The organism is Enterococcus sp. DIV0682 (assembly GCF_051712685.1).
GTDB classification, from domain to species: Bacteria; Bacillota; Bacilli; order Lactobacillales; family Enterococcaceae; genus Enterococcus; species Enterococcus faecalis.
Map to the genome: position 1 here is coordinate 2,032,844 of NZ_JBIOPK010000001.1, position 57,671 is coordinate 2,090,514.

General features: G+C 36.7%; 58 protein-coding genes, 1 riboswitch and 1 other annotated feature (2 of these 60 running past the window's edge). Of the genes, 19 read left to right on the plus strand and 39 right to left on the minus strand.

The window, feature by feature from the left end:
- Together IGK96_RS09780 and IGK96_RS09785 are read right to left on the minus strand one after the other, a co-directional pair.
- On the minus strand, positions 1-688 hold the 5' portion of the coding sequence (locus IGK96_RS09780; protein WP_002394334.1) for a 3D domain-containing protein. It extends 533 nt beyond the left edge of the window; only the first 688 of its 1,221 coding nucleotides appear in the window; the start codon lies at positions 686-688; its stop codon lies beyond the left edge, outside the window.
- Positions 689-936: 248 nt separating this feature from the next.
- A complete protein-coding gene (locus tag IGK96_RS09785) occupies positions 937-1,704 on the minus strand; it encodes a putative ABC transporter permease (protein ID WP_161975137.1) in 768 nt (255 codons plus the stop codon).
- A gap of 125 nt (positions 1,705-1,829) precedes the next feature.
- On the opposite strand from IGK96_RS09785, the gene IGK96_RS09790 reads away from it, so the two are divergent.
- A complete protein-coding gene (locus IGK96_RS09790; RefSeq protein WP_002364705.1) occupies positions 1,830-3,557 on the plus strand; it encodes an ABC transporter ATP-binding protein in 1,728 nt (575 codons plus the stop codon).
- Entirely contained in the window at positions 3,547-5,313 is a 1,767-nt protein-coding gene (locus IGK96_RS09795) for an ABC transporter ATP-binding protein (protein ID WP_002355825.1), read from the plus strand. Before IGK96_RS09790 ends, IGK96_RS09795 begins: the two co-directional genes overlap by 11 nt.
- A 51-nt stretch (positions 5,314-5,364) precedes the next feature.
- Here the strand turns inward: IGK96_RS09795 and IGK96_RS09800 are convergent, their stop codons facing one another.
- Positions 5,365-5,913 (minus strand): folate family ECF transporter S component, encoded by a 549-nt coding sequence (locus IGK96_RS09800; RefSeq protein WP_002385065.1) that lies wholly within the window; start codon positions 5,911-5,913, stop codon positions 5,365-5,367.
- 30 nt (positions 5,914-5,943) lie between these two features.
- Positions 5,944-6,111: riboswitch (THF riboswitch) on the minus strand.
- A gap of 66 nt (positions 6,112-6,177) precedes the next feature.
- Positions 6,178-6,600 carry a methylglyoxal synthase gene (gene mgsA, locus IGK96_RS09805; RefSeq protein ID WP_002355823.1) on the minus strand — a complete coding sequence of 141 codons (423 nt, stop codon included), beginning with the start codon at positions 6,598-6,600 and terminating at the stop codon, positions 6,178-6,180.
- Positions 6,601-6,785: 185 nt separating this feature from the next.
- Here mgsA and IGK96_RS09810 point away from each other — a divergent pair, with 185 nt between their 5' ends.
- On the plus strand, positions 6,786-7,889 hold the full coding sequence (locus IGK96_RS09810) for an ABC transporter ATP-binding protein (protein ID WP_002355822.1): 1,104 nt from the start codon (positions 6,786-6,788) through the stop codon (positions 7,887-7,889).
- Between the two features lie 50 nt (positions 7,890-7,939).
- Here the strand turns inward: IGK96_RS09810 and IGK96_RS09815 are convergent, their stop codons facing one another.
- The 4 genes from IGK96_RS09815 to IGK96_RS09830 form a co-directional block, all read right to left on the minus strand.
- Entirely contained in the window at positions 7,940-8,557 is a 618-nt protein-coding gene (locus IGK96_RS09815) for a hypothetical protein (protein WP_002355821.1), read from the minus strand.
- 126 nt (positions 8,558-8,683) lie between these two features.
- Positions 8,684-9,571, minus strand: coding sequence for a 16S rRNA (adenine(1518)-N(6)/adenine(1519)-N(6))-dimethyltransferase RsmA (rsmA, locus tag IGK96_RS09820; RefSeq protein WP_002358849.1), 888 nt, complete (start codon positions 9,569-9,571; stop codon positions 8,684-8,686).
- Between the two features lie 18 nt (positions 9,572-9,589).
- Positions 9,590-10,174 (minus strand): ribonuclease M5, encoded by a 585-nt coding sequence (rnmV, locus tag IGK96_RS09825; protein WP_010815939.1) that lies wholly within the window; start codon positions 10,172-10,174, stop codon positions 9,590-9,592.
- Positions 10,171-10,941: a TatD family hydrolase gene (locus tag IGK96_RS09830; RefSeq protein ID WP_002358846.1), complete on the minus strand. Its 771-nt coding sequence runs from the start codon at positions 10,939-10,941 to the stop codon at positions 10,171-10,173. Before IGK96_RS09830 ends, rnmV begins: the two co-directional genes overlap by 4 nt.
- 134 nt (positions 10,942-11,075) lie before the next feature.
- Between IGK96_RS09830 and IGK96_RS09835 the strand changes: the two genes are divergently transcribed.
- A complete protein-coding gene (locus tag IGK96_RS09835; RefSeq protein WP_161975138.1) occupies positions 11,076-13,298 on the plus strand; it encodes a HelD family protein in 2,223 nt (740 codons plus the stop codon).
- A gap of 120 nt (positions 13,299-13,418) precedes the next feature.
- Positions 13,419-14,024, plus strand: coding sequence for a hypothetical protein (locus tag IGK96_RS09840; protein WP_002383359.1), 606 nt, complete (start codon positions 13,419-13,421; stop codon positions 14,022-14,024).
- Between the two features lie 58 nt (positions 14,025-14,082).
- Here IGK96_RS09840 and IGK96_RS09845 read toward each other — a convergent pair whose 3' ends face one another.
- The 9 genes from IGK96_RS09845 to IGK96_RS09885 all read right to left on the minus strand — a co-directional run bounded on the left by IGK96_RS09845 (position 14,083) and on the right by IGK96_RS09885 (position 23,165).
- Positions 14,083-14,358, minus strand: coding sequence for a hypothetical protein (locus IGK96_RS09845; RefSeq protein ID WP_002361374.1), 276 nt, complete (start codon positions 14,356-14,358; stop codon positions 14,083-14,085).
- Between the two features lie 99 nt (positions 14,359-14,457).
- The gene (gene metG, locus IGK96_RS09850) at positions 14,458-16,467 is read right to left on the minus strand and encodes a methionine--tRNA ligase (RefSeq protein ID WP_002355813.1); all 2,010 of its coding nucleotides are present in this window, start codon (positions 16,465-16,467) and stop codon (positions 14,458-14,460) included.
- A 187-nt stretch (positions 16,468-16,654) separates the two neighbouring features.
- Complete coding sequence (locus tag IGK96_RS09855; protein WP_002361373.1) at positions 16,655-18,046, minus strand: amino acid permease; 1,392 nt, start codon at positions 18,044-18,046, stop codon at positions 16,655-16,657.
- 40 nt (positions 18,047-18,086) lie between these two features.
- Positions 18,087-18,950: a GRP family sugar transporter gene (locus IGK96_RS09860; RefSeq protein ID WP_002355811.1), complete on the minus strand. Its 864-nt coding sequence runs from the start codon at positions 18,948-18,950 to the stop codon at positions 18,087-18,089.
- Positions 18,951-19,097: 147 nt separating this feature from the next.
- Complete coding sequence (sapS, locus tag IGK96_RS09865) at positions 19,098-20,123, minus strand: two-component system sensor histidine kinase SapS (RefSeq protein WP_002358842.1); 1,026 nt, start codon at positions 20,121-20,123, stop codon at positions 19,098-19,100.
- A gap of 13 nt (positions 20,124-20,136) precedes the next feature.
- Positions 20,137-20,811, minus strand: coding sequence for a two-component system response regulator SapR (gene sapR / locus IGK96_RS09870; protein ID WP_002355809.1), 675 nt, complete (start codon positions 20,809-20,811; stop codon positions 20,137-20,139).
- Between the two features lie 88 nt (positions 20,812-20,899).
- On the minus strand, positions 20,900-21,124 hold the full coding sequence (locus tag IGK96_RS09875) for a hypothetical protein (protein ID WP_002355808.1): 225 nt from the start codon (positions 21,122-21,124) through the stop codon (positions 20,900-20,902).
- Between the two features lie 273 nt (positions 21,125-21,397).
- Complete coding sequence (locus IGK96_RS09880) at positions 21,398-22,270, minus strand: VOC family protein (RefSeq protein WP_002355807.1); 873 nt, start codon at positions 22,268-22,270, stop codon at positions 21,398-21,400.
- A gap of 64 nt (positions 22,271-22,334) precedes the next feature.
- Positions 22,335-23,165, minus strand: a complete 831-nt coding sequence (locus tag IGK96_RS09885) for a LysR family transcriptional regulator (RefSeq protein WP_010817110.1) — start codon at positions 23,163-23,165, stop codon at positions 22,335-22,337.
- Positions 23,166-23,277: 112 nt separating this feature from the next.
- Between IGK96_RS09885 and IGK96_RS09890 the strand changes: the two genes are divergently transcribed.
- The 3 genes from IGK96_RS09890 (at position 23,278) to IGK96_RS09900 (ending at position 26,874) form a co-directional block, all read left to right on the plus strand.
- Positions 23,278-24,306, plus strand: coding sequence for a YeiH family protein (locus IGK96_RS09890; protein ID WP_010828620.1), 1,029 nt, complete (start codon positions 23,278-23,280; stop codon positions 24,304-24,306).
- Positions 24,307-24,414: 108 nt separating this feature from the next.
- A protein-coding gene (locus tag IGK96_RS09895) for an IS3 family transposase (protein ID WP_096397480.1) occupies positions 24,415-25,559 on the plus strand; the annotation gives its coding sequence in 2 pieces (ribosomal slippage) (positions 24,415-24,688 and positions 24,688-25,559; 1,146 coding nt in all).
- A 139-nt stretch (positions 25,560-25,698) separates the two neighbouring features.
- Complete coding sequence (locus IGK96_RS09900) at positions 25,699-26,874, plus strand: SulP family inorganic anion transporter (RefSeq protein WP_010775669.1); 1,176 nt, start codon at positions 25,699-25,701, stop codon at positions 26,872-26,874.
- Between the two features lie 15 nt (positions 26,875-26,889).
- Here the strand turns inward: IGK96_RS09900 and IGK96_RS09905 are convergent, their stop codons facing one another.
- The 3 genes from IGK96_RS09905 to IGK96_RS09915 form a co-directional block, all read right to left on the minus strand.
- Positions 26,890-27,405 carry a GrpB family protein gene (locus IGK96_RS09905; protein WP_002361365.1) on the minus strand — a complete coding sequence of 172 codons (516 nt, stop codon included), beginning with the start codon at positions 27,403-27,405 and terminating at the stop codon, positions 26,890-26,892.
- Between the two features lie 17 nt (positions 27,406-27,422).
- Positions 27,423-27,917, minus strand: a complete 495-nt coding sequence (locus tag IGK96_RS09910; RefSeq protein WP_002368164.1) for a GNAT family N-acetyltransferase — start codon at positions 27,915-27,917, stop codon at positions 27,423-27,425.
- Positions 27,918-27,984: 67 nt separating this feature from the next.
- The gene (locus IGK96_RS09915; RefSeq protein ID WP_002370721.1) at positions 27,985-28,344 is read right to left on the minus strand and encodes a DUF1304 domain-containing protein; all 360 of its coding nucleotides are present in this window, start codon (positions 28,342-28,344) and stop codon (positions 27,985-27,987) included.
- A 67-nt stretch (positions 28,345-28,411) separates the two neighbouring features.
- Between IGK96_RS09915 and IGK96_RS09920 the strand changes: the two genes are divergently transcribed.
- Positions 28,412-28,792: an MmcQ/YjbR family DNA-binding protein gene (locus IGK96_RS09920; RefSeq protein WP_050443826.1), complete on the plus strand. Its 381-nt coding sequence runs from the start codon at positions 28,412-28,414 to the stop codon at positions 28,790-28,792.
- A gap of 45 nt (positions 28,793-28,837) precedes the next feature.
- Here the strand turns inward: IGK96_RS09920 and rplT are convergent, their stop codons facing one another.
- From rplT to opp1B, 8 genes are all read right to left on the minus strand, one after another.
- Entirely contained in the window at positions 28,838-29,197 is a 360-nt protein-coding gene (rplT, locus tag IGK96_RS09925) for a 50S ribosomal protein L20 (protein ID WP_002355799.1), read from the minus strand.
- A gap of 60 nt (positions 29,198-29,257) precedes the next feature.
- Entirely contained in the window at positions 29,258-29,458 is a 201-nt protein-coding gene (gene rpmI / locus IGK96_RS09930; protein WP_002355798.1) for a 50S ribosomal protein L35, read from the minus strand.
- 113 nt (positions 29,459-29,571) lie between these two features.
- Positions 29,572-30,093 (minus strand): translation initiation factor IF-3, encoded by a 522-nt coding sequence (gene infC / locus IGK96_RS09935; RefSeq protein WP_002355797.1) that lies wholly within the window; start codon positions 30,091-30,093, stop codon positions 29,572-29,574.
- Positions 30,094-30,147: 54 nt separating this feature from the next.
- Positions 30,148-30,279 (minus strand) — a sequence feature (ribosomal protein L20 leader region).
- Between the two features lie 214 nt (positions 30,280-30,493).
- Positions 30,494-31,564, minus strand: a complete 1,071-nt coding sequence (locus IGK96_RS09940) for an RNA-guided endonuclease TnpB family protein (RefSeq protein WP_010775667.1) — start codon at positions 31,562-31,564, stop codon at positions 30,494-30,496.
- 40 nt (positions 31,565-31,604) lie between these two features.
- Positions 31,605-32,561 (minus strand): oligopeptide ABC transporter ATP-binding protein Opp1F, encoded by a 957-nt coding sequence (opp1F, locus tag IGK96_RS09945; RefSeq protein ID WP_002355795.1) that lies wholly within the window; start codon positions 32,559-32,561, stop codon positions 31,605-31,607.
- Positions 32,561-33,619 (minus strand): oligopeptide ABC transporter ATP-binding protein Opp1D, encoded by a 1,059-nt coding sequence (gene opp1D / locus IGK96_RS09950; protein ID WP_002355794.1) that lies wholly within the window; start codon positions 33,617-33,619, stop codon positions 32,561-32,563. Before opp1D ends, opp1F begins: the two co-directional genes overlap by 1 nt.
- 9 nt (positions 33,620-33,628) lie before the next feature.
- A complete protein-coding gene (opp1C, locus tag IGK96_RS09955) occupies positions 33,629-34,681 on the minus strand; it encodes an oligopeptide ABC transporter permease Opp1C (protein WP_002355787.1) in 1,053 nt (350 codons plus the stop codon).
- The gene (opp1B, locus tag IGK96_RS09960) at positions 34,681-35,622 is read right to left on the minus strand and encodes an oligopeptide ABC transporter permease Opp1B (protein ID WP_002381304.1); all 942 of its coding nucleotides are present in this window, start codon (positions 35,620-35,622) and stop codon (positions 34,681-34,683) included. The genes opp1C and opp1B overlap by 1 nt, the downstream gene beginning before the upstream one ends.
- Positions 35,623-35,712: 90 nt before the next feature.
- Here opp1B and IGK96_RS09965 point away from each other — a divergent pair, with 90 nt between their 5' ends.
- Positions 35,713-36,063, plus strand: a complete 351-nt coding sequence (locus IGK96_RS09965) for a DUF3899 domain-containing protein (protein WP_002355784.1) — start codon at positions 35,713-35,715, stop codon at positions 36,061-36,063.
- 78 nt (positions 36,064-36,141) lie between these two features.
- Here the strand turns inward: IGK96_RS09965 and opp1A are convergent, their stop codons facing one another.
- Positions 36,142-37,812, minus strand: a complete 1,671-nt coding sequence (opp1A, locus tag IGK96_RS09970; protein WP_002381303.1) for an oligopeptide ABC transporter substrate-binding protein Opp1A — start codon at positions 37,810-37,812, stop codon at positions 36,142-36,144.
- A 243-nt stretch (positions 37,813-38,055) separates the two neighbouring features.
- Between opp1A and IGK96_RS09975 the strand changes: the two genes are divergently transcribed.
- The 6 genes from IGK96_RS09975 to fni all read left to right on the plus strand — a co-directional run bounded on the left by IGK96_RS09975 (position 38,056) and on the right by fni (position 44,085).
- Positions 38,056-39,129: an FUSC family protein gene (locus IGK96_RS09975; RefSeq protein WP_002355782.1), complete on the plus strand. Its 1,074-nt coding sequence runs from the start codon at positions 38,056-38,058 to the stop codon at positions 39,127-39,129.
- Positions 39,126-39,761, plus strand: coding sequence for a pentapeptide repeat-containing protein (locus IGK96_RS09980; RefSeq protein ID WP_002376088.1), 636 nt, complete (start codon positions 39,126-39,128; stop codon positions 39,759-39,761). The genes IGK96_RS09975 and IGK96_RS09980 overlap by 4 nt, the downstream gene beginning before the upstream one ends.
- Positions 39,762-40,030: 269 nt before the next feature.
- On the plus strand, positions 40,031-40,975 hold the full coding sequence (gene mvk / locus IGK96_RS09985) for a mevalonate kinase (RefSeq protein WP_002355780.1): 945 nt from the start codon (positions 40,031-40,033) through the stop codon (positions 40,973-40,975).
- On the plus strand, positions 40,975-41,970 hold the full coding sequence (gene mvaD / locus IGK96_RS09990; protein ID WP_071646856.1) for a diphosphomevalonate decarboxylase: 996 nt from the start codon (positions 40,975-40,977) through the stop codon (positions 41,968-41,970). Before mvk ends, mvaD begins: the two co-directional genes overlap by 1 nt.
- A 2-nt stretch (positions 41,971-41,972) precedes the next feature.
- The gene (locus IGK96_RS09995; RefSeq protein ID WP_002355777.1) at positions 41,973-43,079 is read left to right on the plus strand and encodes a phosphomevalonate kinase; all 1,107 of its coding nucleotides are present in this window, start codon (positions 41,973-41,975) and stop codon (positions 43,077-43,079) included.
- Complete coding sequence (gene fni, locus IGK96_RS10000) at positions 43,063-44,085, plus strand: type 2 isopentenyl-diphosphate Delta-isomerase (protein ID WP_010828616.1); 1,023 nt, start codon at positions 43,063-43,065, stop codon at positions 44,083-44,085. Before IGK96_RS09995 ends, fni begins: the two co-directional genes overlap by 17 nt.
- A 62-nt stretch (positions 44,086-44,147) precedes the next feature.
- Here fni and IGK96_RS10005 read toward each other — a convergent pair whose 3' ends face one another.
- From IGK96_RS10005 to IGK96_RS10050, 10 genes are all read right to left on the minus strand, one after another.
- The gene (locus IGK96_RS10005; RefSeq protein WP_010828615.1) at positions 44,148-44,780 is read right to left on the minus strand and encodes an ABC transporter ATP-binding protein; all 633 of its coding nucleotides are present in this window, start codon (positions 44,778-44,780) and stop codon (positions 44,148-44,150) included.
- Complete coding sequence (locus IGK96_RS10010; RefSeq protein WP_113851320.1) at positions 44,770-45,687, minus strand: hypothetical protein; 918 nt, start codon at positions 45,685-45,687, stop codon at positions 44,770-44,772. The genes IGK96_RS10005 and IGK96_RS10010 overlap by 11 nt, the downstream gene beginning before the upstream one ends.
- A 211-nt stretch (positions 45,688-45,898) precedes the next feature.
- Positions 45,899-47,071, minus strand: coding sequence for an IS256-like element IS256 family transposase (locus IGK96_RS10015; protein WP_000195429.1), 1,173 nt, complete (start codon positions 47,069-47,071; stop codon positions 45,899-45,901).
- Positions 47,072-47,148: 77 nt separating this feature from the next.
- The gene (locus tag IGK96_RS10020; RefSeq protein WP_113851319.1) at positions 47,149-48,231 is read right to left on the minus strand and encodes a hypothetical protein; all 1,083 of its coding nucleotides are present in this window, start codon (positions 48,229-48,231) and stop codon (positions 47,149-47,151) included.
- 87 nt (positions 48,232-48,318) lie between these two features.
- On the minus strand, positions 48,319-48,684 hold the full coding sequence (locus IGK96_RS10025) for a lactococcin 972 family bacteriocin (RefSeq protein ID WP_010828612.1): 366 nt from the start codon (positions 48,682-48,684) through the stop codon (positions 48,319-48,321).
- A 312-nt stretch (positions 48,685-48,996) separates the two neighbouring features.
- The gene (adhE, locus tag IGK96_RS10030) at positions 48,997-51,594 is read right to left on the minus strand and encodes a bifunctional acetaldehyde-CoA/alcohol dehydrogenase (RefSeq protein WP_002388933.1); all 2,598 of its coding nucleotides are present in this window, start codon (positions 51,592-51,594) and stop codon (positions 48,997-48,999) included.
- Positions 51,595-51,751: 157 nt separating this feature from the next.
- Positions 51,752-52,057, minus strand: a complete 306-nt coding sequence (locus IGK96_RS10035) for a post-transcriptional regulator (protein WP_002355774.1) — start codon at positions 52,055-52,057, stop codon at positions 51,752-51,754.
- A 261-nt stretch (positions 52,058-52,318) separates the two neighbouring features.
- Positions 52,319-52,717, minus strand: a complete 399-nt coding sequence (yajC, locus tag IGK96_RS10040; RefSeq protein WP_002383336.1) for a preprotein translocase subunit YajC — start codon at positions 52,715-52,717, stop codon at positions 52,319-52,321.
- A 60-nt stretch (positions 52,718-52,777) separates the two neighbouring features.
- The gene (gene tgt, locus IGK96_RS10045) at positions 52,778-53,923 is read right to left on the minus strand and encodes a tRNA guanosine(34) transglycosylase Tgt (RefSeq protein WP_002355772.1); all 1,146 of its coding nucleotides are present in this window, start codon (positions 53,921-53,923) and stop codon (positions 52,778-52,780) included.
- A 158-nt stretch (positions 53,924-54,081) separates the two neighbouring features.
- Positions 54,082-55,188, minus strand: a complete 1,107-nt coding sequence (locus IGK96_RS10050; RefSeq protein ID WP_016617482.1) for an iron-containing alcohol dehydrogenase family protein — start codon at positions 55,186-55,188, stop codon at positions 54,082-54,084.
- 170 nt (positions 55,189-55,358) lie between these two features.
- Here IGK96_RS10050 and IGK96_RS10055 point away from each other — a divergent pair, with 170 nt between their 5' ends.
- The 3 genes in view from IGK96_RS10055 to IGK96_RS10065 are tightly spaced (at most 15 nt apart) and all read left to right on the plus strand, a layout consistent with a single transcriptional unit that may run on beyond the window.
- Positions 55,359-56,822 (plus strand): ABC transporter substrate-binding protein/permease, encoded by a 1,464-nt coding sequence (locus tag IGK96_RS10055; RefSeq protein WP_002355770.1) that lies wholly within the window; start codon positions 55,359-55,361, stop codon positions 56,820-56,822.
- Complete coding sequence (locus tag IGK96_RS10060; RefSeq protein WP_002355769.1) at positions 56,815-57,537, plus strand: amino acid ABC transporter ATP-binding protein; 723 nt, start codon at positions 56,815-56,817, stop codon at positions 57,535-57,537. The genes IGK96_RS10055 and IGK96_RS10060 overlap by 8 nt, the downstream gene beginning before the upstream one ends.
- A 15-nt stretch (positions 57,538-57,552) precedes the next feature.
- Positions 57,553-57,671, plus strand: the 5' end (the start) of a protein-coding gene (locus tag IGK96_RS10065) for a pyridoxal phosphate-dependent aminotransferase (protein WP_002355768.1). 1,036 nt of this gene lie beyond the right edge of the window; 119 of the gene's 1,155 nt are visible here — the first part of the coding sequence; the start codon lies at positions 57,553-57,555; the stop codon falls past the right edge of the window.

Consider the following 57,671-nt stretch of genomic DNA (forward strand, 5'->3'; position numbering starts at 1 on the left):
TCTGTGCCTCAGCTGCTGCTTTTTCGCTGACTAAGCGTTGTTGCTCTTTCTGTTTGTCTGTCGAAATTTGAGCCAATAATTCTTCATTATCCGCCATTTTTTCTTTTAACTCAGAGACTTTATTATTCATTGAAGAAGCTTCAACTTGTAATTTCTCTTCATTTTGTTTTAAAGTTGTTTGCGTATTTTCAACTTTTTCTTGTAATGCAGCTAACTTTTCTTTTTCGCTAGTTAAGCTTTCAATCTTTTCCCGTTCAAAGTTTTGTAAAACGGTCATGGCGTAGGCCCGATTAAAGAAATCTGATAAATTTTCTGCATCTAATAAGGCTTGCCAAGTACGTTGGTCGCCATTTAATTGAATATCCTTCATACGATCGCCAACAGCTTCTTTACGACGAGAAATATTTTTTTCTGTTTTTTCTATTTCCTCTTTCGAAGTTTTCAACGTATCTTCCGCTTTCGAAATTTGCGTTTTTAAACGTTCGATTTCCGCATATTTAGCATTTACATCGTCTAAGGCTGAATTGATTTCTTTACTAATTAACTCCCCAGATTGTTTCGCTTGCGCTTCTTTTTCTTGCAACGAATCAAGTGATTCTGCTGCCGCAGCGACTGGAAGTCCAAAATTGATAAGCATCATTGTTGTTAAAAATGGTATCAACTTTTTAACCTTCACTAAATCCAACACCTTTCCTAACTTATCTAAAACACCTACTCATTATACTAGTCAGGAGGGCTCGTTTTATTTCAATCATGTTACAATTTATTACAATTTAAATGCAACTCTTTTTTTATCCTGCGTTTATTCATTAGTCCATTTCCATCTCAATTCTTTAAGAATTTCTTAAGACGCCTTAAAAACTAGCTTTTGACGATTTTTCTTTTTTTCATCCCATTAGACCATTGATTGAAATATTTTGTAATATTTTTTGTTAATTATTGGCCCTTTTTCTTCAAATCTTCTAAGAGATGCCGAACTTCTTTGGAATTTTTAATGTTTTTTAAAGTTAGTTTTGGGTAATTGTTAATAAAACGACGTTGTTGGAAATTTAACCGATTTTGGAAATGCTCTCTTTTGGTTCGCTCTTTTAACTTCTGCCAATCAGCTGTAGCGATTTCCATTTTTGTGTTCAACCGTTGCTTAAATTCTTGTTGGTTCGTTTCCAACGTTTGGCCCATCTCGGTAATAAGTTTTTTGAAACCTTGCATGTTCAGCAACGTATAAATTAAGTCAAGCCCCATTACAATCACTATGCAAAGGGCTAAGTAGTTGCCAAAGGTTGCTTGTAAAAAGCTGACAACTTTGGCGATTTCTGGTTGAATAACTTTGACAATCAAGACACACCCCAATCCCCAAAAAAGAGAAACCGGTAAAGCCACGCGACCGTTTAAATTAAAAGGTACATCATGATAATCCCACCAAGAGGCATGGAACAATTTTTCCAAGCCATAACTAGTGACATATTCTAAAATCGTCACTAAAACAGCCGATCCGACATACAATACCAAGAGATTGTTCTCAAAGGGTTCCACAAAATAGAGAACGCTTAAGACCCCAAATCCATAAATAGGACAATAGGGCCCTACTAAAAATCCTCGATAAACAAATTTTTTGGCTTTTAATGAACAATACACTGTTTCCCATAACCAGCCGATAAAGGAATAAATAAAAAATAACAAAATAACCTGACTCATTTTTTCCACGTTTCTGTCACACTCCACTTCTTTGCTCTTTTCTTCTATTTTAACAGAAGTTGAGAAAATGTAGCGAACAACTTTCTTTCATTGAAAGATTAGGCTACAATGAGAGCAGCAAAGGGAGGAATCTTATGTTTGGTTTATTGAAATACGCAAAAAATTATCGAAAACAAATTATCCTCGGTCCAGTCTTCAAATTTTTAGAAGCTTGTTTCGAGTTAGTCTTGCCCTTATTCATGGCTCACTTAGTCGATGTCGGTATTCGTCAAAACGACCGACAGACTGTCATAGAAATGGCCCTCTGGATGCTTGTTATGTCGTTAGTTGGTTTATTTTTTGTCATGATTTGTCAATATTATGCTTCAGTCGCTTCGCAAGGTTTTGGGACGGAGCTAAGAAATCAATTAATGAAGAAAATTAATCAGCTTTCACACAAAGAATTAAATAGTTTTGGTACAGATACCCTCATCACCCGGATCACAAACGATATCAACCAGCTTCAATTGGCTTTAGCGATGTTTATTCGGTTGGTCATTCGGACACCTTTTTTAAGTATCGGTTCTGTGGTCATGGCTTTTTACATTGACGTGCAGATGGGCTTTCTTTTCCTATTACTTTTACCAATTTTTAGCCTTATTCTCTTTATTATCATTAAAGTGACTGTGCCTTTATATCAAAAAGTCCAAGAATATTTGGATCGGTTAAACCGTCAAATTAGTCAAAATTTAAGCGGTGTCCGTGTAATCCGTGCGTTTGCTAGAAAGGAAACAGAGCAACGACATGTTGATAAAGCTTCAGATGATTTAGGCGATATTTACATTCGTGTATCGAATGTCTCTGCTTTATTAACGCCTTTAACCACTTTGATTATGAATGTTGGAATTTTATTTTTACTTTATTTTAGTGGCTTAAAAGTTTCTTTTGGTTCCTTGCAACAAGGGGAAGTTTTAGCATTGATCAATTATATGAATCAAATGATGCTCGCTTTAATTGTTGCTTCTAATCTCGTGGTAATTTTTACGCGAGCCGCCGCTTCCGCAAACCGTGTCAATGAGGTTTTAACTGTAGAAAGCCAGTTAACAGATACACCAGAATCAGCAAAAACATCGCCACAATTTGGTGATATTACCTTTGACCATGTAGATTTTCGCTATGAACCAGAGGCCGGTTTGGCTTTGGAAAATATCAATTTCACGATTCCTAAAGGCTCAATTCTCGGCATCACAGGACCTACCGGCAGCGGGAAAAGTACCTTAACCCAACTCATTCCCAGATTTTATGATGTGAGTGCAGGAAACCTTTTTATTAATGGTGTAAATGTGCGCGATTGGCCGCTCTTTACTTTACGCCAACAAGTTGCAAGTGTTCCACAAACTGCCGTCTTATTTACAGGGACTATTCGAGAAAACTTACAATGGGGCAAACCAAATGCAACTGATGAAGACTGTTGGGAAGCATTAGCTATCGCCCAATGTAAAGAATTTGTTGAACAATTAGACCAAGGGTTAGACACGCCTGTTAACGAAGGCGGAAAAAACTTTTCTGGTGGACAAAGACAACGGTTGACCATTGCCCGTGCCTTGATTAGGAAACCGCATTTACTTATTTTAGATGATTCCTTGAGTGCCCTCGACTATCAAACAGATTTGAATCTGCGCCGTGCTTTACAAAAAGAACGAGCAGAGACAACCGTTATTTTAATTTCACAACGCGTGAGTTCGATTGCAACGGCGAATCAAATTTTAGTTCTAGATAGTGGAAAAGTCGCTGGCCTTGGCACCCACGAAGAATTACTTACTTCTTCTAAAGAGTATCAAGAAATCGTTGCGTCACAGGAGGAGGATACCCATGCAAACTAAAAAAATTCATTTTGGTGCCTTCTCACGTTTTAAGCCGTATTTACTACGCTATCCAAAAGAAATTATTGGCGCCTTAATCCTAGGAATTCTCAGTGGTTTTTCGACTGTCCTCATGACTTATTATATAGGTAAATCCGTTGATACAATGGTTGGTAAAGGACAAGTCAATGCTGCGCAACTCATCAAAATTTTAGGTTTATTAGCAGGGATTTTACTCGTAACCGTTCTAAGTCAATGGCTGATTCAACGTCTCGGTAATCGCGTGTCTTATTTATCGACCACACAGCTGAGAAAAGATGCCTTTGCCCATTTAAATCAATTACCATTAAGTTATTATGACCAAACATCACACGGAAATATCGTCAGTCGCTTTACCAACGATATTGACAATATTTCAATGGCTTGCTCGGCTGTCTTCAACCAATTATTTTCTGGCATGGCCACCGTCGTTGTTGCTTTGCTCTTTATGATTCGGCTAAGTCCCCTGCTCACATTAGTGGTTCTTATCAGTACGCCGATTATTTTTATTGTAAACTGGCTTGTTGCAAAAGCTTCACAAAAAAACTTTGCTGCACAACAAACGATTGTTGGTGAAATTTCCGGCTTCGTTTCAGAAATGGTTGGCAACCAAAAAATTGTTAAAGCCTTTCAACAAGAACAAGCTACGCAAGAAACATTTGAAGCATTGAATCAAACGTTGTATGAAAAAGGACAGAAGGCTCAGTTTTCTTCCTCCTTAACCAATCCACTTTCTCGATTTATCGACCATTTATCTTATTTATCGATTGGATTAGTCGGTGGCTTGTTAGTTTTAAGTGGCAATCCTTTAGTCACAGTTGGTGTTATTTCCAGTTTCACCATTTACTCTAGTCAATTTTCTAAACCTTTTATTGAACTCTCAGGAATCACCAACCAAATCCAAGCGGCCTTAGCTGGATTGGAACGTACCTTTGATATGATGGATCAACCAGTTGAACGTCCTGATGCCCCGAACGCAATTGTTTTGAAAGAAGCGCGAGGCCGTGTTGAATTTAAAGACGTTGATTTTTCTTACACGCCGACGCGACCTTTAATCGAAAACTTTAATTTAATTGCTGAACCAGGAGAAACAATTGCCATTGTTGGGCGAACTGGTGCGGGTAAATCAACATTAGTGAATTTGTTAATGCGCTTTTACGAGGTCGACCGTGGCCAAATTACGGTTGATACTCACGACATTACTCAAATTACTCGGGACAGCTTACGAAAAAGTTTTGGTATGGTTCTCCAAGATACTTGGCTATTCGATAGTTCCATTCGGGAAAATTTAACGTACGGAAATCCCGAAGCCTCTGACGAAGAAATTATAGAAGCCATGAAAAAAGCCCATATTTTTGATTTCGTCATGCGTTTACCTCAAGGACTAGATACCGAGATTGGTTCCCAAGGCGTTAAAATTTCTGAAGGACAACGACAATTAATGACTATTGCACGCACGATGATTAGTAATCCGCCGATGCTTATTTTAGATGAAGCGACCAGTTCAGTTGATACATTGACCGAGCAAAAAATTCAGGATGCTTTTTTACAAATGATGACTGGTCGGACCAGTTTTGTTATTGCCCATCGCTTAGCAACAATCAAAAGTGCTGAAAAAATTCTAGTTATGGACAATGGTCAAGTAGTTGAAATTGGCACCCATGACGAATTATTGCAAAAAGAACAGGGTTATTATCGTGACCTTTACGAAGCACAGTTTAATCAAAAAGCACAATAAAAAAGAGTCACTTTTCTGGGATGATGAAAAGTGACTCTTTTAATTTTAAATTTATTGATCTAATTCAGATAATGGTTTTCCAAATAAACGTTTAAAGGGAATTTTATTGCCTAAATAATAAGTGGCAATTACTTGAATAGGAAAGAAAATAACTGTTTTAATTAAGCGTGGCACCCACCAAGCAAAATTTGCTAGATTGACGCCATACATTAAACTTAACCACAAAGGAGTTAAAATGATATTAATTAAAACGGTGACCAACAATGTCGCCAAAATCACTCGTTGCCATGTCATTTCTTTCTTATAATAGAAATAACCATAAATAGCACCAGCCAAAAAGGCATTTAAAGTAAACCCAGGAAAATAGCCTGCCTTTGGAAAAAGCAGCATTCCTACCACATCAGCCACCGCCGTGCCGATTCCAGCCCAAAAAGGTCCGAAAATCATCCCAATCAATGATTCTGGGATAAACGTGAAACTGATTTTTAAAAACGTTGTTTCATACGCAAAAAAGCGTGAAAAGACAACGACCACCGCAATGAGTACGCCCATTAACGCAATGGATTTTGTGCCAAATTTTTTCTTTGTCATTTTTAGCATCTCCTCTAAGAGCTGCTACATGACGAACCATGCAGCGAATGCGAAAACAAAACCGCGAACATTAAAAAGCTGAACGTGTTGTTCTGATGATAAGCAAAGTAAGAACCTTTGCTTTCTAGCAACACACTGTTTATGTTCTTCGTCCAAAAGGCAACATCCCATCCTTTTAGCACTTAACGCTTTGTCTCCTACTCTGTTATTTTATTTGGACAAAAGTCCTCATAAAATATACCACAAAATAGTCAAAATAACCATTAAGGTTCTCTAAAAAGCTAACGGTCGACGATCCCCTTCATGGATAACCTCACGGAAGTCCGCAAACCCCGCCTCGACACCTCTCAAAAGAATTTCAGCACTGCCGATATTGGTCGCTAAAGGAATTTCATAGACATCACTTAGACGAATCAAAGCCGTCACATCTGGTTCATGCGGTTGCGCGGAAAGAGGATCTCTTAAAAAAATAACTAAATCAATGTTGTCTTCTGATATCATTGCGCCAATCTGTTGATCCCCACCTAATGGCCCCGATTTAAAGCAATGCACGGGTAAGCCAGTTGCTTCCATCACTTTCATGCCTGTCGTTCCCGTTGCATACAATTCATGTTTTTCTAAAATATGTTTATAAGCGGTTGCTAGTTTGATCATTAATGTTTTTTTACGATCATGAGCGATTAAAGCGATTTTCATGTTATCCAACTCCTGTCTTTGTTATATTATAACAAAAGTTTATCGATAAATCCGCTGAGAGTGTTTGCCCTTTGTCACCTTGACGAAAAAGTCTTCTTTTTCTTGTGCAACTCTCCCTTGCTGAAAGATAGCGTTTTCATTTAAACTATGAGTAACAAATCAAAAAGAAAAGAGTGACGTATCAAATGGTGGAAATGGCGCTTAGAAATGTGTATAAAAAATATGACAATGCAGAACATTATTCTGTTACAGATTTTAACTTAGAAATTACAGACCGTGAATTTATCGTCTTTGTCGGACCTTCTGGTTGCGGTAAATCAACAACATTGCGCATGATTGCTGGCTTAGAAGATATTACTGAAGGTGAATTATCAATTGGGGACAAAGTCATGAATGACGTTGCACCGAAAGATCGTGATATTGCCATGGTTTTCCAAAACTATGCGCTTTACCCGCATATGACTGTTTTTGATAACATGGCTTTTGGTTTAAAACTAAGAAAATATGATAAAGCTGAAATTAAAAAACGGGTGGAAAATGCTGCGGATATTCTGGGATTAACAGAGTACTTACAACGTAAACCTGCGGCGCTTTCTGGTGGACAACGCCAACGTGTTGCACTTGGCCGGGCAATTGTTCGTGATGCCAAAGTCTTTTTAATGGATGAACCTTTATCAAACTTGGATGCAAAATTACGTGTAGCCATGCGTGCTGAAATCGCTAAACTACACCAACGTTTAGAAACTACGACAATTTATGTGACACATGACCAAACCGAAGCGATGACTATGGCTGATCGAATCGTAATTATGAAAGATGGCTTTATTCAACAAATTGGTTCACCAAAAGAAGTTTACAATACACCTAAAAATATGTTCGTAGCAGGGTTCATCGGCTCACCTGCCATGAATTTCTTCAAAGTTACCTTAAACAATGGGGTTATTTCTAACCAACATGGCTTAAAACTAGCAATTCCTGAAGGAAGAAACAAAGAGCTTGTTGAACATGGTTATGAAGGCAAAGAATTAATTTTCGGTATTCGTCCAGAAGATATTCATAGCGAACAAGTGGCTTTAACGGCAATGAAAGATGCGGTGATTAAATCTGAAGTCGTTGTTTCTGAATTATTAGGGGCTGAATCCATGCTTTATACAAAAATTGGTGATACAGAGTTTATCTCAAAAGTAGATGCTCGTGACTTCCACCATCCTGGTGAAATGATTGACTTAGCTTTTGATATTAACAAAGGACATTTCTTCGACCCTCAAACAGAAGAAGTCATTAAATAAAAAAAACTCGAGGCATCCGTCGCAATGACGGATGCCTCGATTGCTTCTCTTTATGCTAATTTAACCTTCTTCTTTATCACTTTGGGTTGTTTCGCTTCTGTAAAAGTTGGAATATCTACATGTTTACTTAAGGTACTTGCTAAAAAGTAAGCAATACTGAAATCCACCAAACTATGAATTAATCCACCAACGCCCATCAAAAGAAAAATAGAATACATGAAGCCGGCTGTATAATAAGTTCCTGGCAAGTTGCCCATTGTGTAAAATACAGAAACAACCACTAGCTCGGCAGCGGAATGAATCACTCCAATTCCCACGTTAAACAACTGTAATTTCCCATTTAATAAAGTGAATTTCCCCTCTTTATTGATTAAAATTTCTGGATGCTTTTGTAAAATCACTGCGCCAATGACTGCAAAAATCAAATGAGATAAGGCCCGCAAAGCAATAATCGGTGTTGCGGATAAGAAAAAACCAAAACCTGTTCCTAGACTAACCGCAATTGCCACCACTGGAGAAATAAACATGGCAATAAAAACTGGGACGTGACTTGCTAATGTAAAACTGGCTGGACCAATGGTAATTCTTGGCATAACCATTGGAATGATAATCCCCATTGCAATTAAAAGTGCTGAAATTGTTAAACGTTTTACTGAGTTTGTTTTCATTAAAACTGCCTCCTGAAGGTGTCATGACACCTTTTGTTTTTCTCAAGTGTAGCTGAACAGCCGCAATGTGTCAAGACACATAAAAGAACTTTCTGTTATTTCTCATAAATAACAGAAAGTTCTTTTTTATACTGGTTTATTTTTTTCTAAAGCATTACTTAGACGAGCGAATTCTTCTAAAGACAATGTTTCACCACGTCTAGAAGGATCAATTTCTGCTTCAGCTAGGCTCTCTTTTAGCCAAGCTACCGTTTGTTCATCTTTCCCATAAAAATGCGTTAAGTTATTCCACAATGTTTTGCGTCTTAATTGGAAACTGGCTTTGGTTAATTTGAAAAATTCTTTTTCATTGGTCACTGTCACCGCTGGTGTAGCACGGCGCGTCAATTTAATAATCGCCGAGTCAACATTGGGCTGCGGCACAAAAACTGTTTTTGGCACAATAAAGGCGACACTTGCTTCCATAAAATATTGAACAGCAATTGATAATGAGCCATAAGCTTTCGTTCCTGGTTTAGCAGCAATTCGATCAGCGACCTCTTTTTGCATCATCACAACCATTTCGGCTACATCTAAAGAAGATTCTAAAAAATGCATCATAATTGGCGTAGTAATATAGTAAGGTAGGTTAGCCACCACTTTAATCGGATACTTCTCTTGAAAAACTTGGTTGGTTGTCTCGACCAAATCAGCTTTTAAAACATCTTGATGCACCACTGTCACATTATCATAGCGACTTAAGGTATCTGCTAAGACAGGAATCAAGCGATCATCAATCTCAAAAGCCACAACTTGTGCCGCGTTCATCGCTAATTGCTCTGTTAATGCACCAATTCCAGGCCCGACTTCGACAACATTTGTCTGCTGATTAATTCCCGCTGTTTCTACAATTTTTCTTAAAATATTAGGCTCTGTCAAAAAATTTTGACCTAAACTCTTTTTAAATGAAAATCCATGTTTTTTTAGTATTTCTTTGGTTCTGGATGGTGTGGCAATTTCTTTATAGTCCGTCACGCTTGTTCCTCCATGTAGTTATTCTTCGTTTGCAAGTTCTTTTAAAATACGTGTCATGCTTTCTTTCAATTCTGTTTCTGTAATCCGAAACATGCTTAACCGTTTGACTAACTGTTTGCTATTTGTATAGCCAATTCTTAGGTCATCTCCTAATAATTCACGGTATTTTTTGGCATTTGCTCCCGCTATTAAACCATATTCAACTAGTGTTTGTCTAGGAATTTCTTGATAGTCTTCATCAGCTTGAACAGGTGTTACGACTTTTTTTAATGCTTCAATAATTGCTTCATCACTAGCATGTTCAACCCCTAGGCTACCGCCATTTTTTTTAGGCACTGCGACTTTTCTTGATAAAAAAGCATGCTTTGCATCAGGAACGACTTCCATTATTGTTTTACGAATTTTTTCGCCCGAATAATCTGGATCTGTAAAAATAATCACGCCTCTCGTTTCTTGTGCGTGTTCAATTTGTGTCAAAATTTCATCATTGATAGCAGAGCCAATCGTTTCAATCGTATCCGCTGCAACTACCTCTTGAATGCGGCGTGTGTCGTCTTTTCCTTCAACGACAATGATTTCTGCAACTTTCATTTTTTCTTTCATTTATCTATCCGAAACAAGCGATGAGCGTTGACTCTCGTTTGTTCTGCCACTTCTTCAAAGGTTAGTTGTCGTAATTCAGCAATTTTTTCCACTACGTATCGTGTATAGCCGGGTTCATTCCGTTTACCACGATAAGGAACAGGGGCTAAATAGGGTGCATCTGTTTCCACCAACATTCGTTCAAGTGGTACCGCCATCGCCGCTTCTTGAACATCCAACGCCTTTTTAAACGTTACGACTCCACTAAAAGAAATATGCAAACCTAAATCTAAAAATTTCTTCATCCACTCGGCATCACCACTGAAACTATGCATGATTCCACCAATATCTGAAATTTTTTCATCTTTTAAAATTCGATAGGTATCTTCTAATGCCTCTCTCGTATGCACACTAAACGGTAAATTCATTTCCCTAGCAATCGCAATTTGGCGGCGAAAGACTTTTTCTTGCACCTCTTTAGGATCCTCCATCCAGTAATAATCAAGACCGATTTCACCTAATGCGACAATTTTTGGCAACGTTAATTGTTCTTGTAATCGTCGTTCAACCTCTGGCGTATAGCTACCCGCTTCTGTTGGATGCCAACCAATGATACTATAAATATTGGCATATTCCTGACTAAGTAAAAGAGATTTTTCAATCGTTGGTTCATCAAAACCGACCACGGCCATCTCTGTAACACCCAATTCTTGGGCATGTGCAATCGTTTCTGGAATATCATCATTAAATTGTTCTGCATTCAAATGTGTATGTGTATCAAAAATCATTATGATTGCCTCCTTTATCTCCTCTCTACTTTATCATATTTCTTGAAAAATCTGAATGACTAGGCGACAAGATTCGCCATTTCCTCATAAACAGCGCTTGCATTTATGCTAAAAGTAACGTATACTATTCAGTCATGTTATTAAAAGGAGGAATCTCCATGACCGATGAAAAAATTTATGAACAACAGCATTTAACAACGGTTTATCATGAGCTGCAAGCGGCTAAAAAAGTTTACGAAGAGCAATTGGCGAACACAATGAAAGATGGCAAACATATGCTAGAGGAATTTGGTCGCGATTCTAAGCTGAATTTTGATAGTTATGCCGATAATCTAGAAACGTTTGCCATGTTGGAAATGAAGAACCGTGAAATTGATCAGTGGAACTTAAAAAATGAAGCAACGGCTAAAAATTTAGACAAAGTGAAACGCCTATTACAAGTTCCTTATTTTGGCAAAATTGGCGTGACTTTTGAAGACAGCCCTGAAGAGCCAGAAAACTTTTATATTGGCGTAAACGATTTTACTTCTTTAGAAGAAGAAACGCGCATTCACGATTGGCGCTCACCGATTGCTTCGCTATTTTATGACAATGTTTTAGGGAAAACAGCCTACATGGCACATCAACAAACCATTCCTGTACAACTTGATTTGAAAAGACAGTTAATTATTGAAAAAGATCAATTAATCAACTATTTTGACACAACCATTGCGATTCAAGATGATGTGTTATTGCATTCTTTAGAAGAAGATGCGTCTCCTTATATGAAGGACATTACGACAACCATTCAACAAGAACAAAATCAAATAATTCGTGACGAAACGCAGCCACTCCTACTAGTCAACGGGATTGCTGGTAGTGGGAAAACGTCTGCGATTATGCAACGGATTGCTTATTTACTTTATCAACATCGAGCAGAAATTACAGCGGATAATATTTTATTACTTTCACCAAATTCAACATTTATTGATTATATTTCTCAAGTTTTACCGAATTTAGGCGAACGAAATCCCTTGAATTTGACTCTTTTACAATTTTTGCGCTTCACTACCAAAGAAGCATGGCCAATGGAAGAAGAAACGGACTATTTCGAACGCATTACTCGCTCTGAGGCAACGGAGCAAGAGCACGTTATTCGTTCAAAAGAATTTGCAACGTTTCTTTTAAGCAATCCTGAAAAAGCAGTTGTGCAGCCACATTTTTTCCGTCCTTTAACTTTTAAAAAGCAGACCTTATTTACTTCAGAAACAATTTTTAAACTTTATCAAGAAACACCAGCTGACTTGAGTATTCGCCAACGAATTTCAGCCACAAAAGAAAAGTTAACCAGTCTTTGGACACGGTACTTATTAAAACAAGCCCATTCTAAAAAAATGTTGGATCAATTCCAAGATTTAACAGAAGCTGAACAAGTTCGTTATTTTGGCACAGTGATTACCGAAGATAATGAAAAACATCTGGCTGATTTTGCTTTAAAACGTTTGAAGAAAAAATATCGCTCCATCACTGCCGCTATCAAAAATGATGCTTGGCTAGATCAATGGGCCTTTTTTGAAACGTTTTATTCTTTATTCACTGGAAAATCGTATCAAAAAGAGACAGCTGTTTTCACAGCCGATGAAATTGTGGCCTTTATTTTGGTGAAACATGCATTTATTGAAAACCTCGCCAACCAGCAAATGGCTTTTATCCTAGTCGATGAAGTCCAAGATTATACAGAAGCCCAATTATTATTACTGCTGACACTTTTCCCTAAAGCTAGTTTTACTTTAGCTGGTGATGAAAATCAAGCCATTTTTAATACAGCCATTGAATTTTCTGAAGCCCATGATCTATTGGTTAACGAAACCAGCCGTTCTGTTGGAACGTATCAATTATTAAACAGTTACCGTTCAAGTAAAGAAATTACACGACTCTTCCAAACATTAGGCACTCAACCAGAGCAATTAACCATTGTGCCCATCCGGCATGATGGAGAAAAGCCGACATTTATTCCTTGTGACTCTGCGTCTGACTATCTTAAAGCAATCGTCACTTCCATTGCAACTTTTGATCCGAAAGAAAGCACCGCCATTATTACTAAAACATTTGTAGAAAAAGAACAATTAACAAAAGAACTTAGTGCTTCTCTTTCATTGGAAGAGCATCCGTCACTGCAAGTTTTATCAATTGATATGGCAAAAGGTCTAGAATTTGATAATGTAATTCTTCATAACCCAAATGTTAATCGTTATTCTGACAATAAACGAGATAAAAAAATCCTGTATACTGCTATTTCTCGTGGAATGAAACGGGTCGTTTTACCTTATACTGGCACACTTTCTGAATGGTTTACACCTTACTTGGCAGCCCAGTAACTGAGACTTAAGGCGGATTTTATTTTTAGAAAAACCACTTATAATAGACGAGTAGGTACTGCTTTTTAATTAGCAGACCTACTCGTTTGTTGTCTCTTAAGTTGAGAGGAGCGTGAGAAGGTGAAACAATCACCTGATTTAGAAAATTTTTTAAAAACCTCTATCCAAAAAAATGTAACTATTGAGCGAAAACAACAAAACCAAACCATTTGGCACTGGCTACTGCTTATTTTATTTGGCTTGCTAACCTTTGGCTCACTGACACAGCAGTTACTCCTAATTGGCTTGTTTACACTTATTGCCGCTATTGTTAAAGGTCCCTTAATGCTCGTCTGGGGAACCATCTATTCGGCGTTAGTGGCTTTGTTTCCACCTTTTGCTTTAGTCCTATCTTTACTTTTTTTTATAATTAATTTAGGCACCGTTATGAAAAGTTGGCGTATTACTTTAACAAGTGCTTACTTTTATCTAATTCCTTTAGGTTTTAGTCTCTTGAAAACGACCGACTGGGTATCAACGCCTTATTTCCTGACAGGCTTGGCTTTGTTAAGTATTTTAGGGCTGCATTTTATATTAGAGTGGCTCTATAAAAATAATAGCTTAGGCCGTTTACTCACGTGGCAAATTATTAGTGTCCCTTTTTCACTCTTACTGATCATTTTACCAAGTCGTCTAACGAAAGGCCGTTTTGGTAAAAAACGAATACCTAAAAAAGTGAAACTCTAAAATAGAAAAGCCTAGGAAAAATCGCAAATGATTTTTTCTAGGCTTTTCTTCGATTCTTTTAATTTAAAAATTCGTTGATTTTCGATTTTAGGACGTCGATAAAACTGGAGAAAGAGAGTTCATTTGTTTGTGAATATGTCCAATGAGCCAATAACAGAAAAACTAAAATAACCAGTATCGCAACCACTAAAAAGGTTCTAATTCTTGCCCTTCTTTTTCTACGTTGAACTGTTAGCCGTGCTTGTTCCCTTACTCTCATAGCTTCTAAATAATACGGACGCCATTTAGGATCATTTTTTCGTTGCTCATAAAACTTAAATTTATGATAAGCCATCAAACTTCCCCCACATCAAATCACTTTTCTTCTAGTATACAAAAAAAGTAGTAAAGATAAAAGGTTACAATTCACCTTTTATCTTTACCACTTATGCTTTTATGCGATTCCTGCACCATTTGGCATTTCTTTTGGTGCTTCAACAATTTGAAGTTTACCTTCTGGTGATTCAGCTGAAAGAATCATTCCTTGGCTAATTTGACCACGCATTTTTCTTGGTTTTAAGTTAGCCACAATGACTACTTTTTTGCCAATTAGCGCAGCTGGATCTGGATAAAATTCAGCAATACCTGAAAGAATTTGACGATGGTTTTCATCTCCAGCATCTAAACGGAATTGCAATAATTTATCTGCTCCTTTGACTTTTTTACAGTCAATAACTTCGGCAACTTTTAATTCCACTTTATCGAAATCATCGTACTTAATTTGTTTTTCTTTCGTTGAAACTAACGTTGTTTCTTCTGGATTCCATTTAATATCCTCTTCTGTAGCACTTTCGCTTTGGGACATTTTCTTTTGAATATACGTTACTTCTGTTTCAATTTCTAAACGTGGGAAAATAGGTGTTCCTTTACTTGTTACTGTTACGTCTGTTGGGAACTCACCAAAATGAATATTTTCCATGTTCATTGTTTCTGGATCTAAGCCTAATTGTTCGAAAATTTTCCCTGGTGTTTCTGTCATGACTGGTTGCAATAAGATTGCCACAATTCGTAAGCTTTCCGCTAAATGGATCATGACACTTTCTAATTCGTTGCGTTTCTCTTCTTCTTTAGCCAATACCCAAGGCGCTGTTTCATCAATATATTTATTGGCACGAGAAACTAGCGTCCAGATTTCTGCAATGGCCGTATTAAATTCCATTTTTTCCATTGCTTCATGATATTTTCCAATAACATTCGCCGCAGTTGTCGATAGTTCACTATCAAATGGGGTAACTTTTGAAGCATAGGCTGGTACTTTGCCATCACAATATTTATTAATCATCGCAATTGTTCGATTCAACAAGTTTCCTAAGTCATTAGCTAAATCATAATTTAAGCGAGAAACGAAATCTTCTGGTGTAAAGACGCCATCACTACCAAATGGAATTGCTCGTAATAAATAATAACGTAACGCATCTAGACCGTAGCGTTCTACTAACATTTCAGGGTAAACAACATTTCCTTTAGATTTAGACATTTTTCCGTCTTTCATCAATAACCAACCATGTCCAAAGACTTTTTTCGGTAATGGTAAATCCAAGGCCATTAACATAATTGGCCAATAAATCGTATGGAAACGCACGATTTCTTTCCCAACCATTTGCACGTTCGCAGGCCAATATTTTTGGAATAATGAATCATCTTCTGAGCCATAACCTAGTGCTGTAATATAGTTTGATAACGCATCAATCCATACGTAAACCACATGTTTTGGATCATTTTTTAATGGAATTCCCCAAGAGAAAGTCGTTCTTGAAACGGCTAAATCTTCTAATCCTGGTTTGATGAAGTTATTTAGCATCTCATTTTTACGAGATTCTGGTTGAATAAATTCTGGATGTTCTTCGTAATATTGTACCAAGCGATCCGCATATTTACTCATGCGGAAGAAATAGGATTCTTCTTTAACTAATTCGACTTCGTGACCACTTGGTGCTTTCCCACCAATGACATTGCCTTCATCGTCACGATATACTTCAGCTAATTGTGTTTCAGTGAAAAATTCTTCATCAGAAACTGAATACCAACCTTCATATTCTCCAAGGTAGATATCTCCTTGTTCTACTAAACGATCAAAAATTTGTTGCACGGCTGCCATGTGATAATCATCCGTTGTCCGAATAAATTTATCATAGCTGATATCTAATGTTTTCCATAATTTTTGAACATCTGCTGCCATTTTATCAACGTACTCTTTTGGTGTCACATTCAACTCAGCAGCTTTTTTTTCAATTTTTTGGCCATGTTCATCCACACCTGTTAAATAAAATACATCAAAACCCATTAAACGCTTGTAACGGGCCATTGCATCGCAGGCGATTGTTGTATATGAATTCCCAATATGTAACTTCCCACTTGGGTAATAAATTGGGGTGGTAATATAAAATGTTTCTTTCTGTGACATACAGAAAAAACCTCCTTTAGTCATTTTCCTAAACCCTCAGGATTTACTCCTAAACAGTATACCATAATTAGACATTATTAAACTATATTTCTTGTCGGTTTTCTCTTGAAAATGAAGAAAATGCCAGAAAGAAAAGAGAGAAACACCTGTCTATTTGACAAGTATTCCTCTCTTTTTTCGTTCATTTTTATTCTTTTGTCTCGAAACGAACGATACTATGGTGTCGTCCATAAAAGAAATAAATAGCCAAACCAATCACTACGGCTACGCCAAATACTTGCCAAGTAGCTAAAGACAATTGGAACATTAGAGCCGCGCAAACCACGATTGAAATTAATGGTAGAACCGGCACAAGTGGTACTTTAAATTCACCTGCTTGCGGTTCTCCTTTCATTGTCCGTAATTTGATAATTCCTAAAGCGAGAAACATCAGATAAAAGAGTGTCACGATATTTGTAAGTTCAGCCAACATCTCCATTGGAACAACACCAGCAAAAACCATTGCTAAAAATCCAGCTACATAGGTTGCATTCTTAGGTGTGTGCCGTTTCTCATCGATTTTGCTCATAAACTGCGGCAATAATCCATCTTTACTAATCGCATAAATCACACGGGCTAAACTGTACATCATCGCAATCGTCACTGTTAATAAGGTTAAAATAGCACCAACTGAAATGATTGTCGCAATTGCGCCATGATTAATGAAACGCATCGCAAAAGCCACCGGATCCTTGACCCCTAAATCCGTAAATGGAACAATTCCAGTTAAAACTAACGTAACAACAATATATAACAATGTTGAAATAATAATGGAACCAATAATCCCTTTTGGAATATCTTTTTTCGGATTCTTCACTTCCTCCGCGGCCATGCTAACCGCATCAAACCCTAGAAAGGCAAAGAAAACTAAAGCAGCACCACTGAAAACGCCTGAAAAACCATAAGGAATAAATGGTTGCCAGTTCGTTGGTTTCACATAAAAGATTCCCACGAGAACAAATAATAAAATAATCCCAAACTTCACGAAAACCATTAAGTTATTTAAACGTAACGCTGTTTTCGCTTCTAAAGATACCCAAAAAGTTACGGCTACAACGACCAACATGGCAATCAAATCAATATATGTACCATTTGTTGGATTATAAGCGCCACTTAACGCTTGCGGCAAAGAAAAACCTAAGCTATCCAAAAAGCCATGGACATAGCCTGACCAACCTGAAGCAACGGATGAAACCGCCAAGAAAAACTCACAAATAATCATCCAACCAGTCATCCAAGCCACAATTTCTCCAAAGACCACATACATGTAGGCATACGGCCCACCAATGACCGGAATACGTGATGCAAATTCTGCATAGCATAAACCAGATAAAATAATCGCGGCTGCTGCTACCAGAAATGATAAGACGAGCCCTGGACCTGCATAGCGTTCCGCTGCGACACCTGTCACAACAAAAATCCCTGTTCCTACTACAGCCCCAATTCCTAGAAAAATTAAGTCCATCGTCTTAAGATTTTTTTTCATCCCACCACTGTCATTGACAGGCACAGTGATTTCTTTTTTTCTGAAAATAGACATGTGTTTACCCCCGTAAAAAAAATAAGCGTAAATAAACTATTTACGCTTTCATATACCCTAAAAGAATACCACCTAGAATAACAAAAATGCAACCAAAAATAACATAAAACATTTCTTTTTTTGATTTTCTTTCGCCTAAAAGGAAGATGCCCCCAAGAGTCGAAATAATAATCCCCATTTGTGATAAAGAGAAGCTAATAGCTAAGCCAATTTCACGCATGGTTAATAACATACAAATATTTCCTAAGCCCCAAAGCAGACCCGTCGTCATATTCATCCAAACAAAACGATCAACTTTGACTTTTTTGAAGGCAAAGAAACTAGCCCCCACTAACATACCAATACTTTGTGGCAAAATAATTCCCCACGGATCTAAACCAGTGGCATTAATAATGATGGTATAGACGCCATACCCAACTGTTGAGAAAATCAAGGCCCGAATCCCTTTATTAAAATCTAACATACTGTTTGAGGTTTTCGGTTGACTGTCATCATCTTGTCGAGCTGTTAAATACACCCCAAAAACTAAAAAGGCCAAAGCGATAAAGCCCACAACAAAGTCTTTTGTTTTTGTCCATTCATGGAAAAAAACAGCCCCTGCAACGGTATTAACAACTAACTGCATCCCAGTTGAAATTGGTAAGCCAACTGAAACGCCCATATATTTCATGCTATGAAATTGTTGATTCTGTCCCAAACTCCAGAATAAACCAGATATAAATCCAACAATTAATGTGGCTGTCGTCAACGTAGGCTGGATGACAAAAAAGACAACAATTGAAAATAGTAATGCGCCGATTGTCATACCTAACGTTTGTTGATTGGCGCTTCCACCAATTTTACCGCTGACTAAACCAATACTGCCCCACGCAATCATGGGCACTAAAGCGATAAGTAAACTCATAATATTCTCCTAACAAATTTATTTCATTTCATTCTAACAATAAAAACGTTTTCTAAACAACTAAGAAGAGTAAGAGAAGTTAGCAAGAAAGTTTTAATAAATAAAAAAAGGCCTATCACATCTTTAATTTGCTGATAGACCTACTTTTTATTTCACTTCATTATAATAACTGAGGGAAGGGAAAAACAATGTCATCGTCGTACCTTGCCCTTCTGTCGATTCGACTGTTAAATCATGACCTAACTTTTTCGCTAAGCTATGGGCCAAATACAGGCCTAAACCAGTTGAATGCTGTTCACTTTTCCGCCCGTTTTCACCAGTAAATCCTTTATCGAAAATGCGTCGTTGATCTTGCATCGGAATGCCAATCCCAGAATCTTTTAAAGATAAATAAATACCTTGTTTATTTTTGGAAATTAGAACCGTAATCGTGCCGCCTTCTGGCGTATACTTGACTGCATTACTTAATAATTGGCGGAAAATAAAAATGACCCATTTTCGGTCGGTTAAAACCGCTTCATCTTCTCCTTCAATTGAGAATTGCAATCTTTTTTGGATAAAATAATTTGCTTGCGTACGAACAACAGATTGCACAATTTCTTTTAAAGAATATTCTTGGAGTAAATAATCTCGAGAAAAGCTATCCAGTCTAGCATAATATAGGACTTGCTCGACATATTCATCAATTTTCCCTAACTCATTTTCCAATAGATAATATTTTTTCTCTGGAATATCATCTTCGACAGATTGTACCAGTAACGTGATAGCCGCTAGGGGGACTTTGATTTCATGAACCCAAGAGTCAATGTAATCTTTTTGGTCCTGTTGGTTGTTAATTGCTTGCTGCATGGTTTGTTGGTGCTCTTGCAATAAACCGTTAATATACGTTTGGACAAGTAGTTCTTCTTCTTTTTCTGCTGTATTCAAATATTCTTGTAAAGAAGGCGGCTCTTTTTCCGTTGCCAACGAAAGCCACCACTTACGTTTTAAATAATAATCAATTGTTAAAAATAGCGATAAAAAAACACTTTGCAGTAAAAAGATATAGCCAACCACTGTCCAATCTAAGCGGACATTAGGAGCCAACCATAAAATAAAACAAGTTAAGAACAGAAAAAATAACCAACCAATTAGTAATAACCAGCGATCTTTTAAATACTTTAGAATGGTCATTGTCTACTCCTATCTAGGGCACCATATAACCGACGCCCACTTTGGTTTCAATATAGCCAGCAATCCCTGCTTGCTCAATTTTTTTTCGTAAACGATTGATATTTACCGTCAACGTATTGTCATCCACAAAACGTTCATCGTCCCATAAAGCGCGCAATAGTTTTTCACGTGTTAAAATTTTTCCGTGCTTTTTCATTAAAAGATACAGTAATCGGTATTCATTTTTACTTAAATCGATCATTTCGCCTTTGATTTCCATTCGTCCATTGTCCACATTTAAAGTAATGCCATTATGTGAAAGCACTTCACTATCCGTATCGGAATAGTTATAAGAGCGGCGCAACAAAGCATTGATTTTAGCAATTAAAACATCTATCTGGAACGGTTTTGTAACAAAATCATCCGCGCCCATGTTCATCGCCATAATCATATCCATATTGGTACTACGACTCGAAATAAAAATAATTGGTACTTTAGAAACTTCACGAATTTTTTGACACCAATAGTACCCGTCGTACACAGGTAAATTAATATCCATCAAGACTAATTGAGGATTCTCCTCTTGAAAATCATCCAATACATCATTAAAATCGGTTGTTCCAATCGTTTCAAATTGCCATTTTTGTAATTCCTCGCTAATTAATTCTCGAATGGTTGTTTCATCTTCGACAATCATGATTTTAGCCATGCAATCCCACCTCTTTTATTTCTAAATTTTCATCTTTCTTATCCTAACAAACTTCATTCTTTTTGGATATAGGACTTTATGATGATTTTTACACTATTTCAAAAATAGGCGCTAATAATTCCCATTCTGATAACATGATGAATTTGCCAACGAAAGCAAAAATACCATCTAATAATAACACAGACATATTAATTCCTAATACAATAGAAGCTTTTTCGACAATTGGCATGGACTTTTTATTTTTCAAAATAAGATATAAAACAAAGTTCGTTCCATAAGTAAAAACTGTTAACAACACAATTAACTCAATCATTTTACCACTTCCTATTTTGGACTTTTCATTTTTCCTTCAATAATTTACTACTCTTAATTATAGCATAATCTTATAAAAAAATCGGCAGAGTCCTAACCATTAAGTAAACAACAAAATAGAAGTGGCTTCTTTGGAACTCGCAAGAATCGAGCCTTTTTTAAGAGTTGAAGGTCTTGATCCTTAAAAGACAAGCCCTTCAACTCTAGTATGTTCCATGTATTGGAATTGATACCAACGTAACGAAGTGTAGTCGATCAGACAACCTCAGTTTTTCTAATGATTATATTTGTCATACACTTCTTTTAACTGGTTTAAATCTATTTTTTTCATTTGGTACAATTTTTTGGTCACTTCATTTGCTCTAGCTGGATTTGAGTCAGATAAATAACGTTTCAGTTCAGGATTGCCTGTTTGCCAACTGACCCCAAATTGATCTTCCATCCAGCCACACGGCCATTCTTTCCCTTTAGCAGTCACTTGTTGCCATAGCCGATCTATTTCCTCCTGATTTTCACAATCAATATAAATAGAGAAAGCCATGGTAAAATCAAAGTCATGTTTATCTCGTGCATCCATTACTCGAAACGGTTGCTCCTGTAATGTGAAAAGTGCTTGCGCAATGTTCCCATCTTCATATTCAACTTTTTCAATTATTTCGCCTGGACCGAAAATCGCCAACCATTCTGATAGAGCTTTGGCTGCTTCGCCATATTTTTCATTAGCAAACATAAAGGTTGGTACAATTGTTTGTTCTTTTCCTGAAAAAGACACTTGCCAAGAGACACCAAATTTGTCCACTACCCAACCATATAAAGGACTAAAAGGATATTCCCCAAAAGGCATCAATATCTGTCCATCTGCTGTTAAATTTTTCCACAACGTTTCTGTTTGTGATAATGTTTTACATTCAACAAAAAATGAACTAGCTGGCGTAAAGGAAAATTCTGGTCCGCCATTTAAACCAATAATTGTTTGGTTCGCCAAGGTAAATTCAATGGTCATTAATGATGTTCCTTGAGGTTGGTGCTCCTCATTAACGTAGTTCGTTTTACTTAGAATCGCACCTTTTTCAAAGATTGTTGTATAGAAGTTAGCAGCTTCTTCCGCTTGTGTGTCAAACCATAAACATGGTGAAAATTTAGGCATTGTGGTTCCCTCCTTCGTTTTCTTTAGTGTAGTCAAAGATTGATAAATAAACAAAGAGAACGTTTTAGTATTTATTCATTTCCTTCTGATAGAATCGATAAATTGCTTGTTTTACTTCTTGAAGCAAGGAGGATTTTAAATGTCCCCGTGTCAAAAAATAAAAGGAACGCCAATACTTTTCACCTAACGTTTGGAAGGGGATTTTTTCAGTAATCGCCTTTCTTGAAAGCAACGATTGCCCCATGCCCAATTCCAACATTTTAACAATCATTTCATTATTTTTAACCGTCATGAGTGTTGGGCTTTGATTACTTTCTTCTAAATACTGTTGGGTATAATGAAAGACCCCAGAATCCTTTTCACGTACCAACCAATTCTGATTGGCAGGGTCCCCAGCTAAAACCAATTGATCCTGAATAATTTCTTCACGAGAGGCGCCTTTCGTAATTAATGGTTTTTCGATAAAGCCAAAATCAACTTGATGTTTTTCAACTTTTTCCACTACTTCTTCTGAATTGTTCATTTCTAAAACAAAATTGATCGTTGCATACTGTGTCTGTAAATGCTGCATCAGTTGCGGCAAATAATAAACTGCAAAAGTATTAGACGCAGCAATTCGGCAAGTTTCTTTAGGTAATCTCGCCTGATGAAGAGCTGTTAATGTTTCTTGCCAATCATCAGCTAAATTTAGCAAACGATTATACAAGACTTCCGCTTGCCTAGTAGGGACTACATCTTGTCGACCATTTCTTAAAAACAATGAACAGCCTAATTCTTCTTCTAATTGTTTGATTTGATTAGAAACGGCTGGTTGTGAGATATATAGGCAGGTAGCTGCTTTGGAAAAGTTCATTTGCTCATACACAATTTGAAAAGTCTTTAATAATTTAAACATAGGCATCCCTTCGATAACTTTCTATTATAAATATTATTTTAACTATTTATTTCTCAAATGTAAAAAATTTCGTTATACTGGAAGTAATGAACAAGAAAGAGAGATTTTTTCAATGAGAAATTCAGAAAATGATTATATCCAATCTTTATTCCAAATTCTTCCCGGCTTGCTAACAGCTTTCCTTGTCGCCTGCCTTAGCAAGTTTCTTGCCATCTGGTTACCTAGCTTAGGCGCCGCAACGATAGCTATTTTACTAGGAATCTTTTTGGGAAATACCTTTGTTCGCGGTGCCAATTTAAATCGCGGAACCAAAGTAGCCGAAAGTAAATTACTAGAATTTTCTGTTGTTTTATTGGGAACCACCGTGACCTTTCAAACGATTGCCCAAATTGGCTTACAAGGTGTCGCATTTATTCTCATTCAAATGTCGCTGACCATTATTTTTGCCTATTTGATCGGTAAAAAACTGGCTTTTTCTGATAATATGTCTTTATTGATGGCTGGTGGTAATGCCGTTTGTGGATCCTCTGCCATTGCTTCGATTGCTCCAGCAATTCAAGCAGATGAGGAAGAAAAAGGCCAAATCATTACTTTAGTAAACTTATTAGGAACCGTTTTAATGTTGACCTTACCCATTTTAAGTGGGATTATCTATGGTACCAATTTGTTGGCTCGTAGCGCACTAATCGGAGGGACTTTACAATCAGTTGGTCAGGTTGTCGCCAGTGCCAATATGGTCAATGAGAACGCAGTTCAACTTGCGATGCTCTTTAAAATTATGCGGATTGTCCTACTCGTAGCAGTTGTCTATTTATTTGGACGTTTCAAGCAAAGTAAGACGACAGAATCAGAGGCTGAGTTGGTAGAAGTCACCAAAAAAAGCAGCGCCCTACCTTGGTATGTAGTTGGCTTTTTCATTGCCTGTGTCTTTAATAGTTTGATTCATTTCCCCGTCGTGATCAGTGAGACTGCTCATTTCTTTAGTTCTTGGTTTGAAATTACTGCCTTGGCAGCAATCGGGTTACGACTCGATTTTAAAAAGTTTTTCCAAGAAGGCAAACGTTTCTTAATCTATGGTTTATCAGTAGGAACTGTTCAAGTCGTCCTAGCCATTTTGTTGTTGGCACTGCTACAGTTCTAATAAAAAAGTTTGACGTTAATGAACTGACCCAATAAACTGAGACAAAATAAAAAAGCACCTCTTGTTGAATTCACGTTAAAATGAATTTAACTAGGAGGTGCTTTTTCAATGGGAAATCGAGTTTCTTATCCGATTCACATCAAAGAAATGGCTATACAGATGAAAAAAGAGAATATTCCTGTAAAAATAATTATGGCAGAATTAGGAATTAAAAACAAAACACAAATTGAAACATGGTGGCGTTGGTACCGTAATGGCGAGAATCATCGTCTGGTTCAACCCGTTGGAAAACAATATGCTTATGGAAAAGGTCCAGAAATTCTATCAAATGAACAACAGCTTAGAAATGAAAATAACTATTTAAAAATGCATATTGAGGTGCTAAAAAAGTACAAAGAATTGGAAAGGACGTGGAGCCAGAAATATTTGTAGAATTAGTTAAAAGAATGAAAGGAAAAATAACCATTACTGCATTGTGTCAACTTTTCGGCGTTTCGCGAGCTACTTATTATCGTTGGACTCATCGAAAAGACTTGGGAAAGTTAACACCTCTTGAAGAAGCTGTTCGTCGACTTTGCTTCCAACATAAGTTTCGATATGGCTATCGAAAGATTACTGCGTTGATTAATCAGGAATACAAAGTAAACAAAAACACCGTACAAAAGATTATGCAGAAATATCATTGGAATTGTCGCGTGAAAATGAAGAAACGCAGTAAAGTGGGACAACCTTACACGGTTGTCGAGAACAAGCTAAATAGACAATTTTCTTCAGACGCTCCTTTAAAGAAATTGGTAACAGATATTACTTATCTGCCTTTTGGTCAAAAGCAATTGTATTTGTCTTCAATTATGGATTTATACAATGGTGAAATTATTGCCTATACCATCGGTGATAAGCAAGATACGGCTTTTGTTCTGGATACACTTGATCAATTGCCCCAAACAACGGATTGTCTATTGCATAGTGATCAGGGCTCTGTTTATACTTCTTTTGACTACCAGAATCAAATAAAAACAAAAGGCATTACCATGAGTATGTCCCGCAAAGGGACACCTTCAGATAATGCCTGCATCGAATCGTTTCATGCCTCACTAAAGTCTGAAACGTTCTACTTAGATGGGCTCACAAATGAACCTACATCTATTGTAATAGAAATTGTAAAAAAATACATTACTTATTATAATGAAAGTCGAATTCAACAAAAACTAGACTACCAATCGCCGATAGATTATCGGAAATCAGCAGTCTAGGAAAATGCTTTTTTATTCCTGTCTCACAATCTTAGGTCAGTTCCTTAACACGTCAAACTTTTTTATTTCAGCTTATTCATGCTATTATGAATAAGGTTTTATTAACTTAAAGGTTTTATTAACTTAAAGGAGTTTTTCGATGTTATTTAGTATTAAAAAAAGCGAATGGTTAGGCAATGAACGAAATGATCTATTTGCCGGTCTCGTTTCTTCTGTCGCCATTTTACCAGAAGTAATCGGGTTTGCGATTATTGCTGGTGTTCACCCGCTTTCTGCAGTGTTTGCTTCAGCTGTTACTTTACTTGTGATTACTTTTACGGGCGGCCGTCCGGCAATGGTCTCGGCGTCTGCTGGTTCAATGGCCTTAGTCCTTGCAGGCTTAATTCAAGCACACGGTTTGTCATACATGCTTGCTGCGACTATTTTAACAGGCTTTCTACAATTTATTTTAGGTTATTTAGGTATCCATAAATTAATGCGCTTTATTCCCAAGACAGTGATGTACGGATTCGTCAATGCGTTAGCCATTTTAATTTTCATGGCGCAAGTACAACAATTGCCTCATCAAACACTGTGGTCCTACGGCATGATTATCTGTAGTATCTTACTTATTTATCTATTACCTAAGTTTATTACAATTGTGCCTCCTGCTTTAATTGTTATTTTATTCATGACTATCCTGTCCTATTTTTTAAAAGGTCATTTACAAACGGTAGGTGATCTTGGTGAAATGAGTCAGTTTCATCCAGCGATCCGTTGGCCTAATGTACCCGTCAACTTAGAAACGTTGTGGATTATTTTACCTAGCTCTGTTGCCTTAGCAATGGTCGGGTTAATTGAATCTTTATTGACGATCCCCATTGTGGACAAAATGACAGCGAGCCAAAGTGATAGCCAACGAGAAGTTAAGGCGCAAGGATTCGCTAATATAATTACCGGCTTTTTTGGTGGCCAAGCTGGCTGTGCGATGATCGGGCAAGCGGTCATTAATGTTAAATCTGGAGGACGAAAACGGCTTTCTACTTTGATTTCAGGTATTACCCTCCTTCTATTCATTTTTGTTTTTAAATCCGTGATGGTAGCCATTCCTACAGCTGCATTGATTGGGATCATGATGACAGTGGCAGTCGACACCTTTGATTGGGAAAGTTTGCAGCTTTTCCGAACTTTTGAAGTTACTGAAATTGTTATTTTACTCGTGACAGTGGGTGTGATCGTCTATACGCATAATTTAGCTATTGGAATTATTCTAGGTGTTCTTTTAAGTGGTCTTCTTTATCATTTTTTCAAAAAAGAACCAAAAAAAAGTTGCTAGCTTTAGCAACTTTTTTTATTTTTCCCAATATTTCTTCAACGCTTCTTTTTCTATTTTCTTAATGAACGCATCTTTGCCATCCATATATTTATCAATGCTATCGGGGTGTGCTTGGGCCAATTGCTTTTTTAATGTACCATAGGTTGTAGCAATTGCCGGATTTTCTCGTAAATAATTTCGAAAAGCAAGATGGCGCAAAATTTCTTGCGTATTGTCAAACTGATAAATATGCACATGATGTGTTCTTTTTATCGGGCCTTTTCGTAAATAACGACGTCCTGATAGCCCAAATTCCCCCATATATTCATAACCGATTCTTTCAAATTCCCCTTGTAACAGGTCTACTTTTTCAATTTCTTCAACAATGACCAAAAAATCAATAATTGGTTTGGCTGCTAAATTAGGCACAGATGTGCTACCGATATGTTCAACTTTAAGACAATTTTCCTTTAGAATCTGTTTCAACGCTTGGGCTTCTTCTTCAAACTGTTCCACCCAGGCTGGTTGGTATTCAGTAACGATTACCCGCATGATTTCTTCCCTCTTTTCTATATCCGTTTCATATGTAAAATAGGAAACGGATTTCCTTGAGGATCTTCCTTTGATTCACCAATTACTTGAAACCCTTGAGATTGATAGAACTTCACAGCCCCTTCATTTTGTTTATTGGCATCAACAAAGACAATTGATTCTTGCTCTATTAACTTTTTGATAATTTCTCCACCATAGCCTTTACGAAAATAGACTGGGTCAATAAATAACATTTCCAACGTTTGTTGATTTGTTCCACTAAAGCCCACGCATTTCTGTTCTTCATTTAACCACATACTTAATTGAACTTGTTGAAAATAATCAGGTAAAACCACTTCGATTTTATCAATATCTGCCTGACTCAAAAACAAATGGGTAGCTTCTACTGAAGAACGCCATAGAGAAATTAATTGAGGATAGTCGGTTTTTTTTACTTCTTTTTGGTTCAGCATTTTTAATTCCTCCCTATCTAATAAACAAAGTATACCACATTTTGTCTCTCTCAATTCCATAAAAAATAGTCAAATCAACCGTGTTTTTTCTGTCGATTTGACTGCCTCTCTCTATTAACTCTGATGGCTAAACAAGTAAACTAAGCAAAGCCACGATAGCTAAACCGCCTTGTGTTAAAATGATTTTTTTATCACTAGTTAAGCTACCGTACGCCGCCACTAAAATAATATAAATCAATAAAAATTTTGTCATCTCCATCGTTGCTTGCGCAAAATAGACACTATAAATAAGTCCTGCACCGATTAGTCCATTATAGATTCCTTGATTTTTAAACAATGTAGTCACTGATTTTCTTTGTAACTCTTGCTTATCCATTTTAAAAACACGGCTTGTTGTCTCAGATGTTGGTACAATCGTTTCTAAATACATAATGTAGAAAAATTCTACAGCCACCAAGGTTACTAAAATTGTTGAAATTAATGTCATCTGCTCCCTCCTCCCATTCCTTTGAACGAAGTAATTTTATGTAATTTTTGCTATGATGTAAATAGATATGCCTAGCCTTAACGAAAGGAAGAAACCTATGAATTTTCAAGAAACTATTAGCGCCTATATCCAAGAACGTTATCAGATAACGCCCGATTTTCCTTTTAAAAAACATCCAGACTATCTCGTCTTTCGTCATCCTAGAAATGCAAAATGGTTTGCTTTAATTATGCCACTGGATGCACAACTGCTCGGCGCTACCGAGAATAAGCAGCTCACTATTTTAACCGTTAAACTTGCGCCTGAATTGATTGCCTTATTAAAGAACCAACCTGGCTATTTTCCTGCCTATCATATGAATAAAGAGCATTGGTTAAGTCTTTCTGAAGAAATTCCGCTCTCACAAGTTTTTTCATTTATAGATGAAAGTTACCAACGGAGTTATTAAAAAAACACCCTACTCAAGGAGTAGGGTGTGAAAGATTGTTTAAGCTTATTTGCTTAAAGCGTCTTTTGCTTGTTCAGCTAACGCTGTAAATGCTGCTGCATCGTTAACGGCTAAGTCAGCTAACATTTTGCGGTTGATATCAATCTCTGCCAATTTCAAACCGTGCATTAATTTAGAATAGCTTAAGCCATTCATGCGAGCTGCCGCGTTGATACGTGCAATCCATAATTTACGGAAGTCACGTTTCTTTTGACGACGGTCTCTGAATGCATAGTAATAAGAGTTCATTACTTGTTCTTTTGCTGATTTAAATAAAGTATGTTTTGATCCGTAGTAGCCTTTCGCTAACTTAAGGACTTTTTTACGACGTTTACGGGTTACTGTTCCACCTTTAACACGTGCCATGTTGAATTCCTCCTAATATCTTGTTTCTCTTGACGGTAATCTAAAAGTCACCGAGTTGTTTTATTTCATTCTTGCTAATTGTTGGCGGATACGTTTGTAATCGCCTTTTGCAACCATGCTTGCTTTACGCAATTGACGGCGTTGTTTTTTAGTTTTACCGTGGAAACGGTGAGATGTAAAGGCACGGCCACGTTTTAAGCCGCCTCCACCAGTACGTTTTACACGTTTTGCTAATCCGCGGTGTGTTTTTTGTTTTGGCATGACTAATTTTCCTCCTCAAAATCTTTGCTTCAAGTGAAAGACTCTAACAGTCACAACTGTCGAATATCCTTCTTGTAGAAATTACCAAAAGTCCGAATGCTCGGTCTCTTCGTTTACTTGTCGTTTTTCGGTGCCAGCGTTAGAAACATGCTGCGTCCGTCCATTTTCGCTTTTTGTTCCACTGTGGCGATGTCCGCAGTTTCTTCAGCTAAGCGATCAAGAACTTTCTGACCAATCTCTTTATGGGTAATGGCACGGCCTTTGAAACGGATAGAAGCTTTCACTTTGTCTCCTTTTTCTAAGAACTTACGCGCATTACGAAGTTTTGTATTGAAGTCATTTACGTCAATTGTTGGACTTAAACGAACTTCTTTGACGTTGATCACTTTTTGTTTCTTGCGAGCTTCACGCTCTTTCTTTTGTTGTTCGAAACGGAATTTTCCATAATCCATAATTCGCGCAACTGGTGGTTTCGCTCCTGGCGCTACAAGTACTAAATCCAAGTTTGCAGATTCAGCGATTTGTAATGCTTCTGCTTTGGTTTTTACACCTAATTGTTCACCATCTTGTCCGATCAAACGTAACTCGCGTGCACGAATGCCGTCGTTAACCATCATATCCTTTGCTATGGTCATTCACCTCCAAAATTTTTAAGAGAAAATCCTAACGGAAGTCTGCTTTGTTTGCTAAATGCAATAAAAAAACAGGTTCCTATCCAGAACCCGCCAACAGTCTGCCTTACTTAAAAAAATAAGGAATACTTTATCTAGCCCAGCGATATACTCAACTAAGGCGAGAAGCGGGTGCTTCTGCTTTCATTTCTCAACTTCACTAGTTTACCTTAGTTTATCCTAGTTGTCAATATATTTCCTCAAAAAAAAAACGAATCTAGCACTAGATTCGTTTGAACTCGTATTTTGATTATTAATAATTAGTGGACTGTCCCAATGTGACTTCCTAGAAACAAATGGTTCAACACATGGTGTACACTTTCTATCCCCTAGGCGATCCCTGTAGTCCCTACAGTTCTTCTATTTATAAGGTTTCTCGTTTAGACAAGCCACGTTCTAAGATTTTTTGGCTTCTAAGATACTCTGAATTTTCTGTACTTTCAGAAAAAGACAACTCTGTTTCGATCTCCTCTGACTCAATACAAATGAGTTCTTTGCCATACCATTGTGCTTTATACAACAGTTTAGCTAAAAATAAAGACCAAGCCAGTTCAGAACGATCATGTTTTGGCGGCCGTTCATTACTGTGATGGGCTTTTTCAATACAAATAACATCGTAACTTGAAACCAATTCCGTTGTAATTTTGTTTAAAATATCCATTCGTTGGTTGGCTATTTTTTCGCGAATTTTTGCGACTTTTATTTTTTGTTTTTGATAATTTTTTGCTTGCGAAAGATCGACACCTTTTTCCAAAGCAATCATTTTACGCTTGTTTAATTTTCGTTCTTCTTGACGTAATTTTTGCTTTAAATGCTTTGAACAATAGCTTTTTTCGAAGCTTTCACCATTCGAAAGCAGCGCAAATTTTTCCCTACTGCTACAAATTCCCACCATTTTTTGTTGCTTTGTTTTCGTTTCAATCGGCGCTTCACACAAAATGGAAACATAATAATTGTGACTCGCACTCATAGAAATAGTTACAGATTTTATCTCCCCCAGCGGTTGGCGGTGTACCTTCATTTTAATTAAAGATTTCAATTTAGGTACTTTCAAATAACGATTATCCAAAATTTTGACCGTGCCATGTTGATTGTTCGTAGTGTAGGAATGCACCGTTTCTTTCTTTTTCTTTTTTGGAAAGCCCATCCCTTTTTCCCGATAAAAATTTTTAAAGGCTCGATCCAAATAAACTTGTGCATTTGCCAAGGCTAAACTATCAACTTCTCTGAGGACAGGGTATTGTTTCTTATATTTAGCTGGCGTTGGCATTTTAAACGTTTGTTGAGGATTTTTTCGCATCTCTTTGTAGATATCAATCCGGTCTTGTAACATTAAATTATACACCAAGCGAACACAAGAAAATGTTTTTTGAATAAACTCTTCTTGTTTTGAGGTTGGATAAAGTCTGTATTTATAAGCTTTCAGAGCCTTCATCTCATAACCACCCTACCAAGATAGTTAGAAAAGAAGCTGGTTATAAACCAGCTTTTCTTTTCTTCTCTTCAATTTTTTCACGGTACATTGCAACTTCGTCTTCAGCACAATAAACATAGTGTCCATTGAGAATTTCACGGAGCTCACGATCTTTTCCATCTGCCGCTGCAGGCTGGTAAACGATCCGTTTACGTGTGCGTTCATAGTCTGGATCTGGTAATGGTATCGCAGAAAGCAAACTTTCTGTATAAGGATGAACGCCGAAATTATAGACATCATCACTTGTGCCCATTTCCAATAATTTCCCACTGTGCATTACGCCAATTCGGTCACTGATATGTTTTACCATCGATAAGTCATGTGCGATAAACAAGTAAGTTAAGCCTTGTTCTTTTTGTAAATCTTGTAATAAGTTTACTACTTGAGCTTGAATCGACACATCCAAAGCCGAAATCGGCTCATCACAGATAATGAAACGTGGATTAACCGCTAAAGCACGAGCAATCCCGATCCGTTGACGTTGCCCACCAGAAAACTCATGAGGATAACGCGTACTGTGACTTGGATTTAATCCCACCGTTTTTAAAAGTTCATTGACTTTTTCTTCCCGCTCTTTTGGTGTTTTAGCTAATCCATTGACATCGATTCCTTCAGCAATAATATCATTGACTTTCATTCTTGGATTCAATGAAGCATATGGATCTTGGAAGATCATTTGAACATCGCGGCGGAATGCTTGCATGTCCGCTTTTGATTTAATTTTGCTAATGTCTTTTCCATCGAAAAGAATTTCACCAGCAGTTGGATCATATAAACGAATGACACTGCGACCAGTTGTTGATTTTCCACTTCCTGATTCGCCAACTAATCCAAAGGTTTCGCCTTCATAAATATGAAAACTAATGTCATCAATGGCTTTTACTTCGTCTTTACGACCAACATTGAAATACTGTTTCAAACCAGTGACTTCTAATAGGACTTTTTTCTCTTCTGCCATTAATTACTACCTCCTGGATTTTTTTGACGCTCTGCATAAATTGCCCAACGACGAACAATCTCTGCTGGAGGCGTAACTTTTGGTGCTTGTGGTGCTAATAACCACGTTGCTGCTTTGTGTGTCGGTGATACTTCAAAATAAGGTGGTTCTTTTTCTGTATCAATTTTTAAAGCAAACTCATTCCGTGGATAGAAGGCATCTCCAGTTGGTGGATCTAATAAATCTGGAGGTGAACCTGGAATCGCATAAAGTTTGTCTTCTGTTCCTTCCATCGTTGGCATTGACCCTAAAAGTCCCCAAGTATATGGATGTTGTGGATTATAGAAAATTTCTTCTGCTGTTCCCACTTCAACCAGACGTCCACCGTACATGACAGCGACACGGTCAGCCACGTTCGCTACTACCCCTAAATCATGGGTAATGAAAATAATCGAAGTGCTAATTTTTTCTTGTAAATCTTTTAATAACTCTAAAATTTGTGCTTGGATGGTTACATCCAACGCTGTAGTTGGTTCATCTGCAATTAGAACTTCGGGATAACAAATTAAAGCAATTGCAATGACAATCCGTTGACGTTGCCCACCAGAAAATTGGTGTGGATAGTTTTTCAAACGTTTTTCAGCATTAGGAATGCCGACTAATTTTAGTAATTCTAATGCTTGCGCTAAGCCTTCTTTTTTTGAGACTTTATTATGTTTGATTAATGATTCCGCCACTTGTTTGCCAATTGGCATCGTTGGGTCTAATGAAGTCATCGGATCTTGGAAAATCATTGCGATTTCTTTACCACGAATGGCTTGCATTTGTTTTTCTGTTTTATGAACAATATCTTGTCCTTTAAACAAAATTTCCCCGTTATCAATATTGGCATTACTGCTCAACAAACGCATAATACTGCGGGTTGTAACAGATTTACCACTCCCTGATTCACCTACGATGGCTAACGTTTCACCTTTATAAAGATCAAAACTCACACCACGAATGGCGTTGACTTTACCTGCAAATGTATCAAAGGAGATTCTTAAGTCTTTAACTTCTAATACTTTTTCCATAGTCATTCACCACTCTTACTCTTTCATCTTAGGATCAAATGCATCACGTAAACCATCAGCTAACAAGTTGAAACAAATCATGATAACTGAAAGTGTTGCCGCTGGAATCCACATTAAATATGGAAGGAAACGGAAAGTTTTGTATCCTTCGTTTAACAAGGTTCCTAAAGATGCGGTTGGTGGACGTAAGCCTAACCCAATAAAACTTAGGAACGCTTCAAAGAAAATTGCCGATGGGATACTGAACATCATTTGGACAATAATGACACTTGAGATATTCGGTAAAATATGTTTAATAGCAATTTTCCAACGAGATTCGCCCAATGTTTCTGCTGCCATGACAAACTCTTGGTCTTTTAGTTTCATGGTCTGGGCTCGCACAATCCTGGCCATTGATATCCAGTTTGTAATAACCATGGCTAAAACAATCGAAACAATCCCTGGATCAAAGACTGTTAGCATCAAGATCATAACAACTAAGTTAGGAATACCAGAAAGAACTTCTAAAATACGTTGCATTACTGTATCGACACGACCGCCGACTAACCCGGAAATCAGTCCATACGTTACCCCAATCGTAATATCTAGAATCGCCGCGATAAACGCAATTAATAAGGAAATACGTGTTCCCATAAATAAACGACTTAGGACATCACGACCTAAACCATCTGTTCCTAGATAAAAGTTTACGTTATCTGGAACGTTTGCTTGTGCATATTTATCAACTAATTGACCAGCAACTGTTGTTTTACCATTTAAACCATTCACGCTTTCCAAGCCAGGAATTCGTGGTGGTAAGTTAATGTAAGAAACATTTTGTTTCGTTGGGTTATGTGGTGAAACCCAAATGGTAATAATAGAGATAAAGATAATAACTGCTAAGAAACTCATTGAGATAACTGCAGCTTTATTCTTTTTCAAACGACGCCATGAGTCTTGTAAGAAACTTAAAGACGGTGTGGCAATACGCTCTCTTTCTTTTAGAGTTGAAGTGTTTAGAGGCTGAAACTCATCTGCCGGAATATCTTTAATCGCTTGTGGTAGATTATTTTTATTGACTGTTTCCATTAGCCTTTTGCACCTCCTGATACGCGAATTCTTGGATCAATTAAACCATAAAGTAAGTCAACAATCAGAATTACAACAACTAACATTGTTGAATACAAAATAGTTACTGCCATAATTGTTGGATAGTCGTTTGTCATAATTGATTTTACAAACTGTTCCCCAATTCCAGGGATGGCAAAAATATTTTCTACTACTAAAGAACCTGTCATTAAACCAACGGCTAAAGGTCCTAATAAGGTAATCAATGGAATTAAACTGTTTCTTAACCCGTGGCGGAATGCAACTTGCCAGCGACTCAAGCCTTTTGCTTTGGCTAATTCGACATAATCACTATGCAAGACCTCTACCATCTCGGTTCGAATAAACCTAGCCGAATCGGCCATGGGACTCATTGCCAAGGCAATAGTTGGCAAGATTGTGTAAGCAAAACCATTCCACATAGCAATTGGTAAGATTCTTAATTTCATTGCAAAAATGTATTGTAATAATACCGCGAAAACAAAGTTTGGAATAGAACGACCTAAAATGGCTAACAATGTTGCCAACGTATCTACCCAAGTATTTTGACGCATCGCTGCGATAATCCCCAATAAAATACCGACTAACGTACCAAAGATAATCGCTTGTCCTCCCAGTTGAAGGGATGGCCCAATTCGACCAGCTAATAACTTAGCAACAGGTTGGTTTTTAAATTGGAATGAAATACCAAAGTCTCCTGTTACCAGGTTCTTTAAGTAAATTCCGTATTGAACAATCACTGGTTTATCTAAGCCAGATTGTTTATTCAACATAGCGATTGTTTCTGGACTAAGTTTTTCTTGGTTGGTATAAGGCGTACCTGGTAATAATTGCATTAAGAAAAACGTAATCGTTGCGATTAACCACAAAGTGATAATCATGAAAAAGATCCGTTTAAGAAAATATTTTCCAAAACTATTCAATAATGACACCTCCGAGATTTTTTTGACTTCCTCAGTTATTTTCGTTAAAGTAATGACTAGATAGACCACAATAATAGATAGGGTGAACACATGAAAACTTTTAAATGGCCAATTATTACAGCCGTTATTTCCAGTATCGGCATTTTTCTTTACTTATTAATAAGTAAAGAACCTATCACTACCTCCTCATTATCAGATACCTTCTTTATCGTTTCGCTTTTCTTTTTAATTATCGGCATTGCTTTATGGATTATGTCCTCTGGCTTTTTCGATAACTTTCAGCGCTCAATGAAAAACGCGTTTCGTTTTAAAAAGAAAAATGAACCGAAAGAGTTTATCCCGCTTTCAGTCATTGGCGATGCACATCGCTCTTTCTGGCTAAAAACTGGGGGCATCTTACTGATTCTGTCTTTAGGCTTTCTACTATTTTACTTGGTCTAAGACAAGATAGCAAGAGGACCGTTGCCTTTTATTCCATGGCAAAGGTCCTTTTTTGTTTGCTATCGATCTTTTGTCAGGTTATTCTGAAATGTATGCCCATTTGTAGTCATACGTTGCGCCAGCAGGATGAACTGCGACATCTTTGACTTTTTCAGCACGTAAATGCGCTTCTGATTTTTGGAATAATGGTACCACACCCATGTCTCCCATAATCGTTTTCTCTGCATTTAACATATCATCCCAACGTTTTTCAGGATCTGTCGCATCTGCACTACTTGCAGCTTTCACGAACTTGTCAAACTCTGGATTGTTATAACGTCCACGGTTATATGAGTTATCTGAAGCAAATAAGTCTAAGAAACTACTTGGATCAGCATAGTCAGCACTCCAACCACCGATTACTGCATCAAAGTCGCCTTTGTTTGAACGATCTAAACGAACAGAGAATGGAACCGGACTAACCGTTACCTTCACACCATCTAAAGCATCTTGAATTGACCCTTGAACAAATTCAACTGTTTTCTTAGAAGAATCTGCATCTGAAGAAAGAATATCCATTGTTAAGGTTGAAATCCCCAATTCTTTTTTCGCTTTTTCCCAGTATTCTTTAGCTTTTTTCGTATCATATTCAATTTGACTACCTGCTTCTTTAGCAAAGTCTTTGCCGCCACTTGGGTCTTTTGCCATATCTGCTGGTACTAAACCGTTTGGCTCGATAGAACCATCCCCTAAGATTGATTCAACTAACGCTTTACGGTCGATTGAGTAAGAAATGGCTTTACGTAAGTTCGCATTTCTAAATGGTGATTTTTCATCACGTTGATTTAGTTCCATATATTGTGTTGATGCTTCTTTTTGACTAACAAAAGCTGGGTCATTGGCCATTTGTTGGGCTAATTCACCAGAAAGAACGACATCGTCTGTTTGTCCATCTTGGAACAAGTTCAACGCGGTTGGTGATTCTTTCACGACATTCACATCTACTGAGTCCAGTTTCACTGTGTCTTTATCCCAATATTGATCGTTTTTCTTGAATGACCATTTTGTATCTGTACCAGGACCATCAAAGCCGTCTAAGACGAATGGACCATTGTAGACAGCACTTTCGCTGTTTGATGCATAATTTTTACCATATTTTTCCACAATATCTTGACGTTGTGGGAAGAACGATGGGAAAGCTAATAAGTAATCAAAGTATGGTGTTGCTTTTTCTAAAGTGATTTCTAATTCTGTATCACTGACTGCTTTAATTCCTAATTCTGATTTATCTTTTTCCCCTTTAGCAATGGCATCACCATTTTTTACAGAGGCATACAGATAAGCATATTCAGAAGCTGTCGCTGGATCAACTGTTCGTTGCCATCCGTAAACATAGTCATTAGCAGTCACTGGTTTACCGTCTGACCATTTTGCATCTTTATTTAATTTAATTTTGTATGTTAGTCCATCTTCAGAAACTTCTGCTTTTTCCGCTGCACCTGCAGGTTGGACTTTGTTATCTTTGTCTAAACGATAAATTCCTTCATATACATTATTTAATGCAATAAAACTAATTCTGTCTGTTGCTAGTGATAAATCAGCTGTTGGCATTTCTTGTTGTTCTGTGACACGTAAAACTTGTTCGCCACTTGCCTTACCGCCACCAGACGCGCTTGAGCTATCTGACGTTCCGCCGCCTCCACAAGCCGCTAAAGTTGTTACGCTAAATAATGTAATCACACCGAATGTTAATGACTTTTTCAATTTCATAGTGTTGCCTCCTAAAATAATGCAATCTGTATTTTCTGAAAAATCAGAATTTAATAATTATTTATTGCTATGGAATATATCTTACATTTTTCATATTAAAATTGCAAGTCAAAATGTTAACTTTTTTTAATTTTTCTTCTCTTCCTATCAGAAACCACTCTTTTTCTTCCTGTCTTTTATTGCAATTCTTTTGTCAGTTTTCTAAACATTATGGTAAATTAGGAAGTAAAGGAGTGACAAAATATGAAAAATTCTACGTTTTTAAAGGATTTGTTTGCTATCGATAAAGCAAATGACGAATTATTTCGGTTAGTTGGTGTCGCAATTTGTATGGCAATTCCATTATTAATTGGTTATTTTTCCAATAATTTACTCATTGGGACCTTTGGCTCGATGGGCATTTATACGTTTATTTATTATCAGCCGCTTCCTTTGCCTCAATTATTGCGCAGACTGAATATTGTTGGCTTTTTTATTGTTCTGGGCAACAGCTTAGGAATGCTAAGTCACCATGTACCTTGGTTGATTCCCATTACAATTGCCATCGTCGCTTTTCTTGCACGCTTACTTTTTAGATTGTATGGCATTGAGAAGCCTGGTGCTTTGTTAGTTATCATGTCAACCGCAATGGGAACAAGCAACAATTTTCCTTTACATAAGATTCCCATCATGGCCAGTTTTGTTCTTTTAGGAGTAGTGACCGGCATTATCATGGGCATTGTGCTTCATTTCATCGACAAGCGCCCCTACGTTTTTCAAAAACGGATGTCTCTTCAAGAACGACTTTATATCGATCCCGCTTCTTTATTAGATGCTTTGCATTATGCGGCCATTTTATTTTTAGCGGCTTATTTAAGTCAATCGCTTCATTTAGTCAATGCCTATTGGATGACGTTTACTTGCGCAGCCATTTTACAAGGGGAAAATTTACATTCTGTGATGCAGCGAAATGTGCAACGGATTCTAGGTACGAGTCTTGGTTTGTTGCTTTCTGCAATTTTATTAATGATTCCCTTTACACCTTTACAAACAATCGGTATCATTAGTATTCTATATGCAGCTTTTGAAGGATTCATTAACAGAAACTATGCGATTGCCAGCTTTTTTATTACCCCGATGTCCTTATTATTATCAAATCTTGCACGACAGCAAGTCATTAGTAATCTTTTAAACTATCGATTAGTCGGGATTGTGTTAGGTAGTTTACTTGGTTTTGCCGGCGCTTATGTTTTCACAACTGCGCTACGTTTCTATAATCGGGCCTACTCAATTGATGAAACCTTTGAAAATCAACAAGAAGAAAGAGGCGTTTTATGAAAATAACTTATCCCTTGCCACCAAATCTGCCAGAACAACTTCCTCTATTAACGAACTGTCAATTAGAAGATGAGGCAATCTTAGAAAATCATTTGTATCAGCAGATTGATTTATCGAATCAAGAAGTTCGTAACTTAGTCTTTCGGGATGCTGTTTTCGATCATCTTTCATTAGCAAATGGCCAGTTTGCTTCTTTTGATTGTAGTAATGTGCGTTTTGAAGCTTGCGATTTTTCTAACGTCGAATGGCTGTCTGGCAGTTTTCATCGAGTGACTTTCCTTCGTTGCAATTTGACAGGAACGAATTTTGCAGATAGCTATTTAAAAGATTGTCTATTTGAGGATTGCAAAGCCGATTATGCTTCTTTTCGTTTTGCAAATTTTAATCTTGTTCACTTTAATCAGACTCGTTTAGTCGAAAGTGAATTTTTCGAGGTCACCTGGAAGAAACTCCTTCTAGAAGCTTGCGATTTAACCGAAAGTAATTGGCTAAATACTTCTTTAAAAGGATTGGATTTTTCCCAAAACACCTTTGAACGCTTGACTTTCTCACCAAACTATTTATCAGGTCTTAAAGTCACCCCTGAACAAGCCATTTATTTGGCAAGTGCCCTTGGTTTGGTGATTACCTAAGAAAATTTTAAAAAAATAGCCGAATAACTGGTTCTGTCGGTTCTTTCTTATTAAATTGTTATTAATTTTTTGGAAAAACCAACGGAACCATTTTACTTGTGCCTTATTTTTAGGTAAACTATCTTAGGTTAAGCAATCTCTTTTTTTGGAACAAGAGAAACTTTTGGAATCATTTCCTATAAATCATGAAGAGATTATGACAAACGTTCTTCTAATCCAAGAACGTCTTTTGTCCTATACTCGATTCTACTCAAAAGGAATGTCAGTGAATGAATATAAAAAAACAAGGCCTCGGTCAAGCGACGGGAAAAATCATTTTAATGGGGGAACACGCCGTTGTTTACGGCGAACCAGCAATCGCCTTTCCTTTTCAAGCGACAGAAATCACAGCCGTCTTTACCCCGGCAAAAACTATGCAGATAGATTGTGCATATTTTACAGGATTGCTTGAAGACGTGCCCCAAGAGCTAGCAAATATCAAGGAAGTTGTTCAGCAAACCTTACATTTTTTAAAGGAAGATACGTTTAAAGGCACTTTGACCTTAACAAGTACGATTCCCGCTGAACGAGGAATGGGCTCAAGCGCAGCAACCGCTGTGGCCATCGTTCGAAGCCTTTTTGATTATTTTGATTACGCTTATACATATCAAGAATTGTTTGAGCTTGTTTCCTTAAGTGAGAAAATTGCTCATGGCAATCCTAGTGGTATCGATGCCGCAGCAACAAGCGGCGCTGATCCCTTATTTTTTACTAGAGGATTTCCGCCCACACATTTCTCGATGAATTTATCTAATGCCTACTTAGTAGTAGCTGATACGGGAATTAAAGGTCAAACACGTGAAGCAGTGAAAGACATTGCGCAGCTAGCTCAAAATAATCCCACAGCAATCGCTGAAACAATGAAACAATTAGGTTCTTTTACTAAAGAAGCGAAGCAGGCAATTTTACAAGATGATAAACAAAAATTAGGTCAGCTAATGACGTTAGCGCAAGAGCAACTCCAGCAATTAACCGTCAGCAACGATATGCTGGATCGACTAGTGGCTCTCTCTCTAGAACATGGCGCTCTAGGAGCAAAATTAACCGGCGGCGGTCGCGGTGGCTGTATGATTGCCTTAACAGATAATAAAAAGACCGCACAAACCATTGCACAGACTTTAGAAGAAAATGGAGCTGTTGCTACATGGATTCAATCATTAGAGGTGAAAAAGTAATGCTTTCAGGAAAAGCACGAGCGCATACAAATATTGCTCTGATTAAATATTGGGGAAAAGCCAATGAAGAATACATTTTACCAATGAATAGTAGTTTATCATTAACATTAGATGCCTTTTACACAGAAACAACTGTGACATTTGATGCCCATTATTCAGAAGATGTATTTATTTTAGATGGTACCTTGCAAAACGAAAAACAAACAAAAAAAGTCAAAGAATTTTTGAACCTTGTTCGTCAACAAGCCGATTGTACTTGGTTTGCAAAAGTGGAAAGTCAAAATTTTGTGCCTACTGCAGCTGGTTTGGCTTCTTCAGCGAGTGGTCTAGCTGCTTTAGCTGGGGCCTGTAACGTAGCCTTAGGATTAAATCTTTCAGCAAAAGACTTATCCCGTTTAGCGCGACGTGGTTCAGGTTCTGCTTGTCGCAGCATTTTTGGTGGTTTTGCTCAATGGAACAAAGGCCACTCTGATGAAACTTCGTTTGCTGAAAATATTCCAGCCAATAATTGGGAAAACGAATTGGCCATGCTCTTTATCTTAATTAACGATGGCGAAAAAGATGTTTCCAGCCGTGATGGAATGAAACGAACAGTAGAAACTTCTAGCTTTTATCAAGGTTGGTTGGACAATGTGGAAAAAGATTTATCCCTAGTTCATGAAGCAATTAAAACAAAAGACTTCCCTCGTTTAGGAGAAATCATTGAAGCCAATGGGTTAAGGATGCATGGAACCACCTTAGGCGCTGTCCCTCCATTTACTTACTGGTCCCCAGGCAGCTTACAAGCGATGGCTTTAGTTCGCCAAGCACGGGCCAAAGGAATTCCTTGCTACTTTACAATGGATGCAGGTCCGAATGTCAAGGTCTTAGTCGAAAAGAAAAACTTAGAAGCATTAAAAACATTTTTAAGTGAACATTTTTCAAAAGAGCAGTTAGTCCCAGCTTTTGCTGGTCCCGGAATTGAATTGTTTGAAACGAAAGGAATGGATAAATAAGCATGATTGAAGTTACTACGCCAGGAAAGTTATTTATTGCAGGAGAATATGCCGTTGTTGAACCTGGTCACCCTGCCATTATCGTTGCTGTGGATCAATTCGTAACTGTAACTGTCGAAGAAACAACAGATGAAGGCAGTATTCAATCTGCACAATACAGCTCTTTACCTATTCGTTGGACACGCCGAAATGGTGAGCTTGTATTAGATATTCGCGAAAATCCTTTTCATTATGTTTTAGCGGCGATTCATCTAACTGAAAAATATGCGCAAGAGCAAAACAAAGAATTGTCATTTTATCATTTAAAAGTGACGAGTGAATTAGATAGTTCAAATGGAAGAAAATATGGTCTTGGTTCAAGCGGTGCGGTAACCGTTGGAACTGTCAAAGCCTTGAATATTTTTTATGATTTAGGTTTGGAAAATGAGGAAATTTTCAAATTATCAGCATTAGCTCACTTAGCCGTTCAAGGAAATGGTTCTTGCGGAGATATCGCCGCCAGCTGTTACGGGGGCTGGATTGCCTTTTCAACCTTCGATCATGATTGGGTCAATCAAAAAGTAGCCACTGAAACATTAACTGATTTGTTAGCAATGGACTGGCCTGAATTAATGATTTTTCCGTTAAAAGTACCGAAACAACTACGTTTACTAATTGGTTGGACAGGTAGTCCTGCGTCCACTTCAGACTTAGTTGATCGAGTCCATCAATCAAAAGAAGAAAAACAAGCGGCTTATGAGCAGTTCTTAATGAAAAGTCGGCTTTGTGTCGAAACAATGATTAATGGCTTTAACACAGGAAAAATTTCTGTTATTCAAAAACAAATTACTAAAAATCGCCAATTGCTCGCCGAATTATCTTCACTGACTGGTGTGGTAATCGAAACAGAAGCCTTGAAAAATCTTTGTGATTTGGCTGAATCTTATACAGGAGCTGCGAAATCTTCTGGCGCTGGCGGGGGCGATTGTGGGATTGTAATTTTCCGCCAAAAATCTGGGATTTTACCATTAATGACTGCTTGGGAAAAAGACGGAATTACCCCACTGCCACTTCACGTCTATACCTATGGTCAAAAGGAGTGTAAGGAGAAGCATGAATCGAAAAGATGAACATCTATCATTAGCTAAAGCGTTCCACAAAGAAAAAAGTAATGACTTTGATCGTGTGCGTTTTGTTCACCAATCGTTTGCTGAATCCGCTGTTAACGAAGTGGATATTTCCACTTCGTTTCTTTCTTTTCAGCTTCCCCAACCTTTTTATGTCAATGCAATGACAGGTGGTAGTCAGCGTGCAAAAGAAATTAATCAGCAATTAGGCATTATTGCCAAAGAAACTGGCCTTTTAGTTGCGACAGGATCTGTCTCGGCAGCGTTAAAAGATGCTAGTTTAGCGGATACGTATCAAATTATGCGAAAAGAAAACCCAGATGGACTCATTTTTGCCAATATTGGTGCAGGCTTGGGTGTGGAAGAAGCAAAGCGAGCGCTTGATTTATTTCAAGCGAATGCCTTACAAATCCATGTAAATGTGCCCCAAGAATTGGTCATGCCTGAAGGAGATCGTGATTTCACTAATTGGCTAACCAAAATTGAAGCTATCGTACAGGCCGTAGAAGTGCCTGTCATTGTCAAAGAGGTTGGCTTTGGCATGAGCCAAGAAACCTTAGAAAAACTTACCTCTATCGGCGTTCAAGCAGCGGATGTGAGCGGCCAAGGCGGAACGAGTTTTACACAAATTGAAAATGCCCGGCGGAAAAAACGAGAACTTTCTTTCTTAGATGATTGGGGGCAATCAACGGTCATCTCTCTTCTGGAATCACAAAATTGGCAAAAGAAACTAACTATTCTCGGTTCTGGCGGTGTGCGTAACTCTCTTGATATTGTCAAAGGACTCGCTTTAGGTGCCAAAAGCATGGGAGTTGCTGGGACTATCTTAGCTTCCCTTATGAGTAAAAATGGTTTAGAAAATACCCTAGCCCTTGTACAGCAATGGCAAGAAGAAGTGAAAATGCTTTATACTCTTTTAGGTAAAAGAACCACAGCTGAGATAAGAACAGCTGAATTGGTGCTCGATCCAATCTTAGTCAATTGGTGCCAACAACGAGGAATTAAATAAAAAAATAAGTAAGGTCTAAGTAAGAATACTTAAATCTTGCTTATTTTTTATTTACCAAAAATTTACTTATTTTCTGTCAAATGTATAATTTGATTTGCATATTGAAACAGATTTTCATCATGGGTTACCATAACTACTGACTTATTACTTTGTGTAACTAAATTTTGTAAATAGTTTACTAAAATCATTCCATTTTCTTGATCTAAATTTCCTGTAGGTTCATCTGCGAAAAGAATATCAAAGGGTTTCAACAAACTTCTAATTAAAGCCACTCTTTGTTGTTCACCTCCACTTAAAAAAGAAACTTTTTTCTTTTTTAAGTTAGACAATTCAAATTTTTCTAAATACGCATCGACAGCTGATTCATCTGTTTCTTTATTAAATTTCAATGCTAATTTAAGATTGTCAAGTACACTCATTGACTCGATTAACCCATAATTTTGAAACATATAACTAATACAGTTTCTTCTCAACAATTGAATTCTTTTATTTGTTAATTCACTTTTATTATAGTAATTCAATATGCCAGAATGCTGATTTTCTAACAAACTCAATTCATTGATTAATGTGGTCTTTCCAGAACCACTTTTTCCAGTTATAATAATGAATTCTCCAAAATCTGCTGTAAAAGAAAAATTGGAAACGATTTGTTTATTCCCTCTCTTAATCGATAAATTCTCAGCTTCAATAATCATAAATACTCTCCTTAAAAAATTCCTTTGTCTTTCTTTTTGAAAAAACAGTAAAACAAATAATATTTAATAAAATTAAATATAAAATAAATACTACATTTAATTGATTTATGCCTAGCCAATATTGAGTGACGATTAACGTAAGTAATTCTAACCCTATCGGAAAAAAAATAACATCCATTGCTTGCTCTACGATTGAATAGCCTAACATTTTTTTTACAAACACTTTTTTTAGATATAAAGTATAGATTCCTGATACAAACAAACTATTTAATGCTGTAAGTAAGACAATCAAAAGAGCTAACTGAACACTATTTTCAATAAAACGTTTCTTATTTCGAAAAATAGCATCGCCAACATTTCTGTAAACAGATTCTGTTGAAATGATTACATTTTGTAAATTTTCTCTTCTAATATCTGTTTGCAACAAATTAAACGGTTCATCTACTCCTATATGTTCAAAATCAATAACCAAACCACCATTTTCAGTTAAAATATTCCCCCAGAATAAACCACTCATAAGATGAGGGTTCATAATTATTGCAATCGGGTCTACAATCATATTTTGATTTTCTTCTGTTCCATAATACGTACTATAAGTAAAATATCTCTGATTATTTTTTACTAAAATAGGTGTTACTTTTATTTCTTTCAATATAATCTCTTGATTCGGTGGTTCTTCTTGTAAATAAAAACGTGTTGCTTCTTCATAATTTTCTTTAATTTTACTTATTAAATGTTTGTACTTTTCTGGAATTAACACGTACAATTCATTTGAATGCGTGTTTATCCTATCTACCTCATTATTATTGACAAAAGCAATTGGATTTCTTTCTAAATAATTTTTATCGATAATAATATCAATTCCACCTGGTTCTGTTAAAAATTCTTCAGCAGTTAACCCCCGCATCTCACCTACATAAATAGGCTTGTTTGCTTTGTTTTTTTGGAGTTCTACGTAGTTGTAAGGTGCTACAATAAATGTAGGATATTTTTTGGAAATATTATGATAAAATTTTTGAGCCTTCTCAAGATAAGCCTTTTCCTCCTGTTGATTATTTCTGTTTAATTAGTCAAGTCCAGACTCCTGTGTAAAATGCTATACAATGTTTTTACCATTTCTACTTATCAAAATTGATGTATTTTCTTGAAGAATAAATCCATTCATCATGTAGGTCCATAAGAACGGCTCCAATTAAGCGATTGGCTGATGTTTGATTGGGGAAGATGCGAATAATCTTTTCTCTTCTGCGTACTTCTTGATTCAGTCGTTCAATTAGATTGGTACTCTTTAGTCGATTGTGGGAATTTCCTTGTACGGTATATTGAAAGGCGTCTTCGAATCCATCATCCAATGATGCGCAAGCTTTTGAATATTTTGGTTGATCGATATAATCATGAATCAATCGATTTTTAGCCTCACGCGCTAAGTTAATATCTGTGAACTTAAAAATTCCTTTAACAGCTTCTCTGAAAGATTTTGAATTTTTTTTAGGAATGGTGGTAAAGATATTTCTTAGGAAGTGAACTTGGCATCTTTGCCAACTTACGTTGGTGAAGGATTTTCTAATGGCAGAGACTAATCCTTTGTGCGCATCAGAAATAACGAGTTCCGTACCTTGTAAACCGCGTTCTTTTAGGTATTCAAAAAATGTTGTCCAGGTCTCTTCGCTTTCGCCACTTTGAATCATGAAGCCGATAATTTCACGGTCGCCATCTTTGGTTATTCCAATCGCTATATGACAGCTTTTTGAGAGTACTCGATTTTCTTCTCGTACTTTTATATAGAGTACATCGGTCATTAAGTAAGGATAATTTTTTTCTGATAATAAACGATTCTGCCACTCGTTAACCATAGGTTCTAGCTGTTCTGTTAAGCTAGAAACGAAGGACTTAGAGACGGATTTACCACAAAGTTCTTCCACAATTTTTGATACTTTACGAGTTGAAACGCCTGATACATACATTTCCAACATTGAAGCCATGAGGGCTTTTTCGTTTCGTTGATAACGTTCAAACACTGTGGGTGAAAAATGGCCATCACGTGTTCTGGGTACTTTTAATTCTAGCGTGCCTACACGTGTCGTAAAGCTGCGCTCATAATAGCCATTTCGTTGACTTTGTCGGTTTTCTGTTCGTTCATATTCTTTTGCTTGAATATATTCTGTTCGTTGATTTTCCATTAGTTGATTAAATACCGTTGTTAAAATATTTTTAGAAACGTCATCCTTTACAGAATATTCAATAATGCTTTGAATCTCTTCGCTTTTCAGTGTAAAATGTACTTGGGTCATGTAAAAGTCCTCCTGGGTATGTTTTTGTCGTTAAAAACATTGTACCGTAAAAGGACTGTTATATGGCCTTTTTACTTTTACACAATTATACGGACTTTATCGTTTAATTGATTCGTAATTCTCAAGGTATATAACTTTTTTGTCTGTAGCCAATTTTCTTCTTGTAAATTTAACTTAACTAATTTTTGAAAATTATTTTGTGTAACCATAGATTGTTTAAAAAACAGTGTTAAAGAAAGAACTAACAAAACTGCTAAAACAGCTAATGCTACTCTTCCTCTAAAAAAACCTTTTATTATATTTATAATGTTAATATTTTGTATCAAAATTCCCATTAACAATAAATAAACCAAACTTAACAGCAAAACAGCACTAGTAGTATATAGAATTGTTTTTACTATTAGTGTTCTATCTACGGTCCAAAAACGAATGATACAAAATGTGCTTGCTAACAAAAAACCAGATAGAACCGGTAAAAAATTCCTAAACGAAGCAATTAGCATACTTTTCAAAGGATACCCCAACATTTTTTTTATAGCAACCACTTTTTTTTGGGTAAATACTAACATAACAAGGCTTATACTAAAGAAAAGCACTAAATAAAGTAGAATAGTTAATTGGATATCGTCAGCATTTAATATTGAAGCTTTTATTGATTCTTGCACTGTAACATGTCCATAATTTTTGAATACCTCAATGAATTTCTTTAAATCCCCTTTAACATAAAAAACGCTACCCATGCCTACATTTTTCAATTGGAAAAATGAAAATAAATTAACTTCCATAAGATTATTAGGAATTTTCAACCTTCCTATATTGTTTTTCCCGCTCCTATTTGAAGCAAACTTAGTCGAATTATTTGTAGGATATCCCCCAGATTCTAACTTTAATTGTTTCTGTGGATTTGCCGAAATAATCATTAGTTTATTTATCTCAGTAAAGTTATATTGAGCCACTGTACTTTTTGTTTCTAAAGAAACTTTTTGTAATTCTTCGGCTAACTTATCGGTATCTTTATCTTTATCATAAGTTATATGGAGTTCCTTTACGTCATCATATAACAGATTTTCTAAAAGATTATTTTCTAAAACAATAAATAAAGTAAACATTGATAATGTGAATATCACACTACTCAATAAAAAAATTAACTTTTTTAGCATCTCTTTTCTTCCCTAATCAATAATTATTTTCTTATTATAAAAAATAGCTTGGAATATAAGAACTAATTTATATTCCAAGCTTATTATTTAATAAATATTCCACCAACCTGTATTTCCTCTTAACGTTGCATTACAAGTAGCATAAGCTCGTCTCCCAGCTCTTTGTTTGTCTCGGACAGAGCCTCCCCAACCATTCTTTGCTGTAGCACTGTGAGTTAATCTTCCGTGAGAGTAACTAGCCCATACTTTAAAGCCATTTACTCCACAAGAAAAATCTCCGCCCCCTGCAGCAGCTCTAAATTTAGTTTTGTATTCATCAGGTTCTCCAACAAAAGTTGCATCCATTCCACCACCAGCTATTGCCTCACTGTCCTCATTCCCGTTAGCATAAGCATACCCACGTCCAAAGACTGATACAACAACCAACAAACCTAAAAGAATAATTTTCCTCATAAAAACACCCCTTAATTAAGAATAAATTAATTATACTATAATCAAAAATAAATTAAAAGGGTTTTCAAAAAAAAATTAATAAATATTTTATAAAAATAACGAACTATCGAAAGTAACCTTACTATATAATATTAACACCTACAAAAAAACACATATAAATTATAATTCATCAAAGATACTGAAAATTCAAGTTTCTAAATAAATATGAAGAAATATTTATAATTTTTTAAATCATTTTTTTATAATAAAAATAATTTAAAATTATAATTATAAAAGACCTGGCGTTTTTGCCAGGTCTTTTCCTAAATACTTTTATCCTACATAAGCATCTAAGATAATTTGTTTTAGTTCACTAATTAATGGTTCTTTCGGATTTGCAGTTGTACATTGGTCTTCATATGCAAGTTCTGCCATACGATCAACCGTGGTGTCTAATGTTTCTTGTGAGACACCTTGGGCTTTCAAGTTCATGTCAATTCCGACTGATTTACCTAGGTCTGCTACTGCTGTTGCTAAAGCTTCTACTAATTCTGCGGTAGTATTTCCTTTTAAGCCTAAGAATTTTGCAATGTCTGCATAATCAGTATCGGCGCGGAAGTAATCATATTTAGGGAACATTGCGTGTTTTGATGGATCTTTCGCATTGTAACGAATAATATGTGGTAATAAAATCGCATTTGTACGACCATGTGGAATGCCATATTCCCCACCAATTTTATGAGCAATAGAGTGACAAATACCTAAGAATGCATTGGCAAATGCCATCCCTGCCATGGTTGATGCATTATGCATTTTTTCGCGAGATTCCATATCTGGACGTTTCACTGAATTTTCTAAATGATCGAAAACTAACTTGATTGCTTGTAAACTTAAACCACGTGTGTAATCTGAAGCCATCACGGAAACATAAGATTCAATAGCATGTGTTAAAACATCCATACCTGTATCTGCAGTGACTGAAGCTGGCACAGACATTACGAACTGTGGATCAACAATCGCTACATCTGGTGTTAACGCATAGTCTGCTAACGGATATTTCACGTGTGTTTCACTATCAGTAATAACGGCAAATGGTGTAACTTCTGAACCAGTTCCTGAAGTAGTTGGGATACAAACAAATTGTGTTTTTTCTGGTTTGGCAATTTTATATGTCCGTTTGCGGATATCTAAGAATTTTTGTTTTGCACCAAAGAACTCTGTATCTGGGTGTTCATAGAACATCCACATGCCTTTCGCCGCATCCATTGCAGAACCGCCACCCAAGGCAATCACTGTATCTGGTTGGAAATCAACCATCATTTTGGTACCTGCATAAACAGTATTTGTTGATGGGTTTGGTTCAACATCAGAAAATACTTCGATTTTCACATCATTTTTACGTTTTTGTAGCTCTTTACGTACGATATCTGCATAGCCAAATTGAACCATACCTGGGTCACAAACTAACATGACACGTTCAACATTTTCCATTTTTTGTAGATATTGTAAAGAATTTTTTTCAAAGAAAATTTTTGGAGGTAATTTAAACCATTGCATATTATTTCTCCGTTTCGCTACCGTTTTAATATTAATTAAGTTAATGGCTGATACGTTTTTAGAAACAGAGTTTTTCCCGTATGAACCACAACCAAGTGTTAAGGATGGAATCATTTCGTTATAAATGTTACCGATACCGCCTTCTGCTGATGGAGTATTCACTAAAATACGACAAGCTTTCATACGTAAACCAAAAGCAACTTGTAACTCTTCATCTTCTGTATGAATTACTGCTGTATGTCCTAAACCACCTAAGTTTAACATCGCTTCACATAGTTCAAATGCATGCTCTGCATTGTTTGATTTCATCATTGCTAAAACTGGCGATAATTTTTCTCTTGATAATGGATATTCTGGACCTGCACCTTCTAATTCAGCGACTAAAATTTTTGTGCCTTTTGGTACGCTAATTCCTGCTAATTCAGCAATTTTTTCTGCAGAGTTACCGACAATCGCTGGATTTACTGCGTATTTACCTTCATTCATCACTGCATCTTCTAGTTTTTGTAATTCATTCGGTTTCACGAAGTAAACATTGTGTGCTTCAAACTCAGCTTTGACAGAAGCATAAATTTCTTTATCCACAATGACCGCTTGCTCAGAAGCACAAATCATTCCATTATCAAATGATTTTGAAACAATTAAATCATTAACCGCACGTTTTACTTTAGCCGTTTTTTCAATATAAGCTGGTACGTTCCCAGGACCAACGCCTAGTGCTGGTTTACCTGTTGAGTACGCAGATTTTACCATGCCTGCGCCACCAGTTGCTAAAACAATGGCAATCCCTGGATGATTCATCAAAGCAGATGTTGCATCAATCGATGGTTGTTCAATCCATTGAATACAATTTTCTGGTGCACCTGCTGCAATCGCCGCATCCCGTACAATACGTGCCGCTTCTGCCGAACATTTTTGTGCGCTAGGATGGAAAGCAAAAACAATTGGATTTCTTGTTTTTAAGGCAATTAGTGATTTAAAAATAGTTGTTGACGTTGGGTTTGTTGTTGGTGTGACCCCACATACCACGCCAACTGGCTCAGCAATTTCCATTAAACCGGTTTGTTCGTCTTTGTTAATTACACCCACTGTTTTATCATGTTTAATATTATTCCAAATGTATTCAGATGCATACATATTTTTGATTGCTTTATCTTCATAGATTCCACGGCCAGTTTCTTCGACAGCCATTTTTGCTAAAGGCATATGTTGGTCTAACGCCGCCATCGCCATTTGATGGACAATGTGATCTACTTGTTCTTGTGTAAAATCTTCCATTGCTTTTAAAGCGACATTCGCTTTTGTTGCTAATTCATCAATCATTGATGAAACATCAACCGTTTCTGTCTTTTCTTTTTTTACTGTTTTAACCATGTTCATCCTCCTAAGAGTTTCATTTTAAAAAAACTTTGTTAACTATTTCACATTCACATCATACAACATAAAACGAATCTTGTAAATAGTTTTTGTGATATTTTTCACAACTATTTATAATTTTTTTTATCTCAAAAAAAAAGACCTATTCTTTTTTCTAGAATAAGTCTTCAATATCATGCCAGTCCCTTAAAGGATTTTTTGATGTCTGTGCCAATAATTGTTGATAGTCAAAAAATTCATTTGGCTTAACCTTCTGAATGTCTTTACGACAGTCTTTGACAGATAAATGGGTTTGTTTTTTCCAACGATAGGTGAGTAAATAAGTCAATAAATCTTCTTCGTTGATGGAAGAATAACCTAGTTCACGAAAATTTTGGCACTTCTTTTTAATACTTTTATTGAGCATTTTTTGTTGTAACCAACTTAATTTTTCCTTTGTCATGGGCTCTTCTCCTTCCAACCAAGCGAAAGATTGCTCACTTTTTAACTATCTTCCAACACTATAAAAAGGAACCTTTTTTGTAAACTTAATAGTTAAAAAGGACTTAGGACGTAAGTCCAAATGACCTACCTTCCTAGTCCTACATTTTAAGATAAACGACACGAGCGGAATAGGAATTATCTCTTCTTATTGGCTTTCTCGTGTGACTACTGGTCACAGTTTCGCCTTTGAAAAGCCTGTTCCGCTCTCTCTAACCATTAAATGAATTAGTTGAACCGTTTAGTCTTTCTTTTCTTTTGAAGGATCTGATGTTTCAGGAACTTCAGTTACTTCTTCTGTGACTGTCTCTTCAACTTCTGTGACTGGTACACTAGTTACTGCTGAATCATTTGTAACAGCAGTTCCAGGTGTTACAGTTCGAATTGCTGCACGGTCAAATTCTAAGACAATACCTTCGCAATCGATTAAAACTGTTTTTTCGTTGATTTCACTTAAAACACCATGTAAACCACCAATTGTGACAACACTATCGCCAGTTTTCATTGCGTTTAGTTGTTTTTGACGTTCTTGTTGTTGTTTCTTTTGAGAACGTGTCATGAAAAACATCATTCCTCCTAAAAGGACTAATGTAAAAATCATTGTAAATCCGCCACCCATTTGTTTCACCTCACTCTGCATTATTCACACTACTAACTGTATCAAAAAAATGCTTGAAGAACTAGTTTTTTCCTCTAATTTTTAGAAACTTTTTGCATTCGCTTTATTAAAGCCATATTCTTCAAAAAACGCTTGTCGGAATTCTAATAAATTGTCGTCCATAATTGCTTGACGGACATTTTTCATTAAGTCTAACAAGAAGTATAAATTATGATACGATGTTAAACGGATTCCGAATGTTTCATCACATTTAATCAAATGACGAATATAGGCCCGCGTATAATTACGACAAACATAACAATCACATTTTTCATCAAGCGGACGAAAATCTCTTGCATATTGGGCATTTTTAACAACCAAGCGACCTTGTGAAGTCATACAAGTACCATTGCGCGCAATACGTGTTGGTAGCACACAATCAAACATGTCAATCCCACGAATCACTCCATCAATTAATGAATCAGGGGCACCCACACCCATTAAGTAACGTGGTTTATTTTCAGGAATTAACGGTGTCGTAAAGTCTAAGACTCGGTTCATTTCTTCCTTAGACTCACCAACAGATAAGCCACCAATCGAATAGCCAGGAAAATCCATACTCACTAAATCTTTAGCACTTTGACGACGTAAATCTTCAAATCCCGCACCTTGAACAATACCGAATAATCCCTGTCTATCAGGATTCGCATGGGCTTTTAAGCCACGCTCAGCCCAACGAGAAGTCCGTTCAATCGAACGTTTGACATACTCATAGCTTTCATCAAATGGTGGACATTCATCAAAGCTCATCATAATATCTGATCCTAATTTATTTTGAATATTGATCGCTTTTTCTGGAGAAAGGAACATTTTTGAACCATTTAAATGATTTCTAAAATGCACACCTTCTTCTTCGATTTTCCGCATATCACTTAATGAGAAGACTTGGAAGCCACCTGAATCAGTTAAAATAGGTTGATCCCAGTTCATAAATTTGTGTAAACCGCCTGCTTCTTCGACTAAATCTTCACCTGGGCGTAACCATAAATGGTAAGTATTACTTAAAATAACACCGGCACCCATTTCTTTTAATTCTTCTGGTGACATTGTTTTAACTGTCGCAAGTGTACCTACCGGCATAAACATTGGTGTTGGAAATGTGCCGTGAGGAGTAATTAATTCACCTAAACGCGCACCTGTGTGTTTATCTTTTTTGATTAAACGATAACGAATGGCTGGTTCCGTCATTCATTTCCCTACTTTCTACTATAATTTGTCCTCCCATCATCATACTTTTTTTTTATTGAATTTGCAAGGATTTCTCAAGGTTTCTTTTTTCAAAAAAGGATCCTTAAAAAACATCAACTAGTTCAAATAATTCAAATGAGCTAGTTGCTGTTTGGCACTTATTTTGTCGCTGTATATTTTTCTAAATCTTGCATCGCTGTTTTCACAATTTCAGGGGTAATTTTTTGTTTCATATAATGAATCGTTTCGCCTTCTATACAAGCACGTTCTGCTACTTCTTGATACTCGGCTTCAGTTAAGTCCATCTCCATTTCTTTTAAAGAAATAGGCAAACCTAGTTGGTGATAGAAAGGAATTAATTCATCGATTTCTTGCCATTTCTCTTCAATGGCTAATTGAACAAACACACCATACGCCACTTTGTTTCCATGCAATTGTTGATGGCTAGCTGGCAGCAAAGTTAGTGCATCATGAATGGAATGGGCACCCGCTGTCCGACCATAATCATCGCCAAAGCCACCCACCATTCCACCAATAATTAAATTCGTTTCGATGACATCAATAAACGATTGATTTAATTGCTGCTCTTCCATCGCTTTTAAAGCATTGATACTTTCATTTAACAAAATATCGCGACATTTTTCCGCGGCAAAATGAGAAACTTGAATAGGTAACACTTGGACATCTAACTGCGAAATAATCGCATCTGCTTCGTACCATTTAGCTAATGTATCCCCAATACCTGCCACCATTAAGGACCGAGGCGAATGCAATAACACTCTTGGTTCTACCAACACCAAAGCGTTTGCTTGCGGAAAAACGTCATACCGTTCCATTGCTCCATCTTCTCGATACATTACACTCAATGGCGTGCACGGCGCACAAGTAGCTGCTAAAGTGGGCAAAATAATTACCGGTAACGCCATTTTGTGTGCTAAGGCTTTGCCCAAGTCGGCCACTTTTCCTCCACCAACAGCGACGATGGCCTCTAAATGATTGTCCAGCACTTGCGCTTCTAACTCTTGCACACGTTGATCTGTACAAACACCTCCATAGTTTTCAAAAACAGCTGTTACTTTTTGAAACGTCGGAAAATACGGTTTTGCCGCTTGCCATGACTCAGTCCCGTGTAAAATGAATACACGATGAATATTTCTGCATAATAGTTGTCCTTCTAATAATTCCCACGAACCAATTTCGCAAAGATACTCTTGTGGTGTCCCTCTCACAATTAATGATTGTTCCATCTTGAAAATCCCCTTCATTTTTGACTTTTGAAAATTTTTTTGAAAAAGTTGTATTTTTTCAACTCTACTACTTTTCCTTTTACATATTCTATGATATGATAAACCACATCATAACACAATAAATTTTTATACATTTATTCGCTTTTTTTGAATATTTATAAAAATAATACAAAAAGGAGTTTACGCAAATGACCAAATGTAAAAAATGGCTACAGACGATTTTACCAATTTTATTCTTGTTGCTCTCATTATTACCTATTAAAGAAACTTTTGCAGCCGAAAACGATCCAGTCTATGACAAAATCATCCAAAAAGGAGAACTAGTTGTCGGCTTATCCGCAGACTATGCCCCTTATGAATTTCATGCAAAAGTAGATGGTGAAGATAAAATTGTCGGTTTTGATATTTCTATTGCTCAAAAAATTGCCGACGATTTAGGCGTTAAATTAAAAATCGAAGAACTAGGCTTTGATGCTCTGTTAGGGGCCTTAAAAACTGGCAAGATTGACATGGTCATCTCTGGCATGTCGCCAACGCCTGAACGATTAAAAGAAGTAGCTTTTTCTCAACCATATATGAACGTTCAACAAAGAGTCATTGTTCGGAAAGAAGACAAAGATAAATTTCATTCCACTAAAGATTTCGAAGGCGTTCGTGCAGGTGCCCAAAAGCAAACGACACAAGAAGAATTAATTAAAACCGAATTAACCGGTGCTGTCCCTACTTCTCTTCAAAAAATTCCAGATTTAATTATGAATCTAAAAAATAATAAATTAGATGCAGTCGTTATGGAAGAACCGGTTGGCGAAGCCTATGTTTCTCAAAATGAGGATTTAGCTTTTGCTGATGTTACCTTTGAAAAAGGCTCAAAAGATACTGCCGTTGCTTTTCCTAAAGATGCGCCCGTTTTGACGGAGAAAGTAAATGCCTCTATTAAACAAATTAATGATCAAAAATTAATGGACGGTTATAAAAAAGAAGCCAATCAATTAATGTTCCAAAAAGATCAAAGCTTTTTACAAAAGTATGGAAAGTTCTACCTTAACGGTGCGGGCTATACCATTTTCCTAGCTTTCATTGGTGTTTTGTTTGGTGCCATTTTAGGGGCATTACTTGCCTTAATGAAGTTAGCCAATTCCAAAATTTTACGTGGCATTGCCATTGCTTATATTGAATATGTTCGTGGCACTCCTTTGCTTGTTCAAATTTTTATTGTCTATTTCGGGACAGGCGTTCTTGGTTTAGACTTATCAAAAGTAGCAGCTGGTTGTATTGCCCTTTCTCTAAACAGTGGTGCATATGTAGCAGAAATTATTCGTGCTGGTATTCAGGCAGTTAATAAAGGACAATTGGAAGCTGCTCGTTCTTTGGGAATGAATCAAAACCAAGCAATGCGATACATCATTTTCCCACAAGCTATTAAAAATATTTTACCAGCGTTAGGCAATGAATTTGTTACAGTAATTAAAGAATCTTCCGTTGTTTCAGTCATTGGTGTTTCGGAACTAATTTTCCAAGCTGGCAACGTTCAAGGAGCAAGTTTTAAACCCTTCTTACCTTACTTAATTGTATCGTTGATTTATTTCGTCCTAACCTTTACTATCTCACGTCTATTAGGTGTTGCTGAAAGGAGAATGAGTACTAGTGATTAACATTAAAAACTTACAGAAAACATTCGGAAAAAATGAAGTACTTAAAGGAATTGACTTAGAAATTGAAGCTGGTGAAGTTGTCGTAATTATTGGCCCTTCTGGTAGTGGTAAAAGTACTTTTTTACGTTGCCTGAACTTATTAGAAACACCAACTGGTGGCAGCGTTGAATTTGAAGGAAAAAATTTATTAGATAAAAATACCAACATTGATCAACTTCGTCAAAAAATGGGAATGGTATTCCAAAATTTCAATCTTTTCCCGCATAAAAATGTCTTGGAAAACTTAACGATTAGTCCTGTTAAAGTAAAAAAAGAAGCTGCTGCCGAAGCCACAGAACATGCTCTTTCTTTACTGGAACAAGTTGGTTTATCAGATAAAAAAGAAAATTATCCCGCTCAACTTTCTGGTGGGCAACAACAACGGGTAGCGATTGCTCGTGCTTTAGCCATGCGCCCTGACGTGATGCTGTTCGATGAACCAACTTCTGCCTTAGACCCTGAAATGGTGGGCGAAGTGCTATCCGTTATGAAAAATTTAGCTATTGAAGGGATGACAATGGTAGTGGTTACCCACGAAATGGGTTTCGCAAAAGAAGTCGCGGACCGTGTCATTTTTATGGATGCAGGAATTATTCAAGAAGAAGGCACACCTGAAGAAATTTTTGATGCGCCACAAAACCCAAGAACACAAGATTTTCTAAGAAAAGTTTTATAAAAAGGAGCACCTGGTATGGATCGCAAGAATATCGCAACACGTTACCAACAACCTACTGAAAATTTACTCATGGATATTGCAACATTAGCGAAAAAGACCCCAAATTTAATCGATTTATCGATTGGTGACCCTGA

Excerpts from the sequence above, each read along its gene's own strand:
- IGK96_RS09790 (WP_002364705.1), top strand. The coding sequence starts at position 1,830 with ATGTTTGGTTTATTGAAATACGCAAAAAATTATCGAAAACAAATTATC.
- IGK96_RS09795 (WP_002355825.1), top strand. The coding sequence starts at position 3,547 with ATGCAAACTAAAAAAATTCATTTTGGTGCCTTCTCACGTTTTAAGCCG.
- IGK96_RS09800 (WP_002385065.1), bottom strand. The coding sequence starts at position 5,913 with ATGCTAAAAATGACAAAGAAAAAATTTGGCACAAAATCCATTGCGTTA.
- mgsA (WP_002355823.1), bottom strand. The coding sequence starts at position 6,600 with ATGAAAATCGCTTTAATCGCTCATGATCGTAAAAAAACATTAATGATC.
- IGK96_RS09810 (WP_002355822.1), top strand. The coding sequence starts at position 6,786 with ATGGTGGAAATGGCGCTTAGAAATGTGTATAAAAAATATGACAATGCA.
- IGK96_RS09815 (WP_002355821.1), bottom strand. The coding sequence starts at position 8,557 with ATGAAAACAAACTCAGTAAAACGTTTAACAATTTCAGCACTTTTAATT.
- rnmV (WP_010815939.1), bottom strand. The coding sequence starts at position 10,174 with ATGAAAGAAAAAATGAAAGTTGCAGAAATCATTGTCGTTGAAGGAAAA.
- IGK96_RS09830 (WP_002358846.1), bottom strand. The coding sequence starts at position 10,941 with ATGATTTTTGATACACATACACATTTGAATGCAGAACAATTTAATGAT.
- IGK96_RS09835 (WP_161975138.1), top strand. The coding sequence starts at position 11,076 with ATGTTATTAAAAGGAGGAATCTCCATGACCGATGAAAAAATTTATGAA.
- IGK96_RS09845 (WP_002361374.1), bottom strand. The coding sequence starts at position 14,358 with ATGGCTTATCATAAATTTAAGTTTTATGAGCAACGAAAAAATGATCCT.
- metG (WP_002355813.1), bottom strand. The coding sequence starts at position 16,467 with ATGTCACAGAAAGAAACATTTTATATTACCACCCCAATTTATTACCCA.
- IGK96_RS09855 (WP_002361373.1), bottom strand. The coding sequence starts at position 18,046 with ATGTCTATTTTCAGAAAAAAAGAAATCACTGTGCCTGTCAATGACAGT.
- IGK96_RS09860 (WP_002355811.1), bottom strand. The coding sequence starts at position 18,950 with ATGAGTTTACTTATCGCTTTAGTGCCCATGATTGCGTGGGGCAGTATT.
- sapS (WP_002358842.1), bottom strand. The coding sequence starts at position 20,123 with ATGACCATTCTAAAGTATTTAAAAGATCGCTGGTTATTACTAATTGGT.
- sapR (WP_002355809.1), bottom strand. The coding sequence starts at position 20,811 with ATGGCTAAAATCATGATTGTCGAAGATGAAACAACCATTCGAGAATTA.
- IGK96_RS09875 (WP_002355808.1), bottom strand. The coding sequence starts at position 21,124 with ATGATTGAGTTAATTGTGTTGTTAACAGTTTTTACTTATGGAACGAAC.
- IGK96_RS09880 (WP_002355807.1), bottom strand. The coding sequence starts at position 22,270 with ATGCCTAAATTTTCACCATGTTTATGGTTTGACACACAAGCGGAAGAA.
- IGK96_RS09885 (WP_010817110.1), bottom strand. The coding sequence starts at position 23,165 with ATGTTTAAATTATTAAAGACTTTTCAAATTGTGTATGAGCAAATGAAC.
- IGK96_RS09890 (WP_010828620.1), top strand. The coding sequence starts at position 23,278 with ATGAGAAATTCAGAAAATGATTATATCCAATCTTTATTCCAAATTCTT.
- IGK96_RS09900 (WP_010775669.1), top strand. The coding sequence starts at position 25,699 with ATGTTATTTAGTATTAAAAAAAGCGAATGGTTAGGCAATGAACGAAAT.
- IGK96_RS09905 (WP_002361365.1), bottom strand. The coding sequence starts at position 27,405 with ATGCGGGTAATCGTTACTGAATACCAACCAGCCTGGGTGGAACAGTTT.
- IGK96_RS09910 (WP_002368164.1), bottom strand. The coding sequence starts at position 27,917 with ATGGAATTGAGAGAGACAAAATGTGGTATACTTTGTTTATTAGATAGG.
- IGK96_RS09915 (WP_002370721.1), bottom strand. The coding sequence starts at position 28,344 with ATGACATTAATTTCAACAATTTTAGTAACCTTGGTGGCTGTAGAATTT.
- IGK96_RS09920 (WP_050443826.1), top strand. The coding sequence starts at position 28,412 with ATGCCTAGCCTTAACGAAAGGAAGAAACCTATGAATTTTCAAGAAACT.
- rplT (WP_002355799.1), bottom strand. The coding sequence starts at position 29,197 with ATGGCACGTGTTAAAGGTGGAACAGTAACCCGTAAACGTCGTAAAAAA.
- rpmI (WP_002355798.1), bottom strand. The coding sequence starts at position 29,458 with ATGCCAAAACAAAAAACACACCGCGGATTAGCAAAACGTGTAAAACGT.
- infC (WP_002355797.1), bottom strand. The coding sequence starts at position 30,093 with ATGACCATAGCAAAGGATATGATGGTTAACGACGGCATTCGTGCACGC.
- IGK96_RS09940 (WP_010775667.1), bottom strand. The coding sequence starts at position 31,564 with ATGAAGGCTCTGAAAGCTTATAAATACAGACTTTATCCAACCTCAAAA.
- opp1F (WP_002355795.1), bottom strand. The coding sequence starts at position 32,561 with ATGGCAGAAGAGAAAAAAGTCCTATTAGAAGTCACTGGTTTGAAACAG.
- opp1D (WP_002355794.1), bottom strand. The coding sequence starts at position 33,619 with ATGACTATGGAAAAAGTATTAGAAGTTAAAGACTTAAGAATCTCCTTT.
- opp1C (WP_002355787.1), bottom strand. The coding sequence starts at position 34,681 with ATGGAAACAGTCAATAAAAATAATCTACCACAAGCGATTAAAGATATT.
- IGK96_RS09965 (WP_002355784.1), top strand. The coding sequence starts at position 35,713 with ATGAAAACTTTTAAATGGCCAATTATTACAGCCGTTATTTCCAGTATC.
- opp1A (WP_002381303.1), bottom strand. The coding sequence starts at position 37,812 with ATGAAATTGAAAAAGTCATTAACATTCGGTGTGATTACATTATTTAGC.
- IGK96_RS09975 (WP_002355782.1), top strand. The coding sequence starts at position 38,056 with ATGAAAAATTCTACGTTTTTAAAGGATTTGTTTGCTATCGATAAAGCA.
- IGK96_RS09980 (WP_002376088.1), top strand. The coding sequence starts at position 39,126 with ATGAAAATAACTTATCCCTTGCCACCAAATCTGCCAGAACAACTTCCT.
- mvk (WP_002355780.1), top strand. The coding sequence starts at position 40,031 with ATGAATATAAAAAAACAAGGCCTCGGTCAAGCGACGGGAAAAATCATT.
- mvaD (WP_071646856.1), top strand. The coding sequence starts at position 40,975 with ATGCTTTCAGGAAAAGCACGAGCGCATACAAATATTGCTCTGATTAAA.
- IGK96_RS09995 (WP_002355777.1), top strand. The coding sequence starts at position 41,973 with ATGATTGAAGTTACTACGCCAGGAAAGTTATTTATTGCAGGAGAATAT.
- fni (WP_010828616.1), top strand. The coding sequence starts at position 43,063 with ATGAATCGAAAAGATGAACATCTATCATTAGCTAAAGCGTTCCACAAA.
- IGK96_RS10005 (WP_010828615.1), bottom strand. The coding sequence starts at position 44,780 with ATGATTATTGAAGCTGAGAATTTATCGATTAAGAGAGGGAATAAACAA.
- IGK96_RS10010 (WP_113851320.1), bottom strand. The coding sequence starts at position 45,687 with ATGCGGGGGTTAACTGCTGAAGAATTTTTAACAGAACCAGGTGGAATT.
- IGK96_RS10015 (WP_000195429.1), bottom strand. The coding sequence starts at position 47,071 with ATGACCCAAGTACATTTTACACTGAAAAGCGAAGAGATTCAAAGCATT.
- IGK96_RS10020 (WP_113851319.1), bottom strand. The coding sequence starts at position 48,231 with ATGCTAAAAAAGTTAATTTTTTTATTGAGTAGTGTGATATTCACATTA.
- IGK96_RS10025 (WP_010828612.1), bottom strand. The coding sequence starts at position 48,684 with ATGAGGAAAATTATTCTTTTAGGTTTGTTGGTTGTTGTATCAGTCTTT.
- adhE (WP_002388933.1), bottom strand. The coding sequence starts at position 51,594 with ATGGTTAAAACAGTAAAAAAAGAAAAGACAGAAACGGTTGATGTTTCA.
- yajC (WP_002383336.1), bottom strand. The coding sequence starts at position 52,717 with ATGCAGAGTGAGGTGAAACAAATGGGTGGCGGATTTACAATGATTTTT.
- tgt (WP_002355772.1), bottom strand. The coding sequence starts at position 53,923 with ATGACGGAACCAGCCATTCGTTATCGTTTAATCAAAAAAGATAAACAC.
- IGK96_RS10050 (WP_016617482.1), bottom strand. The coding sequence starts at position 55,188 with ATGAAGGGGATTTTCAAGATGGAACAATCATTAATTGTGAGAGGGACA.
- IGK96_RS10055 (WP_002355770.1), top strand. The coding sequence starts at position 55,359 with ATGACCAAATGTAAAAAATGGCTACAGACGATTTTACCAATTTTATTC.